Annotated in this window: 45 protein-coding genes and 2 pseudogenes (1 of these 47 cut by a window edge); 25 read left to right on the top strand and 22 right to left on the bottom strand. The window is 40.6% G+C overall.

Going from position 1 to position 53,217, the window contains the following annotated elements; all coding sequences use genetic code 11:
- On the top strand, positions 1–90 hold a 90-nt coding region (locus tag MTN97_RS11495), incomplete at its 5' end, for a transposase (RefSeq protein ID WP_248474446.1).
- A gap of 99 nt (positions 91–189) precedes the next feature.
- On the opposite strand, the gene MTN97_RS11490 is transcribed toward MTN97_RS11495, so the two are convergent.
- Positions 190–774 (bottom strand): YqaA family protein, encoded by a 585-nt coding sequence (locus tag MTN97_RS11490; protein ID WP_248474442.1) that lies wholly within the window; start codon positions 772–774, stop codon positions 190–192.
- Positions 775–1,109: 335 nt separating this feature from the next.
- Here MTN97_RS11490 and MTN97_RS11485 point away from each other — a divergent pair, with 335 nt between their 5' ends.
- Positions 1,110–1,676 (top strand): antiterminator Q family protein, encoded by a 567-nt coding sequence (locus MTN97_RS11485; protein ID WP_248474441.1) that lies wholly within the window; start codon positions 1,110–1,112, stop codon positions 1,674–1,676.
- Positions 1,677–1,695: 19 nt separating this feature from the next.
- Positions 1,696–4,077, top strand: a complete 2,382-nt coding sequence (locus tag MTN97_RS11480) for a serine/threonine-protein kinase (protein WP_248474440.1) — start codon at positions 1,696–1,698, stop codon at positions 4,075–4,077.
- Between the two features lie 50 nt (positions 4,078–4,127).
- On the opposite strand, the gene MTN97_RS11475 is transcribed toward MTN97_RS11480, so the two are convergent.
- Entirely contained in the window at positions 4,128–5,486 is a 1,359-nt protein-coding gene (locus MTN97_RS11475; RefSeq protein ID WP_248474439.1) for a PQQ-binding-like beta-propeller repeat protein, read from the bottom strand.
- A gap of 148 nt (positions 5,487–5,634) precedes the next feature.
- The gene (locus tag MTN97_RS11470) at positions 5,635–5,904 is read right to left on the bottom strand and encodes a hypothetical protein (protein ID WP_248474438.1); all 270 of its coding nucleotides are present in this window, start codon (positions 5,902–5,904) and stop codon (positions 5,635–5,637) included.
- A gap of 262 nt (positions 5,905–6,166) precedes the next feature.
- Here MTN97_RS11470 and MTN97_RS11465 point away from each other — a divergent pair.
- Positions 6,167–6,427 (top strand): annotated as a pseudogene (locus MTN97_RS11465) (DUF3754 domain-containing protein); the annotation flags it as partial.
- A 78-nt stretch (positions 6,428–6,505) separates the two neighbouring features.
- Here the strand turns inward: MTN97_RS11465 and MTN97_RS11460 are convergent.
- The 5 genes from MTN97_RS11460 to MTN97_RS11440 form a co-directional block, all read right to left on the bottom strand.
- On the bottom strand, positions 6,506–9,643 hold the full coding sequence (locus MTN97_RS11460) for an efflux RND transporter permease subunit (RefSeq protein WP_248474437.1): 3,138 nt from the start codon (positions 9,641–9,643) through the stop codon (positions 6,506–6,508).
- An 8-nt stretch (positions 9,644–9,651) separates the two neighbouring features.
- Positions 9,652–10,881, bottom strand: coding sequence for an efflux RND transporter periplasmic adaptor subunit (locus tag MTN97_RS11455; protein ID WP_248474436.1), 1,230 nt, complete (start codon positions 10,879–10,881; stop codon positions 9,652–9,654).
- The gene (locus MTN97_RS11450) at positions 10,878–12,131 is read right to left on the bottom strand and encodes a TolC family protein (RefSeq protein ID WP_248474435.1); all 1,254 of its coding nucleotides are present in this window, start codon (positions 12,129–12,131) and stop codon (positions 10,878–10,880) included. The genes MTN97_RS11455 and MTN97_RS11450 overlap by 4 nt, the downstream gene beginning before the upstream one ends.
- A 173-nt stretch (positions 12,132–12,304) precedes the next feature.
- Positions 12,305–12,631 (bottom strand): hypothetical protein, encoded by a 327-nt coding sequence (locus tag MTN97_RS11445; RefSeq protein ID WP_248474434.1) that lies wholly within the window; start codon positions 12,629–12,631, stop codon positions 12,305–12,307.
- A gap of 189 nt (positions 12,632–12,820) precedes the next feature.
- Positions 12,821–13,966 (bottom strand): iron-containing alcohol dehydrogenase, encoded by a 1,146-nt coding sequence (locus MTN97_RS11440; protein ID WP_248474433.1) that lies wholly within the window; start codon positions 13,964–13,966, stop codon positions 12,821–12,823.
- Positions 13,967–14,149: 183 nt separating this feature from the next.
- On the opposite strand from MTN97_RS11440, the gene MTN97_RS11435 reads away from it, so the two are divergent.
- Complete coding sequence (locus MTN97_RS11435) at positions 14,150–15,025, top strand: AraC family transcriptional regulator (RefSeq protein WP_248474432.1); 876 nt, start codon at positions 14,150–14,152, stop codon at positions 15,023–15,025.
- 113 nt (positions 15,026–15,138) lie between these two features.
- Positions 15,139–16,761, top strand: a complete 1,623-nt coding sequence (locus MTN97_RS11430) for a diguanylate cyclase (protein WP_248474431.1) — start codon at positions 15,139–15,141, stop codon at positions 16,759–16,761.
- 24 nt (positions 16,762–16,785) lie between these two features.
- On the opposite strand, the gene MTN97_RS11425 is transcribed toward MTN97_RS11430, so the two are convergent.
- Entirely contained in the window at positions 16,786–17,208 is a 423-nt protein-coding gene (locus MTN97_RS11425) for a VOC family protein (protein WP_036981430.1), read from the bottom strand.
- Between the two features lie 220 nt (positions 17,209–17,428).
- Here MTN97_RS11425 and MTN97_RS11420 point away from each other — a divergent pair, with 220 nt between their 5' ends.
- From MTN97_RS11420 to MTN97_RS11400, 5 genes are all read left to right on the top strand, one after another.
- Positions 17,429–17,797 (top strand): hypothetical protein, encoded by a 369-nt coding sequence (locus MTN97_RS11420; RefSeq protein ID WP_171034667.1) that lies wholly within the window; start codon positions 17,429–17,431, stop codon positions 17,795–17,797.
- Complete coding sequence (locus tag MTN97_RS11415; RefSeq protein ID WP_008111424.1) at positions 17,794–18,177, top strand: hypothetical protein; 384 nt, start codon at positions 17,794–17,796, stop codon at positions 18,175–18,177. The genes MTN97_RS11420 and MTN97_RS11415 overlap by 4 nt, the downstream gene beginning before the upstream one ends.
- Positions 18,178–18,310: 133 nt before the next feature.
- A complete protein-coding gene (locus MTN97_RS11410) occupies positions 18,311–18,790 on the top strand; it encodes a fasciclin domain-containing protein (RefSeq protein WP_248474430.1) in 480 nt (159 codons plus the stop codon).
- Positions 18,744–19,202, top strand: a complete 459-nt coding sequence (locus tag MTN97_RS11405) for a fasciclin domain-containing protein (RefSeq protein ID WP_312842962.1) — start codon at positions 18,744–18,746, stop codon at positions 19,200–19,202. Before MTN97_RS11410 ends, MTN97_RS11405 begins: the two co-directional genes overlap by 47 nt.
- Entirely contained in the window at positions 19,196–19,480 is a 285-nt protein-coding gene (locus tag MTN97_RS11400; RefSeq protein ID WP_248474429.1) for a fasciclin domain-containing protein, read from the top strand. The genes MTN97_RS11405 and MTN97_RS11400 overlap by 7 nt, the downstream gene beginning before the upstream one ends.
- Positions 19,481–19,550: 70 nt before the next feature.
- On the opposite strand, the gene MTN97_RS11395 is transcribed toward MTN97_RS11400, so the two are convergent.
- Positions 19,551–20,375, bottom strand: coding sequence for a sterol desaturase family protein (locus MTN97_RS11395; RefSeq protein WP_248474428.1), 825 nt, complete (start codon positions 20,373–20,375; stop codon positions 19,551–19,553).
- Positions 20,365–20,814, bottom strand: coding sequence for an SRPBCC family protein (locus tag MTN97_RS11390; RefSeq protein ID WP_214553116.1), 450 nt, complete (start codon positions 20,812–20,814; stop codon positions 20,365–20,367). Before MTN97_RS11390 ends, MTN97_RS11395 begins: the two co-directional genes overlap by 11 nt.
- 96 nt (positions 20,815–20,910) lie before the next feature.
- On the opposite strand from MTN97_RS11390, the gene MTN97_RS11385 reads away from it, so the two are divergent.
- Both MTN97_RS11385 and MTN97_RS11380 read left to right on the top strand, forming a co-directional pair.
- The gene (locus MTN97_RS11385; protein ID WP_248474427.1) at positions 20,911–21,909 is read left to right on the top strand and encodes an AraC family transcriptional regulator; all 999 of its coding nucleotides are present in this window, start codon (positions 20,911–20,913) and stop codon (positions 21,907–21,909) included.
- A gap of 92 nt (positions 21,910–22,001) precedes the next feature.
- On the top strand, positions 22,002–22,763 hold the full coding sequence (locus MTN97_RS11380; RefSeq protein ID WP_248474426.1) for a substrate-binding periplasmic protein: 762 nt from the start codon (positions 22,002–22,004) through the stop codon (positions 22,761–22,763).
- Here MTN97_RS11380 and MTN97_RS11375 read toward each other — a convergent pair.
- Positions 22,760–23,170, bottom strand: coding sequence for an NUDIX hydrolase (locus MTN97_RS11375; protein ID WP_036956608.1), 411 nt, complete (start codon positions 23,168–23,170; stop codon positions 22,760–22,762). The two genes, MTN97_RS11380 and MTN97_RS11375, sit on opposite strands and share 4 nt — an antisense overlap.
- Before the next feature lie 203 nt (positions 23,171–23,373).
- Between MTN97_RS11375 and MTN97_RS11370 the strand changes: the two genes are divergently transcribed.
- Both MTN97_RS11370 and MTN97_RS11365 read left to right on the top strand, forming a co-directional pair.
- Positions 23,374–25,263, top strand: coding sequence for a propionyl-CoA synthetase (locus MTN97_RS11370; protein WP_248474425.1), 1,890 nt, complete (start codon positions 23,374–23,376; stop codon positions 25,261–25,263).
- A gap of 119 nt (positions 25,264–25,382) precedes the next feature.
- Positions 25,383–26,651 carry a mechanosensitive ion channel family protein gene (locus MTN97_RS11365; protein WP_182739522.1) on the top strand — a complete coding sequence of 423 codons (1,269 nt, stop codon included), beginning with the start codon at positions 25,383–25,385 and terminating at the stop codon, positions 26,649–26,651.
- A gap of 3 nt (positions 26,652–26,654) precedes the next feature.
- Here MTN97_RS11365 and MTN97_RS11360 read toward each other — a convergent pair whose 3' ends face one another.
- On the bottom strand, positions 26,655–27,539 hold the full coding sequence (locus MTN97_RS11360) for a LysR family transcriptional regulator (protein WP_033102881.1): 885 nt from the start codon (positions 27,537–27,539) through the stop codon (positions 26,655–26,657).
- Between the two features lie 110 nt (positions 27,540–27,649).
- On the opposite strand from MTN97_RS11360, the gene MTN97_RS11355 reads away from it, so the two are divergent.
- From MTN97_RS11355 to katG, 3 genes are all read left to right on the top strand, one after another.
- A complete protein-coding gene (locus MTN97_RS11355; protein WP_190276261.1) occupies positions 27,650–28,792 on the top strand; it encodes an alkene reductase in 1,143 nt (380 codons plus the stop codon).
- Between the two features lie 537 nt (positions 28,793–29,329).
- Positions 29,330–30,670, top strand: coding sequence for an L-cystine transporter (locus MTN97_RS11350; RefSeq protein ID WP_069440127.1), 1,341 nt, complete (start codon positions 29,330–29,332; stop codon positions 30,668–30,670).
- A gap of 315 nt (positions 30,671–30,985) precedes the next feature.
- Positions 30,986–33,253, top strand: a complete 2,268-nt coding sequence (gene katG, locus MTN97_RS11345) for a catalase/peroxidase HPI (protein WP_248474424.1) — start codon at positions 30,986–30,988, stop codon at positions 33,251–33,253.
- 61 nt (positions 33,254–33,314) lie between these two features.
- Here the strand turns inward: katG and MTN97_RS11340 are convergent, their stop codons facing one another.
- Entirely contained in the window at positions 33,315–35,195 is a 1,881-nt protein-coding gene (locus MTN97_RS11340) for an MFS transporter (protein WP_248474423.1), read from the bottom strand.
- 233 nt (positions 35,196–35,428) lie between these two features.
- Between MTN97_RS11340 and MTN97_RS11335 the strand changes: the two genes are divergently transcribed.
- From MTN97_RS11335 to MTN97_RS11325, 3 genes are all read left to right on the top strand, one after another.
- On the top strand, positions 35,429–36,208 hold the full coding sequence (locus MTN97_RS11335) for a DUF2189 domain-containing protein (RefSeq protein WP_069440124.1): 780 nt from the start codon (positions 35,429–35,431) through the stop codon (positions 36,206–36,208).
- A 172-nt stretch (positions 36,209–36,380) separates the two neighbouring features.
- A complete protein-coding gene (locus MTN97_RS11330) occupies positions 36,381–36,800 on the top strand; it encodes an HPP family protein (protein WP_036981396.1) in 420 nt (139 codons plus the stop codon).
- 155 nt (positions 36,801–36,955) lie between these two features.
- Positions 36,956–37,318 (top strand): DUF2237 family protein, encoded by a 363-nt coding sequence (locus MTN97_RS11325; protein WP_016900500.1) that lies wholly within the window; start codon positions 36,956–36,958, stop codon positions 37,316–37,318.
- A 33-nt stretch (positions 37,319–37,351) separates the two neighbouring features.
- Here MTN97_RS11325 and corA read toward each other — a convergent pair whose 3' ends face one another.
- The gene (gene corA, locus MTN97_RS11320; RefSeq protein ID WP_248474422.1) at positions 37,352–38,308 is read right to left on the bottom strand and encodes a magnesium/cobalt transporter CorA; all 957 of its coding nucleotides are present in this window, start codon (positions 38,306–38,308) and stop codon (positions 37,352–37,354) included.
- Positions 38,309–38,656: 348 nt separating this feature from the next.
- Here corA and dps point away from each other — a divergent pair, with 348 nt between their 5' ends.
- On the top strand, positions 38,657–39,181 hold the full coding sequence (gene dps, locus MTN97_RS11315; protein ID WP_036981392.1) for a DNA starvation/stationary phase protection protein Dps: 525 nt from the start codon (positions 38,657–38,659) through the stop codon (positions 39,179–39,181).
- Between the two features lie 185 nt (positions 39,182–39,366).
- Positions 39,367–41,109 carry a SulP family inorganic anion transporter gene (locus tag MTN97_RS11310; protein ID WP_248474421.1) on the top strand — a complete coding sequence of 581 codons (1,743 nt, stop codon included), beginning with the start codon at positions 39,367–39,369 and terminating at the stop codon, positions 41,107–41,109.
- 260 nt (positions 41,110–41,369) lie between these two features.
- Here MTN97_RS11310 and MTN97_RS11305 read toward each other — a convergent pair.
- The 5 genes and pseudogenes from MTN97_RS11305 to MTN97_RS11285 form a co-directional block, all read right to left on the bottom strand.
- Positions 41,370–41,765 (bottom strand): annotated as a pseudogene (locus tag MTN97_RS11305) (IS4 family transposase); the annotation flags it as partial.
- A 990-nt stretch (positions 41,766–42,755) separates the two neighbouring features.
- Positions 42,756–45,647 carry an aminomethyl-transferring glycine dehydrogenase gene (gcvP, locus tag MTN97_RS11300; protein ID WP_214552586.1) on the bottom strand — a complete coding sequence of 964 codons (2,892 nt, stop codon included), beginning with the start codon at positions 45,645–45,647 and terminating at the stop codon, positions 42,756–42,758.
- A gap of 151 nt (positions 45,648–45,798) precedes the next feature.
- On the bottom strand, positions 45,799–46,188 hold the full coding sequence (gcvH, locus tag MTN97_RS11295) for a glycine cleavage system protein GcvH (RefSeq protein WP_069440120.1): 390 nt from the start codon (positions 46,186–46,188) through the stop codon (positions 45,799–45,801).
- A gap of 76 nt (positions 46,189–46,264) precedes the next feature.
- A complete protein-coding gene (gene gcvT, locus MTN97_RS11290; protein ID WP_214552585.1) occupies positions 46,265–47,347 on the bottom strand; it encodes a glycine cleavage system aminomethyltransferase GcvT in 1,083 nt (360 codons plus the stop codon).
- A gap of 119 nt (positions 47,348–47,466) precedes the next feature.
- Positions 47,467–48,066, bottom strand: a complete 600-nt coding sequence (locus MTN97_RS11285) for a hypothetical protein (RefSeq protein ID WP_138626229.1) — start codon at positions 48,064–48,066, stop codon at positions 47,467–47,469.
- Positions 48,067–48,192: 126 nt separating this feature from the next.
- Between MTN97_RS11285 and MTN97_RS11280 the strand changes: the two genes are divergently transcribed.
- Both MTN97_RS11280 and MTN97_RS11275 read left to right on the top strand, forming a co-directional pair.
- Positions 48,193–49,050, top strand: a complete 858-nt coding sequence (locus MTN97_RS11280; RefSeq protein ID WP_138626230.1) for a LysR family transcriptional regulator — start codon at positions 48,193–48,195, stop codon at positions 49,048–49,050.
- 243 nt (positions 49,051–49,293) lie between these two features.
- A complete protein-coding gene (locus MTN97_RS11275; RefSeq protein WP_248474420.1) occupies positions 49,294–51,450 on the top strand; it encodes a TonB-dependent receptor family protein in 2,157 nt (718 codons plus the stop codon).
- A gap of 91 nt (positions 51,451–51,541) precedes the next feature.
- Here the strand turns inward: MTN97_RS11275 and rlmB are convergent, their stop codons facing one another.
- Both rlmB and rnr read right to left on the bottom strand, forming a co-directional pair.
- Positions 51,542–52,285: a 23S rRNA (guanosine(2251)-2'-O)-methyltransferase RlmB gene (gene rlmB, locus MTN97_RS11270; RefSeq protein ID WP_248474419.1), complete on the bottom strand. Its 744-nt coding sequence runs from the start codon at positions 52,283–52,285 to the stop codon at positions 51,542–51,544.
- Positions 52,282–53,217 carry the end of a ribonuclease R gene (rnr, locus tag MTN97_RS11265; RefSeq protein ID WP_214552582.1) on the bottom strand. The gene runs 1,524 nt beyond the window's last position, so the window shows 936 of its 2,460 coding nt (coding positions 1,525–2,460); its start codon lies off the right edge, out of view — the gene reads right to left on this strand; the stop codon is at positions 52,282–52,284. Before rnr ends, rlmB begins: the two co-directional genes overlap by 4 nt.

Below are 53,217 nucleotides of genomic sequence, written 5' to 3'. Positions count from 1 at the left end.
TGGTCTAGGTCTTACTTTGCTTGCAGTGCGGGTGGAGCAACGATTGAAACGCTTCGAGCTTATGTTGATAGCCAATCCACACCAGATTAAAGTTCTTCGAACTTTACGCCGTAAATCCCCGCCCTCGGATCGGGCGAGGGTTTACGGCGAAACTGCTAAAAACTATACCATAAACTTAAACTGCTTTATTTATATTTGCGTACTAATTATCCAGCCAACGGCAACTAAAATAGTTAACCCAATCATAGTTTTAGTTTTATGTTTACTGATAAGTCGCTCAGCTTGATTGCCTGCATAATATACCACTAACGCTAACCCAAAATAGCGTATGGAGCGGGCAATCGCAGATGCCACTAAAAACAGTGCCAGCGAGTACTTGGTAGCTCCGGCGGCCAACATCGCAATTTGAAACGGAATAGGCACAATACCTAGGCTTAATACAAACCAAAAACCTTGTGCCTGCATTTTTTGCTTAACGTTTTCAAACTGTTCAGGACTAGAAAAGGTATTAATGATCCAATCGCCCACTACATCAAATAAATAATAACCCAACGCATAACCAAACAACGCCCCTATAACACAGCCGATTGTGGCCATAAGGGCAATTTGCCAAAGCTTTTCCCGCCTTGCTTGCATTAGCGGTACTAGCACCGCCTCGAGTGGAATGGGCACTATGGTGGATTCTAAAAATGAAGCAAACGTGATCCCGCTGAGCATATTTTTAGACTCAATAAACTGACGTGTTTTTTTCTTGAGCTTTTTTTGTATAGCCATAAACGTCCTGTTAACAATGAGGTAAGTGATTAAATCATCTCATAATAAGGTTAATGCTACCTTAAGAAGGACACTTTCAACATTCATATAAGTTGAATGCGCTTACTAAAAAGCGTTTTAAACATTAAACGCACACTATATTTAGAAAACGCTAGCATAATATGTAATTTTGCAGACCTTTTTTTTTACTTACTTAAATACAGCGTTGATCAACGCAATTAAAATAAATAGATAGTTTTATCAGCAACACCTTATGCATAAAAAACATAAAATTAACACTTGTTATCGAGATTGCAAAAATATATTGTATAAAAATTACAGAAGGAACTTGATACATGCAGCTCCCAATAGAACAATTAATTACTGGCTGGCAAAATGGCTGTACGCAAAGTGCAAACGAGTTAAAAGCGCGCCTTTATTATCATCTCAAACAAGTCTGTCATAGTCACTTACAAAACTATCGTGGTGAAATAGATTCAACTTACGTGCTACAGCACTTACCAAACACTGGCTCACTACTCCATCAATCTCTTATGGAACTAATTCCTCCACAACAAAGTATTAGTCAAAAAACACAGTTTAATGCTTATATCAGTGTGTTTATTCGCAATATTTTATGCGATGAAATTCGCAAGTTTCAAGCCCTTAAACGCACTCCTAATGCAGAAAAAACCCAGCAACAAAGCGATCAACTAAAACACCAAGAAGACTTTTTGGCACTTGACAGCGCATTAAATCATTTAGAAAAAGATCATCCGCAAAAAGCACTAATATTCTCTCAACATTACTTTTTGGGCATTGATACTAGCACATTAGCGGAGCAATTTGATGTATCACTAGCCACTGTTTATCGTGAATTGGACGCTGCAAAAGCATTTTTAAGGCTCTGCATAGAGCACTAATCAAAAAATAAGAATAATAATGACTAAATTTACTAATTCACTCAATTTATTTGAATACTTACTTAAAGAATTTCCTAACGACCTGATGACAGGCCTAGAAAGCGTGGAGAGCGTAAGTAAAGATGTGCTAAATGAAACTAAGCAACTTATATTAGCGCATAATAAAAATCAGCAGCAAACACAATTTCATCAATCAATTAGCCACTCCACTGACCTTTTAAGTAAAAATAATAAAATAGAAAACTTGATAGGCAAAACCATTGCCCATTTCACATTAAAAACCTTATTGGGTAGTGGGGGTATGGGTGTTGTTTACTTAGCACATCGAAATGATGGTAAATTTGAGCAAACCGTTGCTATAAAAGTTATTTACCCAACTATTACTGCATTACACGGCCCACAAAACTTAACCCGTGAAGCGCAATATCTAGCACAACTAAACCATCAAAATATAGCAGGGGTACTAGACGCAGGTGAATGTGAATTTGGCATGTACATGGTGATGGAATACGTCGAAGGCACCACGCTTTTAATTTACTGCGATGAGCAAAACTTAAATACAAAACAGCGCCTGTCTTTATTTTGTAAAGTGTGTGATGCCGTTAGCTATGCTCACCAGAACCGAGTGATCCATGCAGATTTAAAACCATCGAACATACTTGTTAACAAACAAGGCGAACCCAAGCTTATTGATTTTGGTGTTGCACGTACGATAAATAGTGAACATATAGACTTCGTTGTTAATGATTATATAAAAGCACTAAGTCAAGAGTACGCCAGCCCAGAGCAACTTGCAGGACAAACGCTTACGACTCAGAGTGACGTGTATAGTTTAGGGAAAATACTAAAAAATTTAGTTCCAAAACAGAGCTACGAAATAAAGTGCATTACTAATAAAGCTCTGAAGAATGTAACTGAGCGCTATGAAAGCTCATCACGATTAAAGGTTGAGCTAGAGTGCTTTTTAAGTAATAAACCGATTAGTATATTACAAAGCAAACGCTATACCTTAAAAAAGTATTCACAACGCCACCCTATTCCCGTAATGCTAGCATCTGCATTGGTTATTGCTTCAGTAAGCTTTACGTCAGTCCTGTGGGCTCAAAATACATCACTTATAAAAGAGCAGCGGCTATCGGAATCTATTCTTGAGTTTATGTTCAATACATTTGAACAGGCCAATCCTGAAGTAAACAAAGGGCAACCAATACTAGCCAAAGATTTACTACTAAAACAACAACAAAAAACACACAGTGAATTTAACAACAACCCTGAAATTATTTATAGATTAAATAAAAAAATAGGCGACTCATTAACAGCACTAGGGGAATACCAAAGTGCAAACAATGCGTATCAACAAGCACTAAATATTAAACAAGAAGAAAACGAAAATGATTTTGAGTTAGCCAGTGAAATAGCAGAGAATTTAATCCAACTTAGTCAATTCGAAGAAGCTAAGCGTTACTTACAAGACCCCTTAACGCAAGATAATCAGATACAAGCAAGGTATTACCAATTACTCGGTAAAATTTATGCTGGCCTTGAAAATTATAAAAAAGCGAACGAGTTATATACAAAATCATTGAGTTTTAACCCTGATAAAAAATTAGAGTCGTTGGTTTTAACTGATCAAGCCATCAATTTGGTACATTTATCTAACTACCCTAAATCGCTAGAGTTACGCGAAAAATCGCTAAGTATTATTACCGAATACTTTCCTGAAGATAATGTGAGTATTGCTTTAGCAGAACATGAAATAGCTATCATCTTACATAACATGGGGAAATACGAAAAGGCATTAAAATATTTTGATTCAAGTTTAGCAAGGAGTATTAAAATATATAGTAAAAACCACCCCTTGATAGCCGAGCAATTAGCTAATCTAGCGAATACTTACGCAGAATTAAAAGAAACAGAGAAAGCAATATCAACACTGAAAGAGGTAACACAAACTCTAGAGAGCTTCTATCCATCCGCTCATACAGATACAGGTTTTAGCTATGTCTACTTGGGTAATGCTCAATTAGACGCAAAGGACTATAACTCTGCAAAGAAAAATTTTGAACAAGCACTTGCGATTGATACAGAACTTAACCAAAGTGATTCGCACCTAAAATTAGGTGCCCTAAATGGTTTAGCATTGGTGTATCGATTAACTGAGCAGTACCCTAAAGCAAAGCAAGCATTTGCTGACTTACTTATTTTAATTACCGATGAATATGGTATCGATCACCCAAGGCGTGGGATTGTTCTAGTTAACAGTATCCCCGTTGAAGTGGCTCTTAATAATAAGCAAAAAGCGAAAGAGAATGGAGAGGAAGCTATTAAAATATTTGCTAAACAATATGGTGCAGATAGTCAGTTTATTGAAATGGTTCAAAAACGAATTAAAGATCTTTAAAGTACAAGAAGCTGCTTTGGCAGCTTCTTGTTCATAAAGTTGGTCTGAGATTACTTAACCACGCCACTATTTTGATTATCCCGGTGAATTTTAGACCAAGTATTAGGCATTAAACCTGTGCTGTCGGTTTGAATAGCCACAAGCTTACCTGTTGCACTTGCGGCCGATACATTACTTTCAGATAAAGTACCTATGTATAAAACCCCCTGACTATCGATAGCTGGAGAAGACCAAGTTACATTTGCTTTTAAATCATATTGCCATGCAAGCGTGCCATCTGGTTTATATGTATAAAGTAAATTACTTTCTGAAGAAAAATACACATTACCATTATCGCCAATGGTAGGAGACACATAAACATCACCGGTAATTGCCACTTGCCATTTTATACTTTTATCATTGATATCGAGTGCGTAAAACTCACTATCATCATTATTTTTTGTACCAAAATAAATCGTACTACGCGACTCATCTATCGCTACCGATGAGCGAATGTATGGCGCCTCGAACACCTGCGGATTTGGTAATTCAAACTTCCAACGCAGATCCAAATTATCATCAAAGCTGTATAATATTCCGGCTTCAGAGCCAAAGTAGATATTATTGTTAGAATCAATAGCTGGAGTTGAGTAAACCAAGTCGCCTGCAAAGGTGTCTATATCTTTGAACTCACCCATTAGCTCATAGCTATTTAGATCAAGCTTAAGGACCCGACCCTCATCATAAAAAACAAGCTCACCGTTATAATTTACTGCTCCATTTACAAACCTGTCTTGTCGTTCTTCGCAATTACATAAACGCTCAAACAAGCTCTCACCCGTTTGCGCATTAAAAGCACGGATATCTAAACCAGTGTATATAATCTGGCCTTCAAAAGCCGCAACCTTAGTTAAACCAGAGCCTGTTTGAAAGCCATAATCAGATACACGCTGGCGCCATATTTGCTCGCCGCTACTATTTAGAGCTACTAAGTCACGGTATACTTTATCAAACTCACCAATACGCTTATCGACTGTAAAATAAATATTACCATTGTGTACAACAGGGCTTGAGCGAACCTCTTCGCCATTAGGTAAGGTGTAGCGCCACTTTTCACTGCCATCGCGGTTATACGCCACCATTACATCACTACCTGCGGGATCATTACGCACATTCTTGGCTGTGCCTATATAAATTGTTTGCTCATCAGCACTTAGTGCCGGTGACGAATAATAAGCAAAGCTTGTGGTTGGTAATAATTTTTCCCACACTAAGCGCAACTCTTCAACCTTATCAGGTTGTTTATCTGCATCGGACTTGGTGGTTTGTGGATCATCGCTGCCACCACCTCCACCGCAAGCAGCGAGCAGTATACTTAACGCAAATATAATTGATGTTTTAGTTTTAGGAGATTCAAACTGTAAATTCATGTAATTACCTGATAGTTATAATTTATTGTTAAATAAATTCTACCAAGAGAGCTACAACAATTACAGACACGAAAAATGTTTTGATTTTTCTCACAAATTTAAAATATTTTTATCTGTCTTTATGGCGTTACTAAATCATTGAGACGAATTACTTATTCTCAGCCTCGGGGATTGCATCTACAGGCACGCAACTATTAGGGTCTAGCTCAAAGCCCTCGTGCAATGCATTTTGCATTTTAGATAAAAACGCTTTACTTAAAGGCTCACGTGCCGTTATTGAATGATATTCAACCTCTCCTTTATGTGTACATTTATAAGGATATACATACTGATTTTCATCAATCTCTGCTGATGGGTCACTCATCGCACAGCCTAGTAAAACACCAACCATCAAACAACAAAAAATTAAACGAATCATAATCACCTCTATACGTAGCAGCGACTTTATGTCGCGTCCTTTTAAGGGGTTATCCCGCGTCGAGTTTACCCCGAAACGTAGCAGCGACTTTATGTCGCGTTCTTTTAATATACATGACGCGGGCTTCATTTACGTGGTTTCATTTACGCGGGGTAAACCCGCTGCTACACTTATATTTTACCCACAAGAATTGTGAATGAATAATGCGTATAAATTGAGAAAAGGCAGAACGACCTTAAACAATCATTTTTACAGCATCACCATAAAAGAAGCTCTGCTTGCTTATACGTTTTTACTAAAATCAGAAAAAGGTCTAAGCGCACAAATGCTTGATGAGCAAATAGAGACGTGGTTTAAAACAAAGTATAAATGCGAACTCGACTTTGAAATTAGCGATGCGCTTGAAAAGCTCACTCGGATGCGTTTAGTAACCCGCACTAACTATGTGTATAGTGCAATAAATTTAGATCATGCAAAAACTATTTTGGATGAGCGCTGGGATAACCTATTTCAATATAATTAATGTGCAAAGTTTACTTAACAACAAAAAAGCAGCTGTCATTACAGCTGCTTTTTACGTTACTTAACAAGATGCAATTAGCTAAGCAGCTTGATGCCTAGTAAACTTTGCATGCACTAATTTATAAAGTGCTGGTAAAATTAACAACGTTAGCAAAGTGGATGACATAATTCCGCCAACCACAACCGTTGCCAGCGGCCTTTGTAGCTCAGCGCCGGTACCGGTATTTAGCGCCATAGGAATAAACCCTAAACTCGCCACTAAAGCAGTCATTAGTACTGGGCGCAGGCGCGAAAGCGCACCTGTTTGTATTGCATCTATTAAACTAAATCCATCAGCTCTTAATTGTTTAATAAACGACAGCATAACCACACCATTTAATACCGCTACACCACTCAGCGCGATAAACCCCACACCCGCTGAAATAGAAAGCGGCATATCTCGCAGCAATAATGCTAATACCCCACCGGTTAGTGCAAGTGGCACGCCGCTAAATATAATTAACGAATCACGCAGTGAATTAAACGCGCTATAAAGCAGTCCAAATATAAGCATTAAAGTAACCGGCACCACCAGCGATAGCCGTTTACTTGCCGATTCTAGCTGCTCAAACGTACCGCCGTATTCAAGCCAATAACCGCTAGGTAAGTTAAGTTTTGCATTCATACTCGCTTGGGCATCGCTTACAAAGCTGGCTAAATCACGCCCTGTCACATTGGCCGTTACTACCACATTACGCTTGCCGCTTTCGCGATTTATTTGATTCGGGCCCTTTTCAATGCTAATTGTAGCCACTTCTCCAAGCGGTACAAATGCAAGCTCAGGGTTACTACTTTGAGGTAATGCGACAGGTAAACGCGCAAGCGCAGAGACATCAGCAGACCAACGCTTATCTAAGCGTACTAATAACGAAAAGCGCTTATCACCCTCATAAATGAGCCCTGTTTGCACCCCGCCAACGGCAGCGGCAAGCGTTTGTTGAATGTCGTTTACAGTTAATCCTAGTAGCGCCATATGATCTCGCATTGGAGTAACAGAAAGTGTAGGCAAGCCCTCCATTTGTTCTAAACGAACATCGGTAGCACCGGTAATATTTCGTATTAAGCCGGTGGCTTTTTCGCCAAATTGCTTAAGTATGGCTAAATCGTCACCGTAAATACGCAGCGCTACATCGGCACGCACACCAGCAATTAACTCGTTAAAGCGCATTTCTATAGGCTGAGTAAATTCATAGTTATTACCCGGTACCTCATTCACACGATGACGAATTTTTTGCACTAACGCGTCTTTACTTAGTGATGGATCAGGCCATTGCTTTTGTGGTTTGAGCATTAAAAAGGTGTCGGCAACATTAGGCGGCATAGGATCGCTGGCTACATCCGCAGTACCAATCTTCGAAAATACGTTCGCAATTTCGGGTTGCGCTAATAAAGCCTGCTCCAACTGCTTTTGCATTTGCACCGATTGTTCAATACCGGTGCCAGTAATACGCAGCGCATGCATTGCAATGTCACCTTCATCAAGCTGAGGTAAAAATTCGGCGCCCATATTTTTCACTTTAAAGCCAAGTGTAATTACAAGCACAGCAGCAATGCTCACCATCAGCCACGGTAATTTAAGCGATAAGCCAAGTAGCGGTTTATAACCTTTTTTAACACCACGCATTACCGCATTTTCGCTCTCACTCACTTTACCGCGTACAAATACCGCAATAGCGGCAGGCACAAAGGTAACGGCAAAAATAAGTGCGCCAACTAATGCAGCAACCACTGTAAACGCCATAGGCTGAAACATTTTGCCCTCTACACCACTCAGTGCAAATAGCGGTAAATACACCAACATAATAATTAAAATGCCAAATACTGCTGGGCTGAACACTTCTTTAGTGGCTGAAGTTACAACCTCTAAACGCTCACTGAGTGTAAGTAAGCGCCCATGTTTATGTTGAGCCATCCCTAATTGACGAAGGCAGTTTTCAACCACAATCACCGCGCCATCTACAATTAATCCAAAGTCGATTGCACCTAAGCTCATTAAGTTACCCGAGACTCGATTACCCACCATGCCTGTAATAGCAAATAGCATACTCAACGGAATAACCATGGCGGTAATAAGCGCACCTGTGATGTTCCCGAGCAATAACAGTAAAATGACGATAACTAATACCGCCCCTTCAAACAGGTTTTTTTGTACTGTGGCAATGGTTTTATCAACCAGGTTGGTACGGTCATAGACAGGCTCAACGATAACCCCTGCAGGTAAGCTTTTTTGTACCTCTATCAACTTGTCAGCCATGGCTTTGGCAACCACACGGCTGTTTTCACCTATTAGCATCATTGCCGTGCCTAGTACGGTTTCTTCGCCATTATAGGTAGCCGCGCCGGTTCTAAGTTCTTTTCCTAAATACACATTGGCCACATCTTTAATTCGCACAGGAGCATCATCACGCTTGGCGATAACGGTGTTTGCTATATCGGCTAAGGTTTTTAATTGCCCAGGCGAGCGCACTAAATATTGGCCGTCAAAGCGCTCTATAAACCCTGCGCCACGGTTGCTGTTATTAAGCTCAAGTGCACTAATAACATCCTTGATTGTCAGCTTATAAGCAATGAGCTTTTCTGGCATGGGCGCAACCTGGTATTGGCGCTCAAAGCCACCTTGGCTGTTTATTTCGGTTACGCCTTTTACTTTTAAAAGCTGCGGACGAATAACCCAGTCTTGCAAAGTACGCAAGTCTTCGGCGTTATACGCCGTACCATCACTTTTTAACGCATTGGGCTTTACATGCACGCTATAGGTAAATATTTCACCTAAACCACTGGCAATAGGTCCAAGGTTTGGCTCAATATTATTAGGTAAATCGGCGCGAATACTTTGAATGCGCTCTGATATTTGCTGGCGCGCCCAGTAAATATCGGTACCTTCGTTAAAAATAACGGTAACTTGCGAAAGCCCATAACGCGAAATTGAGCGGGTGTAATCAAGCTTAGGAATACCCGCCATCGCCGTTTCGACTAAGTAAGTGATACGCTGCTCAACTTCAAGTGGGGTAAAACCAGGCGCTTTAGTATTAATTTGCACTTGCACGTTGGTAATATCGGGGACAGCATCTACCGCTAAGTTTTGGATGTTATACACACCAAACCCAGCAAATAAAAATGTTAGCGCAAGCACCATCATGCGGCGTTTAACCGCAAAAGAAACAATCCAGTTAATCATGGTACCTCCTAGTGAGCGTGACTTGCGCCGCTTTTTAAAATATCGGCTTTGATCACATAGCTATTGGCAGTGACGTACTCACTACCGGGGCTTAAACCTGCGATGACTTCAACCCACTCGCTATTTTTTGCGCCTAAAGTAACCGGGCGTACTTCAAACACATTATTTTTACGCACAAACACACTCGCCATGCCGTTAAACTCTTGAATAGCCTCAGGCTTTACACGCACGCGAGCATTGACTTTATCGATACTGACATCAGTATTAACATGCATACCCGGACGCCAATGACCATCAGGGTTATTAAGCTCAATACGGGCACGTGCAATATGCCCGCCGGTCATCATAGGTGCTATAAAAAACACCTTACCTTGGGCATTTAAATGATGATGTAAATCGTACACGATGGCGCTTTGACCAATGGCTAGATTTTCGATGTTTTCAGGAAAGGCTGAGAGCTCAACCCATACTTTATCAAGGTTCACGACCTGCATTAACGCACGAGTACTTGCCAGTTCGCCACGCTTTAAATATTGCTCGGTTACCACACCACTAATGGGGCTTTTAATACTGTAGTTTTGCAATGTTTCACGGTTGGTGACACTGGCCAGTACCTCACCTTTTTGAACCGTTTGACCAATGCTGACAAAAATATCGCTGATCAATCCGGTATATGGCGCCATCACTTCTACTGTGCCGTGCTGTGTCGGTGCAATAACACCAAACAGCGTGTCAGAAATATCAACTTCGCCACTTTGTGCTATCTGCGTTTTAATACCCGCACCTTTAATCGCTCGCTCACTAAGCATAGTGCGACCTTCGTATTGGGTGTACTCAAAACTAACGTGTTCACCTTTATAATTGGCAGTAATGAAAAGCGCAAACGAATGTGGCTCATTTATGGGTTGCGTGCTAACAAGGTACTCATTCTCACGCGTAAATTGTATTTTTTGCGGCGCTTCTACTAATCGCTTTAAGTTCATTTCGATGCTTAAATCGTTTATATCTACTGGCTGATTTTGCTCATAACCATATACGCGCAGCTCAACTTTACCTGCCAATTCTCGCAGCTTTAACTCAAGAGTGAGCTTTGCGTTGGTTAATAAAAAGCCGCCATGGGCACCTTGTTTTTGGGTTTGCTCTGTTTGCCCATGCTCTGATGAGGCAAATACATGTGTGCTTATAACGCTCGTTGTAGACGAAAGTAATATTAATAATGCGATAAACGTGTTGTTCATGATTGAAAAGTCTCAGTTAAAGATTGGCCAGTTAAACGCTCAAGAGTAAGGTGCGTTTGATATAGCGCTGCATAGGTATTGATAAGTGCGCGTTTAGAGTCAAATAGAGCTTGTTGGGCATCGAGCAATTGCAACACCGAAATTTGTCCGCGTTGATAGCTTTTTAAACTTTGCTCAATAAGTGTTTGGGCTTGTGGAATAACCTGCTCAGATAACAACTGCGCCTGTAACGTTTTGCCTTGGTAATAGGTGTACAAGGTACGAACTTGTTGGCGTAACTGAACCCGTAATTGCCCTTGCTGCTCACGTAACAATGCCAACTGACTGTTAGCCGCTTCAATATTACCGCTATTTGGGTTACTCAATTGCAATGGCATAGAAAACGAAAACAGCAACGAACTGGTATCGCTTTGCTGATTGTAGCGCAGGCCCGCACCTACATTAATGTCGCTTTGCCCGTTGGCTTTTTGCAGCGTTAAGTTGGCCGCTTGCTGTAAGTATTGTTGCTGCAACATGGCAAACTCAGGCGCTTGGTTAACTGCATTAAGTAACGCTTGCTCAGATTTAAGCGGTATTAAGGTAGCCATATTCCCTGCGAAATTCGTGTAGCTATGTTGCTCATTCCACAGCTCATTGAGCGATAAACGCGCTCGCTCAAATTCGCTATTTAGCTTAGCTGTCTCAAGCTCAACTTGGCTTAGTGCATAACGCATACGGGTTACATCGGCTTGCGATACAGCGCCGGCGTTAGCCCGTTGCTTTATTGCTTTGAGAGCTTGGCTCACCACGTGATGTCGTTCGCTGTTAAGCGTAAGTAAGGTTTGAAATTTAAGCGCCTCGTAATATCGCTCACCAGTGGTTGCTAATAAAGCTAACCGAGTATTTTGATATTGTATTGCTTGGGCTTTAATGTTCGCCGTTGCGTAATTTATGCGGCTTTGGCGTTTATCTCCAAGCTCTATAAGCTGGCTAAATGCCAAGGTTATTTCAGCGTCTTGCACACCACGCGCATCGTTTGTCCCTAATAAGTTTTCAGCTTCTATATTTAAAATAGGGTTAGGCGAAAGTGCCGCTTGAGATTTAAGTGCGCTGAGTATTTTTTGATGATAAGGGTAGCGTTTTAATAGCGGATTTTGTTGCTCGGTATTTATCAACGCTTGTTTTAGAGTTAGTGTTTTAACATTTGCAAACGCACTAAAAGCAGGCAGCGCGCACAGCATCACCACCAACATAATTGATCTTTTATTCATATAGCTTGTCCGTTTTTTAATAAACAGAGTTCACTTGCAAACCATTCTCAACCTTCGCAAAGAAATAGCGACAGTGTAAAATAGTTAGCAATTTAAACATGCCATAACAGCCCATAGAACGCTTACGCGCAGGCAGCTAAAAGCACAATAATTAATTGAAATTAAATTAAAAACTAGCTAAATGAATTCGGTGGGGGTACATCAGGTGGATAATTTAAACTATGGTAATACACAAGTACTGAGGGTTTACTTTGTTGAGGAATAATAGCGTGACTAAGTGTGCTGTAATAGCCACAGTGACAATGTTGGTGTGCATGAATCTCAACCGGTGGCTGATTATCGCTTTGTCCATGGTCATTATCAGCGGTTATAGTGTTTTGTGATAATGCGTTACTTACATGCTCAACGTCTTCTTGTAAATGGTATGCAGCGCCATCACAACTTATAAAGCTGTGCACAAGCACGAGTAACATGACCATTAACAAACGATTTGAGCGCATAATTTAGCTATCTTCTCAGCCTAAAATTGACTTAAATAAACCTAACCAATTAAAGCCATATAGTATATTAGCGGCAAACGACAATAAAGGGCTTTTTATCAATTGATGGCGCCAATTGCGTTTACTGAGGTTAACTATAAAACAAAAAACCACCGGCTTTAATAGCCAGTGGTTTTTTAAAATTAACGCTTAAGCAACCGCATGTTCTAAAATTTCACGGCTTTCTTTTAGCGTAATCGCTTGGTTTTCACCAAGGGCAACCATGCCATGTGCTTCTAGTTTGCCAATAATATTATCAATGGCAGCCGCTTTATCATCACCATGTTCAGTTAGCTGTGTTGCAACCTCAAGGCTGTGGTAAAACGCTTCAATCGCTTGAATTGTTTGCTCTGCTAAATCATCAGTTTGCTCAAGACCAAATACGTTTTTACCCATTTGCTCTAGTTTCGCTTTTTTAACTGCAAATTGATTGCGCAATAAAGAAGGCTGAACAATAGCAAGCGAACGCGCATGGTCAACACCATAGGCAGCAGTAAGCTCATGACCAATCATGTGGGTTGCCCAATCTTGCGATACGCCTGAACCAATTAAGCCATTAAGTGCTTGGTTAGCTGCCCACATAAGGTTTGCACGCCATGCATCGTCTTGGTTTTCAAAGTTATCGCCCAGTGTTTTGAGCGTTTTTAATAGTGCCTCTGCGTATCCTTCTTGTACCAATGCGCCTTCAGGGAACGTAAGGTACTGCTCACACGTATGCACCCACGCATCAACTAAGCCATTTACAAGCTGGCGCTGTGGTAATGTTTTCATTACATCAGGATCCATAATCGCAAATTTAGGCAGTACTTCTGGTGAAGCAAACGGCAATTTTTGCTTAGTCGCTTCTTTGCTTACCACTGAGTTTTGGTTAGATTCAGAACCTGTAGCTGGTAGCGTTAATACGGCACCAATTGGTAATGCGCTAGTAATTGTATGCTTACCAGTAGGAATGTCCCAACCTTCGCCGTCGTATACTGCAGAAGCGGCAATGTATTTAACGCCGTCTATTACAGAGCCGCCGCCGACACCTAATACAAAGTCGATATCTTGTTCTTTACAAATTTTAACCGCTTGGTCAAGTACTTCAATTGTTGGGTTAGCACCCACACCCGAGAATTCGACCCAATCAAAACCTTCAAGTGCAGCAGCAACTTGGTCATACACGCCGTTCTTTTTAATTGAGCCGCCGCCATAAACAACCAATACTTTTTGATCTTTTGCGATCAAGTCGCTAAGTGCGGCAATTTGCTGTTGGCCAAATTGGATGAGAGTGGGATTTACGTAGGTAAATTTCATTATTTTGCTCCTAGGTGACGGTTAATTTCATAATGCTTTACTTAGCCACATATCAAGTAAAGCTTTGATGGATGCATATTAGTAGCAAAGTTAATGTATAAAAAGCCCAATAACCGCCTAAAGCTTGCCTAAAACTACCAGCACGGTTATTTTACGCAAAATATTTTAATTACAGATACTTTTATGCCCATCATAGCCAAAATGCTGCAACAATACGCCGAGCACAATAATTTACTAAGCTTTGAGGGCACCATGGAAACAATTATTCCTGGGGTGTATTTTCATCGCGCTACCAAAAGTTCACCGCGCCAGCCGCTTATTTATAACTCAGGCATAATCGTGGTTGGCCAAGGCCGTAAAATAATTCATTTCCCAGAACATCAAATAGAATACGGCGAAGGTGATTACTTGGTACTAGGTGTACCTGTCCCATTAGAGTGTGAAGCGTTTACCGATAATGACTTACCGGTTATGGGCATAGCTATAGACATAAACCCTGTCATGTTGCACAAGCTAGTTAATCAGATGTTGCAGCACCAGCTTTTATCTGTCTCCAGCGCGAATATTGGCACAGTACAATCCGCCAAGCTAGACTGCGCAATGGAGCAAGTGACATGTAGGTTGCTAACGGTTTTAAATAATCCACTTGAGGCTGAGGTATTCGGCGAAGATATAGTAAAAGAGCTAGTGTATCGTGTCCTTTGCGGCCCCCAAGGGAATACTTTAATAGGTCTAGCTATGCATGATGGCTATTATGCGCGTATAGCTCGCTCACTAGCAACGATGCATCAGGACTATGCAAACCCTATTACTGTTGAAGGTTTAGCAGAAGAGGTCAATATGAGTGTCTCCTCTTTTCATCGTGCATTTAGGCAGGTAACGTTTGAATCTCCCTTACAATACTTAAAAAAAGTACGTTTAGCTAAAGCAAAAGAGTTAATTACCACAGCGGGAAGCAAAGCAAATGAAGCTGCTTTTAAGGTAGGTTACACCAGTGCATCACAGTTTAGCCGTGAGTTTAAACGCCACTTTAATAAAACTCCGAGTGAAATAGAGTAATAAAAATAAGATTTACCCACTCATGCGCTATATCAAACTTTATCATTAACTTTTACTAGCAAAGATAACACGCTTTGTTAATATAGAGTAACAGCCATTTTTTTAACCCTACTATGCTCAATAACACCGTAACAATAAGGAAGCACTTACATATAACCACCTCCTTATGTATTAAATTTTGCGGTGCTTTATTTGTCATTTTTATTTTTCTTATCTGCAATACAGCTATTGCAAAAGATAGCTGCAATTTAAAATCTATCGCAAACAGTGTACCCACTCCCTTATCGCAAGGTATTGCTGCAGACATAAAACTAGAAAAAGGCATTAACCAATTTGAGTTGGTATGTACGCTAAACCAAAGCGGTGTTTTTACGTTTACTCGCCCTGCACTTGAACGTTTTTCGTGGCAACAAAATAACCAATTAAAAGCCCCTTTAAAAACAAATCAAATGGCTATTTTAATGGAACAAGGCAGCTTTAATGCAAAGCTAACTTTAACCACTACTGCCAGCTATAACCCCCGGTTTACTTGGCTAGACTCACAGCAATTTATTGAAAAGGTGCAATTGTACAATTTAATATTTGGGGTGTTTTATGGATTATGCGCAACGCTTATTTTTTATGCTTTAATAATAGGTTATGGCATTAAAGACGCTATTTTTAAACTGTATGGCATCTATCTTTTTTGTATCGCTAGCTTTATTTTTTTACAAGAAGGCCAGCCCTATTTATTTACCAATGGCTACTTTTCTGCATATATCAGCCACCTTTATACATTAAGCATTGGTTTAACTATAGTCAGTGCTACTTGGTTTATGAGCGCACTATTAGAGCTACCTGAGTATTGGCGCAAATTAAGTTATGCATTAAAAATTACCGCGTTATGTGTACTGACTTTGTGCTTACAAAAAATAGCTTTAGATTTGCCCGCTATTACTAATATCACCACAATCGTTACTGGCTATTTGTCACTACTAATTGTGATGACCATTTTTATACTCTCAGCCGTGCAAGCTAAACAAGGCGTTAACGAAGCCAGCTTAGTATTTATTGCCTTAAGCTGTGTATTTATCAGCATGATATTTAGAGTGTTACTAACCGAATACAGTCCTTTTATACAGCGTTATGGGTTTGTGATTGCTTTTGCGATTGAATCTCTGCTTCTTGCTATTGCAGTTGGTAGGCGAATTCAACGACTCAGTTATGCTAAAAAACAGGCTGAACGGCACGCTAATTACGATCATCTTTGTCATATTTATAACCGCCGAGGCTGGAGTTTAAAAGCCAATGAGTTATTAAAAAAACACGCTCAACGTGGTGGCGTGTTGTGTTTTTTATATATCGATTTAGACCGATTTAAAGCAATAAATGATACCTACGGCCATGATGTTGGCGATAAAGTACTCTGCATAGTGGCTGAGTCAATTAGTCAGCATATGCGCAGTGAAGACGCAGTTGGCCGCTTAGGCGGAGATGAGTTTGTGGCTATGGCATTATTTACCAGCAAAGATAAAATTAACCGCCGAGTTGCGACCCTTGAACAAAAATTAAATGCGCTTAGCTTAGAGCACCAAGGTAACACCATCGCTATTTACGCAAGCGTAGGGCAAATAAACTATAGCGAAGCGCCTAAAAATTTAGATGAGGTTTTAAAAGCCGGTGATAAAGCAATGTATCAAAAAAAGTCATTACGAAAAGCGCAGGCTAAGCAAATCTTCACAAGAGAAAACGCCTAAAGTCATCGTTTAGGCGCATAATCATTACTCGTCTTTTTTGAATAAGACTTCTGGGTTTACCATAGTTTTCATTTCTAAAACGTTACCATTTGGATCTTCAATAAAAAACGTTTCTTGCTCAAATTCATCACCTACAAAACGGCGGTAAGGCTTATCTAAATATTCAAGGCCCGCGTGTGCAATACGTTTTTTTAATGCCTGAAATTCATCTTCAGATAAGTGAATACCAAAATGCGGTACAGCTACTGCGCCCATATCAACATCATGACGCACTGTTGGTAAGCGCTCTGTGCTTTGATGAAGCGTTAACTCGTTACCCCAAAAATCAATGTCTACCCATCGCCCAGCTTCACTATTACCCGTTTTACAACCAAGCACGTCACAATAAAACGCTTTCGCTTTTTCAAGATCACCAGCTGGAATAGCCAAATGCAAACAGTTAGACATAAATTACCTTAGGTTATAACTTTTAATATATGAAATATGCTGCATTATACATAATTTGTAATTTATAGAACATTAACGGCATTATTTTTAGTCATTCATTGCGTACATTTAATTTAAAGCCACGGTTATTTGCTCTTTTGGGAGCCATATATCGCTTTTAGTCTTAAATTGTCGATTTTAACTATTAAAGCTAAAACTGAACCTTTATGATGTGCGCCTTATGACTAAATTCATACTTTTAAAATTCATCACCTTTTTTATCGGCTGCTTGTCGTGCTTTATATTGCATACCACATTGGCATTACCTATTGTTGTGTCTGCTGCTTTAACAGGCCTCATCGGCTCATTTATTCCGTTTCCTGCACGTTATCAAAACCACCCTTATGCCTCCATTTATGCAGGTAGTTTTGCCGGTATGTGTTCCACCAACTTAATTAGCAACTATTGGGAAATCGCTATTATTTCTGCCATTGGCGCTGTTTTATATACACTAACACTTAATGTATTTGCAGGATTTGGCGGACGATTAGGCAGTATTGCATTTGCCAGTGTAGCCCTGTTTGTTTTAGCTAAAGGATTGCTGATATGACTATTACATACCCAGTATTAGCCTTGGCTGGTGCTTTTTTTACCTTTTATTTAGCAAAGCATAACCGCTTTGATGCTATAAGAGCCTCAGCTGCACTTTCAATTATTGCCTATTTGATTTTTGCACAGCTGAGCCTCAACGCAGAACTCTATAGTATCGTCTTTTTTGGCGGCACCTTTATTGGCATGAGCGCCCCTCACCGCTTTGGTGTTTATACGCTTGCCAGTTCAGCAATTATATTTTCATTGTTTTTTGCCTATTTGGTTCCCATTCTTGATGGCTTTGGTGGCGCTTTGGGAATTAGTGCATTTTTATCAGTGTGTATTTGCCACCTTTTTATTTTACTGGGTGCGCCTCGCAGTAAAAAAACTAAAATTTAAGACTTACTTGAATAAAAGTTCAATTAAATCGTACAAAAATAACGCTCCTTTTTTATCAATACAAAGTTTGGCTACGTAGGGTTCGCAAAGCTGCAACACTGCAACACTGCAACATTCAATTAAAGGGAAAATTATGAATAAAGTATTTAAGCTCGGTGCTATCATACTTTTCTTGTTACTCATTCAAGGTTGTAGTAGCGACGACGATAACAACGCCCCTGTCACTGTAGATCCACAACCAGCCGTTTCTATTTTTGATGCCGCACAGGACTCTGGAGAATTCACTACCCTTGTAGCAGCTTTAGAAGCAACAGGTCTAGATGAAACACTAGACGATTTAACTAACAGCTATACCGTTTTTGCTCCTACGGATGATGCATTTGCAGCGCTCGGTCAGGATACAATTAATGCGCTGTTAGCTGATACAGATACACTTCGTGATATTTTGCTTTACCATGTATTCCCTAACGCCACTGTTTTATCTGATGACGCTGTAGCCATTGCTAATAGCAATAGTAACAAAGTAGAAATGGCCAATGGCGACATGGCTGCTATTTCTTATGTAAATAGCTCGCTATTTATCAAGGATTCTGCAAGCAGCAGGGTTAGTTGATACGTTTAACGATACTACTCAATCATTTACTGTATTTGCACCAACAAATGCGGCATTTAGTAAAATTCCTTCCGCTGATTTAGATGCCTTATTGGCTGACACCGCTGCACTAACAGGTGTTCTGACTCAACACGTATTAGGCGCTCAAGTTGGAAGTACCGATGCATTTGCAGCCAATGGTAAAATGGTCACTGCACTTGCTGATAATATGCTAAGCGTAAACGTGGTAGATTTTACCAGTACTGAAAATACAGCAACAGACAGCGTAGCTTATGATGCAACAAATAATCGTTTAGTAACGGGTATGACCGATGCAATGTCAGGTAAAACGGTGTATGTATTTGATAACGACTTAGGTGAGACAACGAGCGTGTGTGAAGCAACTTGTGCAACAACGTGGCCGCCGTGTTAGGTACTTCGGCATCAATTGAAAATATTCCGGGTTTATCATTGATTGCTCGCTCAGATGACAGCATGCAAGTAGCTTACCTTGGCCTCCCTTTATATACCTTCTCAGGTGATACGGCAGCTGGTCAGAATAATGGTCAAGCTGTGAACGATATTTGGTGGCAAGTAAGTTTACCGGCTACATCACTACAAGTAGCTGGCAGCAATGTAGCAACCACTGATATTTGCACTAGCAATGGCGTTGTACACTTAATTGATACAGTGATCACAACGGCCAAATAACTAAATTTTACTGTGAGATAAGCTAGGAGTGATGCTATTTGCTCCTGGCTTTTTTTATATAAAAATAGGTTTACTTATTACTACGTTGAGAGCTTGTTGGGTAGCCAAACAACACGTTTGACTTGGCTTTTAACCCTTTAGCTTGGTAAGTACTTTTAAATAAATACTGCCACTGATGAAAAGTGATTTTGATTGGGTTATTACTGTTTAATTGACCAATAATGCCGTATTTACAGGGCTTGTTTTCATCCTCTTCTACATAAGTGCCAAATAATTTATCCCAAATAATTAAAACGCCAGCGAAGTTTTTATCTAAGTAGCCATTATTTATAGCGTGGTGCACCCGATGATGCGATGGGGTATTAAATAATGCTTCAAACCAACCGAGCTTTTTTACCACTTGCGTGTGTACAAAAAATTGATAAGCTAAATTAAGCGCCACCACCGCAAAAACAATCACAGGCTCAAAGCCTATTAATATCATCGGCAACCAAAATAGCCACATTCCCGCCAGCGGATACATTAAACTTTGCCTAAATGCCGTGGTAAAGTTCATTTTAGTAGAACTATGATGCACTACATGAGCGGCCCATAACCAATGAATATGGTGTGATGCACGATGAAACCAATAGTATAAAAAGTCTTGCAGTAAAAAAGCGCCTAAAACAGTAAATACTGTCAATTCAATATCAAATAGTCGAAACTGATACAACCAATAAAAAAACGGCATTAATAATAATAACGCAATGGCATCAGCGCCTTGATGTAATAAAGCAAGTAACGCGTTGGCTAAGCTGTCTTTTATATCGTAGTAACGTCTAAATTTTATAAACTCAACCCCTACAAACAGCAAAAAAATAGGGCTCAGTGCTAATAAAATAATTTCAATGCTCATGACGTTTCTCCTGAAAATAGCTGGCTATTTTTTTAAGTGCTTGGCTAACATCTTTTTTTATAAAAAAAGCCAGTATAAAGTCGGGTAACCACAAAGGCGCAATACAACGAATATGGTAGCTGATCTCGGTGAGTGATGGCTGAGTATTATTGGCTTTTAAGTAAATATCACCACGGTGCTGTGCAACGGGTTTATCCCCTAAAATGCGGTAACAAATGTGGCTATTATTGGCCGTTATTATTTGCTCTTTAAATGTTGTACCTTGCATTTTTATTTGTCTAATGGTGCCTTTTCCACCACTTATTTCACCCGAGTCTTGCGGTGTTAACACTTCAAACTGCGCATTAAAAAAGCGCCCCAAATCAGCATGCGCTAATAATAAGGTGCATAATTGTTCAGGCGTTGCTGCCACACTATGTTTAACGTTTATCTCAATCATTGTGTGCCCCATATTATTTTTATAGAGCTCTAGCATATAAAAATATTGCATGGCAAACTTGCGATTAGATGACTATTTTTTAGCTTTAGGCGACAAATGAAAACCTTAGCCGATCATTACTTTTCTAGCTGTTTGGATTATCTTCAAAGCACAGGATTAGATAGCCAAGAGATACTAACTGCCATTGAATTTGATGAATATGCAAATAAGCAAACACAACAATTAGCGCCTCGTATTAGCTTAAAAAGCTATAATGCGCTGCTTAGTTATGCACAGCAAACGCTAAATGACTCCTTATTCGGGTTTGAGTTAGGAAAACAAATACGCACCGCTGATTTTGGTGTACTTGGGTATTTAATTGAATCAAGTACTAATCTAGCCAGTGCCATTACTGCATTACTGAGCTACGACAGTTTAGTGGCTAACATAGGGCGTGCTGAGTTTGAACAGCAACAAACACTTTGCAAGGTAACCTGGTTAGCAGACCCACAGTGCAGTCCACAGGCCGTATTACGAAATATGACCGCGTGGGTAAGTGTTATACGCCAACTGCTTAATCCTCAGCTTTCGCCTAGTTGCGTTTATTTCATAGCACATTTTTCAGACAGTGAGTTACAACAATTAGCGCAATGGTTTAATTGCCCAGTAAAAGCTGGCGCTAACTTTAATCAAGTAGAGTTTCCAAGTAGTTACTTAACCCTTCCTTTTAAAACCGATAACTCCCAGATTAACGCTGTGCTAAAGCAAATGTCAGAGCAACAGCTATCCCAGTTTAAAAGTCAGCAATTATTAACAGAAAAAATTAATCATATTTTAATGGCTAAATACGATTTGCAGGACTGTTCACTGATCAGAACGGCTAGTGCTTTAAATATGACCCCGCGCACAGTGCAACGTCATCTAAAGCAAGAAAACACCAATTTTGCTGCTCTTCTTGAGCAAGAGCAAAAACGCCGTTTGTTAACTTATATTCCTCATTATCCGCTAAGCAGTATTGCAACTATGTTGGGGTTTAATGATCAAAGCTCTTTTAATCGCGCCTTTAAGCGCTGGTATCAATGCTCACCTCGTCAATTTATAAAAAACAACAATTAAACAATTTGATTACCTAAAACACATATTACCGTGTACCTTTTTATTAATTTTATTTACACTAGCCTCATGTATTGCTTTAAAGACAATTATTTATGCGTTTGCGTATGATGTTAACTGTTTTTGTAGTGGTTTTTTATAGTGCGGTCTGTCACGCAAACCCGGTCACCTTCATCGCTGAAGATTTGCCCCCTTATCATTTTAAAAACCCTCAAGGTGAAGCGCAGGGTGCCTTAGTTGATATCGCTAAAGCAGTATTAAAAGGCACGGCTTTAACAGCAACGTTTGAAATAATGCCGATGGCGCGTATGTTTCAACAACAACAAGCCAATCCTAATGCCATCATGCTGTCACTGTTAAAAACACCAAACAGAAACAGCCAGTTTAAGTGGCTGGGAAAAGTGTATTTTGCAGATGCATACCTAGTAAGTTTACGCAGTCATAACGATGAAGTGATTCACTTAAACTTTGCCAAAGAATACAAAGTAGCCACTATTCGCGGTTATTCTGCACAAGCTTATTTAGAAGCTCAAGGCTTTACTGAAAGTGAGAATCTAGTCTTAGTGAGTTACTACCAGCAGCTATGGAGAATGCTGTATAAAAATCGTATCGATTTTGTGGTGACTAACACCCTCACCCTTGAAAACGAGTTAAAGCGAGCAGGGCTCGACCCAAGCTTAATTACTAAGCGTATACATTTAGATGAACTACCTTCTTCTCTTCACTTTGCAGCAAGTAAGCAGCTTAACCCGCAAACAGCGAAAATTATTACTGCTAGATTAAACGCGATAAAAGAAAGCGGTGAATACCAACAAATTTTAAATAAATGGCAACTCCCTATTCCAACGCGCCTTTAGTCTTGAGTGGGTAAAACGCCTTGTGTTAAGTAATTTTTTAATGAAGTAAATAAAGGTGAAGGTAAGTTATTAATATCGCACCAACGCCACTGTAAACATTTGTTAGGCTCTTTATTTACAGGCTCGCCACCTTCATACTTTGCCTGCACATATAAAGTAATATAATGCTTGTTCTCGGCGCTAAAAATATCGTTGGTAAAATCGAGTTTACGAATATTAGTAACAGTAAGCCCTGTCTCTTCTGCTACTTCGCGCACTGCACATTGCTCAACCGTTTCACCAAATTCTAAATGCCCCCCAGGGGTTGCCCAGGTATTTGCACCATGTGCGCCTATTCGCTCACCGAGTAAAATTTTATTATCATGCATTACTATCACTGCAACGCCTACTCTGACAACTTGACTCATTATTACTACATTAAATAGTTCATCATTTTTATATGTTACCTCATTTAAATCATCAAACTAGTTGTTAGTTCGTTATAAACCATAGCGTTAGCTAAAAACCACACAACCCGTTCATTATTCAACCGACCATAGTCGAATATCACTCCTGATAAAAAGCGCTTAGTTTTAAATAAAGTTATATTAAATTTTGCTCAGGAGCCTTTATGTCAGGTGAATACAAACAACATTACAACGAGTTTAAACAAAACCCGGCAGCGTTTTGGTTATCGCAAAGTAAACGCCTCCCTTGGTACCAGGCTCCCGAAACAGCTTACACACAAGATGAAAACGGTTTATATCACTGGTATGCCGATGGCCAACTTAATAGCTGCTTTTTAGCCGTAGATCAGCATGTTATTGCCGGCCATGGTGATGAAACAGCGTTAATTTATGACTCACCCGTAACCAATACCGCGCGCAGCTACAGTTACTTTGAACTACAACAAGAAGTCGCTAAATTCGCAGGAGTAATGCAGTCTTTAGGCGTAACAAAAGGCGACCGCGTGGTTATTTATATGCCCATGATCCCCGAGGCTGTAATTGGCATGTTAGCCTGCGCCCGCATCGGCGCTATTCATTCGGTCGTTTTTGGCGGGTTTGCAGCACATGAGCTTGCCGTAAGAATTGATGACGCCAAGCCTAAGTTAGTACTCAGTGCTTCTTGCGGTGTAGAAGTGAATACCGTAATTGAATACAAAGAGTTACTTGATAACGCCCTCGAATCAGCCTCGTATAAAGTAGAACATTGTATTATTTATCAGCGTGAACAAGTAACTGCACCACTTATGCCTGAGCGTGATATTGACTGGGCTGTTGCAATGCAAACAGCTACTGGCGTTGATCCTGTTCCGGTAAGTGGCGATCACCCGCTTTATATTTTATACACGTCAGGCACAACGGGTACTCCCAAGGGGGTTGTTCGTGAAAATGGCGGCCATGCCGTGGCCATGCATTACAGCATGGAAACCGTATACGGAATGAAACCTGGTGACGTGTTTTGGGCCGCTTCAGATATTGGTTGGGTTGTAGGTCATTCGTACATAGTGTATGCCCCACTTATATACCGCTGCGCCACTATTTTATTTGAAGGTAAACCGGTTAGAACCCCAGATGCCAGTGCATTTTGGCGAGTGGTTGAACAGTATAAAGTAACGGCTTTATTTAGCGCACCGACAGCCTTTAGAGCGATAAAAAAAGAAGATCCCAATGCCGATGGGTTTAAACAATACGATACTTCAAGTCTGAAACGCTTGTTTTTAGCAGGCGAGCGCTTAGATCCTCCCACCTACGATTGGCTCAAAGAAAAAACAGGCCTACCTGTGCTTGATCATTGGTGGCAAACAGAAACTGGTTGGGCGATAGCCTGTAATCCTGTCGGCATTGAGCACCTACCTACAAAAGCAGGCAGTTCAACGGTTGCGACTCCTGGGTTTGACGTACGTATTTTAGATATGAATGGTGACGAATGCGCCCCCAATGAACAAGGTGCAGTCGTTATTAAACTGCCTTTACCGCCAGGATGTTTACCCACTATTTGGCAAAATACCGAACGCTTTAAAGCCGGTTATTTAAGTGAATATGAAGGCTATTATCTCTCTGGCGACGGCGGATATATTGATGATGATGGCTACCTATTTATTATGGGCCGCATCGATGATGTGATTAATGTTGCGGGGCATCGTTTATCAACCGGTGAAATGGAAGAAATTGTAGCCGCTCATCCCGCGGTTGCTGAATGTGCCGTATTTGGTGTTAATGATGCGCTCAAGGGTCAAAACCCCATGGCCATGGTGGTATTAAAAAATGATTTTCATGGATCGCATAAAGAAGTAGAGCAGCAATTGGTACAAACCGTGCGTAATCAAATCGGCGCTATTGCGTGTCTTAAAAATATTATGTGTGTAGAGCGCTTACCAAAAACACGCTCAGGTAAAATTTTACGCAAAAACTTACGTCAACTTATTGATGGTGAAGAACTACAAATTCCATCAACCATTGACGATCCGAGTATTTTTGAGGAGTTAACTCTGCAACTTGCTGAAAATAAAATATAAATATTATTTTTAAAACGTCTATTTAAGCGCGGCTTAAATAGACTTTTCTCGCCCCATCTGCTTAACTAGATCTCATTAAATAGATGAAACTCACGCAAATAAATCTCTTGGGAATATAAATGACTGAAATACGATCGCAGCTGCGAGAATTTTTACTGCAATGGTTTAGTCTTTATTTTCCTGGGAGTGCGCATTTATGGTACAACATATTAGTACTGTGCTGGGTTGGCTTATTTGCGCTCATATTGCACCTCATCTTAAGGTCAGTTTCAAAACGACTACTTAAAGGCCGCTTTAGTGATAAAGTTGTTCAAACCGATACCCACACGCCTGCCGACTTAGCGCTTAAATTAACACGTAATATTTCCTTTGTTTTACAAGGTGCTGTGGTTGTTATACAAGCTAGGCTCTGGGTTCCAGAAGGAACGGCTTTTTTACATATCATTGAGATGTTTACTGATCAGTGGATCATTTTATTTGCACTGCTCTCGCTGTTCTCTTTGCTTAATATTTTTCAAGCAATATCTGACAGGCAACCCATTGCAGCTCACTTTCCATTACGTGGTTTTTTACAAACAATTAAACTGATCGCCAGCGTATTAACCGGTATTTTAGCGATTTCATTATTAATGAATAAATCCCCGTTAATATTACTCAGTGGTTTAGGTGCGCTATCGGCTGTACTGCTACTGGTGTTTAAAGACGCTATTTTAGGGCTGGTTGCCGGTATTCAGCTTTCAGCAAACAATATGCTTGCGGTTGGTGATTGGTTAGAAATGCCCAAATACGGCGCAGATGGCGATGTGATTGATATAGCCTTGACCACAGTTAAAGTAAGAAATTGGGATAAAACCATTACCACTATCCCAACCTATGCGCTAATTTCTGACTCATTTAAAAATTGGCGCGGTATGTCAGAATCCGGTGGACGGCGCATAAAACGGAGTATCCATATAGAAATGAGCAGTGTGCGCTTTTTAGATGAGCAAGAGATCACCGCGCTGAAAAAAGCAGATTTATTAAGTCACTACCTCGAAATTACCCTACCGGCTATTAACGAGCAAAATACCACGAAAAAAATAGATATGAGCTGTACGTTAAATGGTCGTCGGCTCACTAATGTTGGCACATTTCGTCATTATTTAGTCGCGTTATTAAAACATCACCCACATATTCATCAGGGAATGACACTGATGGTAAGGCAGCTAGAGCCAACTAAAAATGGCTTACCCATTGAAATTTATGCATTTACCAATACAACTAATTGGGGTGAGTATGAAAATATTCAGTCAGATATATTTGACCATATATTAGCGATATTACCCGCCTTTTCGTTGCGTGCCCATGAGGCACCAACAGGGAACGATATTCGTCAACTAATTAAATAGTCACTAAATCCGTTTTAATTGCGCTATTAACCACTGGTGAATATCGCTGTTATTTGAACGTGGATGCCACGCTGCAATCACCTTAAATGGCGGTGGTAATAATTCAACTTCAAGCTGTTTCACTTTGGCGTTTGGCAGTAAACGCGATGGGTAAAAAGCAATTAGGTCAGTACTGCAAAGCAAATCGGGGACAAATGAAAAGCCAGGCACTGACATAACTATATTGCGCGCATAGCCCTTATCAGCAAACCACTGGTCGTGAGAGCCTCTTAAGTTAGCACGTGACGCTGAAACCACTAATTGAGGGTGTGCCGCCACTTCAGCAAGGCTCAACGTCGATGAAGAAAACACCGTGTCTTTGCCCGCAATACAAATATGTTGTTCTTCAAATAATGTGTCATAGATTAAGTTTGTTGGGATAAATTCAGGAAAACTAATTAATAAATCCAGCTCTCCTGCACTTATTAATTGATTAACATTATCAGAGGCAAAGTCACGAATAATCAGCTTTAATCCTGGCGCTTCGCGTCTTGTTATTTCTAATAATTGTGGCAAAAGAGCTGCTATAGCGTAATCAGTCGCACTTATTGTAAATACGCCCTTGTAACTACTTGGGGTAAATTGTTTAGGTATTAATAACGCTTCTACCTGAGTTAATATTTGATTAATGGGCTTCTCTAGTGCGATAGCCTTAGGTGTTGCAACCATTGTATTGCCTTGGCGAATAAAAAGCCGATCGTCAAATAAGTCACGCAATTTTCGCAGCTGCTCGCTAATAGCCTGCTGGGTTAAGCCCATTTTTCGCGCCACATCCGACACATTTTTTAGTTTAAGTAATGCACTCAATATTCGTAATTGTTTTATATCAAGCCGAGATATACCATTCATAATTGTATCTTAAACAAAAAAGCATTGTTTCAAATTGTACCTTTTAATCCCTATGATCACCAGCATTGTAATTGGCGCTAAACAGCATTATTAATTTAAAAGGTATTAAAATGAGTCAACCAAGTAAAAATATCGACAGTCTATTTTCATCAATCAATTTAGGCCCATACACGCTTAAAAACCGTATTGTAATGCCGCCACTTACACGCTCACGCAGCACAGTTCCTGGCAATATCCCCAACGAGGTGATGGCCACATATTATGCACAGCGTGCTAGTGCTGGTTTTATGGTTACCGAAGGCACTCAAATTGAACCAAGAGGACAAGGGTATGCCTGGACACCGGGCATTCATTCTAATCAACAAATAGCTGGTTGGAAAAAAGTAACTGATGCAGTACATGCAGAAGGTGGAATTATTTTTGCCCAGCTTTGGCACGTTGGCCGCGTTTCACATACTAGCTTACAGCCTAATGAAGCCAAACCTATTGCCCCCTCAGCTCTAACAGCTGATAGCGTTAAAGTCTTTATTGAAACAGGACCAGCTCAAGGCGCTTTAGCCAACCCAAGTGAACCACAAGCTTTAACAACCGATGAAGTAAAAGAGCTTGTTGGCATGTATGCACAAGCTGCCCGTAATGCGCTAGAAGCGGGGTTTGATGGCGTAGAACTGCATTGTGCTAATGGGTATTTAGTAAATCAGTTTATTTCTGAGCACACCAATAAACGAGATGATGAATACGGCGGCTCTCTTACTAATCGCCTGCGCTTTTTAAAAGAAATTGTCGCGGCAGTAAGTGACGTAGTAGGCCCTGAGCGCTTAGGGGTTAGATTTGCGCCCTTATTTAGCAGTACTGATGAAACCCGTGTTTATTTAGGATTAGTAGAATCAAACCCGCATCATACCTATATTGAAGCAATTAAAATACTTGAGCAAGCTGGTATTGCCTACCTTTCAATTGCAGAAGCTGATTGGGACAATGCCCCTGATTTACCAGAGCAATTTTATCAAGCAGCCAGAGCTGAATTTTCTGGGCGTATTATTTACGCTGGTAAGTACACTGTTGAAAAAGCGGTGGCGATGTTAGCTAAAGGCTACGGTGATTTATTTGCTTTTGGTCGCCCTTTTATCGCAAACCCTGATTTACCAGCGCGCATAAAAAATCAATGGCCATTAAATGAAGCCGATACAGCCACTATGTATGGCGGGACTGAGCAAGGTTACAGTGACTACCCTTACTACAAAAACGATTAATTAATAGGCCATGGATGGCCTTATTCAATGTTTAAACGCTTTTTACATCGTCTCCCTGCTTGTTAAATTTAATCTGCTCACTATTTTTACATTTACTAAAATGTCATACATTTGGTTAAAAAATGTCGATAAAAACCATTAAAATTAGTTTTAAAGTATTGTTTTTAAATAATTAACAAGTATTAAAGTAGTGATATTTTTATATATCAATACAATAAGCTTTTATTTTTTTAGGCATCGGTCTTTGGAGCATGGGTTGTTAAAGTTAGCAGAAGTTAAATCAACTTCTTTGAGTCTTTTAGCCGTGTGTGGATTATTTTTATTTGTAGTTAAGATCTTACTTTCATCTAGTAAACGCCATAAATTAAAGAAAATACAATCATATGGGTTAATTTTTTCAACAATGTGCTCATTCGTTATACTTTAATATTATTACTATATTCATTTTAATTCTATACCATAGCGAAAGCGTATTTTGTTAACGTCTTACAAAGCGTTAAAGTGCCGCGCTAATTCACAGCTATAAAAGAGGGTACTATGTCGCTTGCTGTATTATTAATGTTGGCATTATTTGTCGGTTTGCTGTTCGCGATTTATCTTTTTTCGCAAAAAAGCAGCTCTTTATCTCGTACCGTTTTATTTGGCTTAGTGCTTGGTAGCACCTTTGGCTTAGCCCTACAGTTTTTATTTGCCCACTCTCCAGAAACCATTAAAGAAATACTCAGCTGGGTAAGCGTGGTGGGTAAAGGCTATGTCGGTTTATTAAAAATGATCATTATGCCATTGGTATTAATTTTTATGATTGCTGCTGTGGTAAAACTCGAAAACCAAGGCTCACTGGGGAAAATCTCCTTTATTAGTATCTCTGTTTTACTCTTTACCACAGCAATTGCAGCGTTAATTGGTATTGCGGTAACGTATGGATTTGACCTCAGTATTGATGGGCTTGTTTCGGGTACTCGTGAAGCCGCTAGAATGGACACACTACAAAGCAAAGCTGCGAATGTAGCCGACTTAAGTGTGCCGCAAATGTTATTGAGCTTTATTCCTGAAAATCCCTTTGCGGATTTAAGTAATCAACGTTCAACCTCTATTATTGCCACGGTTATATTTGGTGTCCTTGTTGGTATAGCTGCACGTAAAGTAATGCTGGAAAAAACAGAACTTGCTAGCCCAATTCGTAACGGTGTAAACGCCCTACAAGCGACAGTAATGAGCTTAGTTCGCATGGTAATTGCACTCACTCCTTATGGTGTTGCGGGCTTAATGGCAAGTGTTGTGGCAAACTCTAGTAGTAACGATATTTTAAATTTACTCGCCTTTATTGTGGCTTCTTACGTGGCTATTTTATTGATGTTTGTTGTGCATGGCTTATTGCTTAGCTTTGTGGGTGTAAATCCAAAGCATTATTTTGAAAAAATCTGGCCAGTACTGACCTTTGCATTTAGCTCACGTAGCTCAGCGGCATCGATTCCTATGAATGTTGACGTGCAAATTAACCAGTTAAAAGTACCACCAGCAATTGCAAACTTATCGGCTTCTTTTGGTGCCACTATTGGTCAAAACGGCTGTGCTGGTATTTATCCTGCGATGCTCGCAATGATGGTTGCGCCAAGTGTGGGGATAGACCCACTTACATTTGAGTTTATTTTACCGTTAATTGGTATTGTCGTTATTAGCTCGTTTGGTATTGCAGGTGTTGGTGGTGGTGCTACCTTCGCAGCGTTGGTTGTATTACCGACCATGGGACTACCTATAGAGGTAGTGGCTTTACTTATTTCTATTGAACCCTTAATAGATATGGCACGCACTGCGCTCAACGTATCAGGCTCTATGACCTCAGGCGTGATCACCAGTAAATTAATGAAAAATCAATAACACAGATTTTAATCTAATAGCCCAGCCTGCGCTGGGCTTTTTTATGTCTGCCACTTTCAAAGCTCTTTAGTGATTTATTTATTTAATCATTTAACTTTAATAAATCATTTTTATAGATTGTATCAATCAGTTTATTTCGCACACGGTTTTTAGCCCCTCTACTATACTATTCGCACTGCTTAGTCATTCAAGCTTGGTAAACAACAACTTGAATGGAGTAAAAGCTCACTAATTTTTAAATTATTAGATTCTATTTTTAATAATAGTAATACGCTTTGTATATAACGAAATTCGTTAACTTTAAGGAAGCTGACAATGAAAAATCGATCATTTACTAAAAAAGCACTTGTTGGATTTATAAGTATGGCACTTATGTCTGGCTCTGCTTTTAGCCAAGAAAAACCACAAATGTCTAAGCCACAAGGTGCTGTTGGCATGGGTGAGGCTAAAATGGGCGCAACCAGAACAAACCAATTTTGGTGGCCAGATCAACTAAACCTATCTCCTCTTCGCGATCATGATCTACGCTCAAACCCTTATGGTGCAGACTTTAATTATGCAGAGGCATTTAACAGTCTAGATTTAGACATAGTAAAAAGTGATATTGACGCCCTACTTACGCAATCTCAAGACTGGTGGCCAGCGGATTTTGGTAACTATGGCCCATTTTTTATTCGTATGACCTGGCACAGCGCAGGCACCTACCGTACGCTTGATGGCCGTGGTGGCGCAGGCGGTGGTCAACAACGTTTTGAACCGCTTAACAGCTGGCCAGACAACGTAAGCCTAGATAAAGCACGCCGTTTACTTTGGCCAATTAAACAAAAATACGGAGAAGCACTTTCATGGTCAGACTTAATCGTATTAGCAGGTAACGTTGCTCTAGAAAACATGGGATTTGAAACCTATGGTTTTGCTGGTGGTCGTACTGACGATTGGGAACCAGACATGGTTTACTGGGGTCCTGAAGTAGAAATGCTTGCCAGCGACCGTGAAGATGCTAGCGGCAAATTAGAACGCCCATTAGGTGCAACTCACATGGGTTTAATTTATGTAAACCCAGAAGGGCCTAAAGGAGTACCTGATCCTATTGGTTCAGCTAAAAATATTCGTGTTGCGTTTTCTCGCATGGCCATGAACGATGAAGAAACCCTAGCACTTATCGCCGGTGGTCATACCTTTGGTAAAATGCATGGTGCGCACAAACCTAAAGACTGTGTAGGTGCAGAGCCCGCAGCAGCAGGCATTGAAGAACAAGGGTTAGGCTGGAAAAACAAATGTGGTAAAGGCCACTCTGAAGATACCGTATCAAGTGGTTTAGAAGGCGCATGGACACAAGCTCCTACTCGCTGGTCATCACTGTACTTGAGCAACCTGCTTAACTTTGAGTGGAAACAAACTCGCAGCCCTGCAGGCGCTATTCAGTGGATCCCAACAGATGAATCATTACATAAGTCAGTACCTGATGCGCACATCAAAGGTAAATTTAACCCACCGGTAATGACCACTGCCGACTTAGCGTTAAAATTTGATCCTGAATACCGCAAAATTGCTGAACGCTTTTTAAACGACCCTAAAGAGTATCAACTGGCCTTTGCTAAAGCATGGTACAAATTGACTCACCGAGATATGGGGCCACCACGTAACTTTTTAGGTAAAGAAGTACCAAAAGAAGACTTAATTTGGCAAGATCCTATTTCAGCAGAGACTCAATCAAACATTGATGCTAGTGCAGTAAAAGAGCTTAAAACCGCTATTTTAGACTCGAACCTAAGTGTACCTGAGTTAGTACGTGTTGCATGGGCATCGGCTGCCAGTTACCGTGATTCAGATATGCGCGGCGGAGCCAACGGTGCACGTATTGCGCTTGCTCCACAAAAGGATTGGGCGGTAAATAATCCGGCCGAAACCGCAAAAGTACTCAAAGTATTAAAAGCAATTCAAGCTGACTTTAACGACAGCTTATTTAGCAAAAGCCATGTATCGCTTGCTGATTTAATTGTGCTTGGTGGTAATACAGCGATTGAAAAAGCAGCCAAAGATGCAGGCTACTCAGTAAACGTGCCGTTTAATGCTGGCCGTGGCGATGCTACGCAAGCGCAAACTGACGTTAATGCATTTAACTTATTAGAGCTGCCAGCCGATGGTTTTAGAAACTACTTTGATGCAGAGAAAAGCTATAAATCGCCAACTGAAATGCTAATAGATAAAGCCGATCAGCTTGACCTAACCGTGCCAGAAATGACTGTATTAATCGGTGGCTTACGTTCGCTTGATGCAAACTACAAAGGCACTGATTACGGCGTATTTACTGACAAGCCTGGCACTCTAAATAACGATTTCTTTGTTAATTTATTAGATATGTCGACGGTATGGAAAAAATCGTCTGATGCTGGCATTTACCAAGGCTTTGACCGTCAATCAGGTGAGCAAAAATACACTGCTACTTCGGTTGATCTGATTTTTGGTTCAAATTCAGAATTGCGTGCAGTTGCCGAAGTATATGCCTTTGATACATCAAAACAAAAGTTTGTAGAAGACTTTGTTAAAGCATGGACTAAAGTAATGAATTTAGACCGTTAATAACCATTAAGTAACACAACCACAGCGCTGCAATTAATTGCAGCGCTTTTTTATTACTAAGCTACTTTAAAGCAAGTACTCGATCACGTAAGTCATCGGCAATCACATTTTCAGACGCAACCGGCTCACCAATCGCTACGCTTACCAACGACCATTTGGGTCTAGGTAGTCGCCATTTAGTTTTTCGACTAAACATACTGCCCCATAATCCATCTAAATGAACTGGGATAACAGGCACAGGCGTGCGCTGAATTATTTTTTCAATACCACGGCGAAACACATCAACTTCGCCATCACCGCTGAGCTTTCCTTCAGGAAAAATACCCACCAGCTCACCACGTTCCAGTGCTTGCGCAATGTCATCAAAAGCTTTATTAAACGCCTTAGGATTTGATTTTTGACTATCAATTGGGATAGCTTTGGCCATTTTAAACAACCAATTAAGTGCCGGTGAATAATAAATAGGTGCAAATACAACAAATCGAATTGGCCTAGGTGACGCCGCTAAAATAAACATCCAATCAACAAAGCTAACATGATTGCTTACCACCACCGCAGCTCCTTCATCGGGAATATTGAGCTCGCCTTTAGTGCGCACACGATACATACAAATCGCTAAAATATAGATGATAAAACGTAAGAAAAACTCCGGTACTTTGGTGTATATGTACAGCGATATGAGTAAATTAAGTCCTGCTAATAACAACAATAATTGTGAAATATCCCAGTGTAATAGCGTTAAAGTAAAAATACTTAAAACGGCGCTGCCAACCATAAACAATGCGTTTAATACATTGTTAGCTGCAATTACTCGTGAACGGCTATCGGGGTGAGTACGCTGCTGAATGAGTGCATACAAAGGTACCGTATAAAACCCTGCGGCAATACCAATTCCTGCCATCCAAACAAAATGCCAGAGCATATCGCCAGTATTAATTACTTGCTCAAGAGTAAGCTGCAACTCATTAACTAAACGATAAGATTCAATGCCAGGTTCTTGACTTAATAAATATAAAAATAAGGTAATTAACAGTGCACCAAAAGGCACAATACCCAACTCAATACGTGAGCGCGATAGCTTTTCACACAATAAAGATCCTAATGCAATACTCAACGAAAACACCACTAAAGCAGCCGTCACCACCAACTCATCGCCTCCCATTACATGTTTTACGTAGTTAGGGAGCGCCGTTAGTATCACCGCACCAATAAGCCAAAACCAGCTGATCCCCAATACTGATTTACCCACTGACTCGGTTTGTGCGTTAAGCGCATTAAATACACTTTTGGTCGAGGAAATAGGGTTAAGCGATACCTTTAAATTAGCATCATTCGCAGCACTTTTTGGTATAAAACGACTACTCAAATAACCAATAACCGCCAGGCTCACTATCGCGATACTGATATAAACAGGGCCTGCAGCTTGGGTTATATAATAAGTGCCAAATACGGTGCCTAATAAAATAGCCACAAAGGTGCCAGATTCAACTAACCCATTAGCTTTGGTTAATTCATGAGGAGCGACATGCTGCGGTAAAATTGAGTATTTTAATGGCCCAAAAAAAGTGCTTTGTAAACCCATTAAAAACACAGTACCTAACATTAACCAAACCTGCTCGGTTAAAATAGATACCACGCCCACCAGCATTATTGGAATTTCGCAAAACTTTACGATGCTGATTAGTTTTGATTTTTCCAACTTTTCTGCAATTTGCCCAGCCATGCCTGAAAATAGAAAAAACGGTAAAATAAATAATCCCGCAGCCAGATTAGAATAAAAGGCACCATCAGCTACCGTAGCAGCTTGAAAAATTAAAATAAGTAGGATTGATTGCTTATAAACATTGTCATTTAAAGCTGAGAAAAACTGCGTCACAAACAGAGGTAAAAACCGTTTACTACCCAGTAAAGCTCCTTGAAATTGTTGTTTATTTTCCTTCATTACGGTCTCTTAAAATTAGCTTCAGAACTTAGATTAGCACTATGGAAAAGAAATACGAACCCACTTTTTAAGTACGTGCTCAAACATATATTTAAATAAACAAAATAGCTAACCCAACAAAAATGACTAACTAATGAACAATGCGACTAAATCAATCGTATAAGTTGTTTATGAGTTGTAAATAAAACATCTATGTTCTAAACCTAAAAGGTGACTAAAAAAGGAGCATCTTTATGCCAACTACAAACACAATAGACAAAGACACTAAATTCGCACGTTGTTTAGAGTGCAACAAAGTAAATACATTTGCCGCTTTTCATTGGCTTTCGTTAGCGTTTAAAGATATGGCGCGCGCGCCCATGTTGAGTTTAATTTACGGTTTAATCTTCACGCTTATTCCGGTAGCGATTGTTTACTCTATTGTACTTACCGACAGCCACTTAGCTATTTTACCTGCAACCGTTGCTTTTGCTTTGATCGGTCCGGTATTCGCCGTTGGCTTATACGATGTAGCCTGGGAACTAGAGAAAGGCCATAAACCTACATTAAGCCATTCATTAAAATCAATGTTTCGTAACCCTGTAGGTGAATGGGGTTTTGCGGTATTACTTATGGTAATTATGATTATTTGGATGCGCCTAGCTGCAATTGTACATGCATTGTACCCAAGCCATGTAAACCCCACCTTTGAAGAACTTTCTGCGTTTTTAACTATAGGCAGCATTATCGGTGGGATTTTGCTGGTCAGTGTGTTTTCAATTTCTGCATTTACGCCGCAAATTATGATGGAAAGACGCGTTGATATTATGACCGCAGTCGTTTCTTCAATCCACGCAGTTAAAGAAAACTTTGCAGCCATGGTAGTGTGGTCAATTTGTATATTTGTACTGGTAGCGCTTGGCTTTGCTGCAGGTGCCGCTGGATTTATTATTATTATGCCACTACTTAGTTACGCTAGTTGGCATGGATACATTGCTGTTATTAAAACAAAAACACCACGTGGTTATGAATAACATTTACCTGTAGTTTTATCACTTAATTAAATGCTTTTTGGCATTTAATTAAGTGTTGCCTCTTCTCCCTCAGTTTATAAAATCCGTAAAAACCTTGATCTCAATAAGGTGCAAAGCTTAAAAATAGCGCTAATATAAGCTGATACACTACAGATAATATAAAGGAATAAACATGAGTCAAAACGTTAAAGACTTAATGACACCGAACCCATTTTCAGTGAACGTAAAAAGCACTTTGCATGACGCACATAATTTAATGAAAGAAAAAAACGTTCGCCATATTCCTGTTATTGACGAAGACGGCGCATTTGTCGGTATGCTCACACAAAAAATAATGGTCGCCAAAGTCATGGGTATCATGGCAACATTTGGTGCTAATGCATTACAACGCAAAGAAAAACTCACAAAAGTAGAAGATATTATGGTGAGTGATTTTATAAGTGTAACCCCAGAGCAGCCGCTATCAGATGTGGTTAAGTTTTTTGTAGATAATCGCCACGGTTGCATGCCCGTTGTTAGCGAGCAAGGCCAGCTAGTAGGTATTTTAACGTCTTCTGATTTTGTACGTTTAGCTGCAGCACTGCTCTCGTAAATACTCTTCTTTAATGAAACTGTATTTAGCTTTGCCAAATACAGTTTTTACTCACTTAACAGATATAAAAATTAACAGCATAGATAGCTAAGTCACTAACAGCCTGTTATGGTAAACACCCTGCTTTTAATGGTTATTACAAGGTAAGTTTTCATATGGCTAATCAATTAAATGTACTAGGAACTCGCTTACAACTTTGCTGTGGCAACGGTGGCTATACCCGTGAGGGATTTTGCTATGTACCAGATTCAGACTTTGGCAATCACAGTGTATGCGCCATTATGACCGACGAATTTTTGCAGTTTTCTAAGGCGCAAGGTAACGATTTAATTAGCCCTAATCCTTTGTATGATTTTGCGGGCTTAAAAGCTGGCGATAAGTGGTGCTTATGCGCGATTCGTTGGTATCATGCCATTGCTGCTAATGTTGCTCCTCCTGTTGTACTTGAAGCAACAAACCAAAAAGCGCTAGATATTATTCCCCTTGAAGTATTAAAAGCACATCAATATACCGGGTAATGATTTGAGCGCTCAGCTTGCAATATTAAAGTATTATAACCACCCTTTATGTTTAAAAAATAAATAAGGGGCAAAGCCCGACAGCAACATAATGCCAATTGCAAATGGATAACCCCATTCCCATTGTAGCTCAGGCATTATATTAAAATTCATACCATACACACTAGCCACTACTGTAGGCGGTAAGAAAACCACTGAGGCAATAGAAAAGGTTTTAATAATTTGATTTTGTTCAATATTAATAAAGCCTTGTGTTGAATCCATCAAAAAGTTCACCTTGTCGAACAAAAAGGTACAGTGCGACATTAAAGTTTCTATATCGAGTACAATTTCTCGAAGAGATTCGCGCTCGTCATTTTGCGCGCCTATACGGCGTATTAAAAACGAAATATTGCGTCGCGTATCCATTAAACATAAACGCACCTTACCATTAGCATCTTCTAAGCGAGCTATGCGACCAACCGCCTCTTCTAAGTCTGAGTTATCTTCTTCAAGTACATATGCGCTAAGCTTCTCTAATTGATGATGCATGTCTTCGAGCATATCCGCGTGGTTTTCAACTTTTTGATCAAATAAAGTAATTAATAATTGTTTTGCTGTATCGCATGCCACCTGACCTTTGCGCGCTCTTAAGCGCAGTAGTCTAAAATCAGCCAATTCCTCATCACGAATAGTAAGTAAGCAATTGTTTTGCAACAAACAAGCTACCGTTACAGTATTAAATCGCCCTTCATTAGGTGACATAAACAATGCATGCACATGTAAACCTTCATTATCGATAAAGCACCTAGACGACGTTTCAATCTCTTCTACATCTACCGAATCTGGAAAAGTTATATTGAGCGTTTTTGCAAGCGCATTTTGCTCCTGCGGTGTTGGATTAATAGTATCAATCCAATGTGCATTCTTTATGGATACTTCAACAGGGGTACCAGGTAAAGGCGCTAACTCTTTGATCACTCCTTGCTCGATGGAAAAAAACCTCAACATACACTTCTCCTTTAATGAATCTTTGGGTTGAGTATATGTAACAGGACATTAATCAACAATGATAATACCTTCATTATAACCACTATAAAGGGCACGCTATTCGATAACACTTTAAAGTATTGCTGTTTTGCAGAATTTACAAAAAAGTGCATATTTTTCATATCCGTTAAGCTAAACACTCCTTAAAACTTTATTAAATAAAAATTAAATCAATACATTTCAATTAGTTAAGTAAAAAGTTTAATCGGCATGCCCATTGCTTCGATAAATACAAGAGGTGTTCGTTATCGCAATTTAAATACTCACTAGAGTAAAGCGAGCACTATTTTTGAAATAGTAGGAGGAATCATGAGTAACAGTAATAATGCAAATAAAGTCGCTGAATTTACCGCTCCCGGTGTAAAAAACGAATCAGCAAATAAAGCAATATCTGTACTAGAAAATCGCATGGTAGCGCTAATTGATTTACAGCTAACTTTAAAACATATTCATTGGAATGTAGTAGGTCCAAACTTTATTGGCGTACATGAAATGCTAGACCCACAAGTAGAAACCGTCCGTGAAATGACTGACACCATAGCAGAACGTATTGCCACTTTAGGCGGCGTCCCAGTTGGCACACCAAAATCGATTGTTGAGCGTCGTACATGGGAAGATTACGCCATAGGTAAAGGCTTAGTAACTGAACACTTAGCCGCATTAGACAAAGTATATAACGGCGTTAACAGTGATCACCGTAAAGCCATAGAATCACTTGCTGAGCTTGATCCGGTATCTGAAGATATGATCATTGCGCAACTTGCAGAGCTTGAGCAATATCAGTGGTTTGTTCGCGCCCACATAGAATCATCAACTGGTCAATTGAATAGCTAATTTTTAAAGCAGTCATTTTTACTTACAAAGCCCAGTAACTTGCTGGGCTTTTTTGTTTTTAAACTACATTCCTCTTATTAATACACTAGCCCCCCCCTATTTAGCGCATCTAACACATTTAGTTACTATACTTATTATTAAAGAGAACTTACTATCTACTCCTAATTATTAGCAGGGAATTTGAAGTGTTGTCGCGTCTATATAGCTTTATGCCAGGTTTACACAGCTTATTTAATTATCAACGTCAATGGTTTGCTGATGATGTGAGGGCGGCATTATCGGTTGCAGCTGTTGCTTTACCTGTTGCTATAGCTTATGCGCAACTTACAGGCGTTAATGCTGCAGTTGGCCTGTATTCTTGCGTATTACCTATGATGCTTTATGCACTTTTTGGTACCTCTAAACAGCTTATTATTGGCCCTGATGCCGCAACATGTGCGGTTATTGCTGCAGTTGTTACTCCACTTGCTGCAGGCGATAGCTTTAAACATTGGCAATTAGTGATCACCATGACCGCAATGACCGGTTTTTGGTGCTTTATTGCCAGCCGCTTTAAGCTAGGTGTATTAGCCGACTTTTTATCTAAACCAATTTTAATGGGGTTACTAAACGGTGTGGCTATTACCATTATTGTTGGTCAGTTTTCTAAAGTATTTGGCTTTACCTTTGATGAGCGCTATTTGCTTGAGCGTTTAGGTGGCGTTCCTACGTATTTATCGCAAACTCATATTCCCACCTTATTAATGGCTTTATTTACCCTCGGCGTTTACTTTGTGTTAAAGCGCTTAAAACCTACATGGCCAGCCTCTATGTTTGCCATTGCACTAGGTGCGGTATTCGTTTGGTTTTTTAATTTAGAGCAATTTGAAATAAAAACCATAGGCACAGTAACTGGTGGTTTGCCCGTGTTTAACACCCCAGTATTTGACGTGGGTATTATTCGAGAACTTGTTGTACCGGCACTCAACTTAGCCATAGTTAGCTTTGTCAGCATGATGCTAACAGCGCGAAGCTTTGCAGCAAAGAATGGCTACGACATCGATGCCGATAAAGAATTTAGAGCCTTGGGCATCGCTAATTTAGCGTCAGCATTATCACAAGGCTTTGCCGTTAGTGGTGCCGACTCACGCACAGCCGTAAACGACGACTCTGGCGGAAAAACCCAATTAGTTTCGATTATAGCTGCCGCTATTATTGGTGTTATCGCTCTTTTTTTAACGGCGCCGCTTGAGTTTATTCCCAGTGCTTCACTCGGGATTGTATTAATAATTGCCTCTGTTCACCTGCTTGATTTAAAGGCAGTCTGGCAATTAAAATTTAAAGATAAGCAGGCATTTTACTTAGCCTCAGCCACACTTTTTGCTGTGCTGTTTATTGGTGTTATACCAGGAATTACCCTTGCTGTATTACTAGGGTTATTTCAATTTATTCGAACTGTTATGCGCCCATCAGACACCATTTTAGGTGTGGATATAAAAGGCGTAGTAAGAAGCTTAGACGAAACAGATAAAGCCAAAGCAGTACAAGGGGTTTTTATATATCGTTTTAATTCTCCTTTAACCTATTTTAATGCCAGTTATTTTAAACGCCGCTTGTTAGAGCAATATGCAAGACAAAAAGACGACACGCAATGTGTCATTATTGATGCTGTGCCCTGCTTCACTCATCTTGATTTAAGCGTTATGGCCATGCTCGCAGACCTAGATGTGATATTTAAAAAACGAGGTATTCGATTAGAGCTAGCGGGAAGAAAACGCCAGCTACTTTCTTGGTTTAAAACCGCTGGTATCGCCTCAGGTAAAGACGGTATTTATATTCATTCAGACTTATACATTGCCTTACAAAAAAACAGCGTCAGCCAGCATGTCGACGAGGTTACGATGTTTCAATCGCAAAACTTCGAAGAGATAAATGCAGGTAATAATTAGGGTTATTATTTTTCCTCAACGACACTAGATGAGTCATTTATTGTGAATGACTCTTCGATAAAAACAATAAAGTGTTCAAGCATTTTAATAAATCAACACTTAATAATAAGCGTAGCCTTATTACCTTTTCTTGCTACATACTAAACCTTAAAAATACAAACAATAGCCAGATGCAAATATCATACAGCGCAGTAAATACATAGTTTAGTTATAAATAAACATCAACAAAAAAGCCGTTATTAGAAAATAACAACTCTCGTTTAAGAACGAGTGGTGTTTTTTCGTTTATATCTAACCGGATATTTTTGTGTCTTTGCCAGCACCGCTCGCGGATAAGCTTTTCGCTTTCTTTTCTCCGGTAATATTAGCCGTTTACCGTTTTCACGTAGTTCTTTTAGCTTTTTAGGGATTGTCCCTGGGCTTCGACCTGAACACCATAAAAACTCGTCTTGTATGAGATATAATGCGTTAATAAAACTGATGCGTAATGGCTCAACTTTATGGGCTTTAGCCATCTCTGCCATTTCAAGTCTCACGATATTATATGATGTCAGAATACCCAAGAGCTCTTGATAAATACCTTTCTATTTCAAGCTCCGTAATGCTGGTTTATTTGATAGCTGATACTGCTTGAGCTCACCATAGCCTCGCTCTATTTCCCCTTTAGGTGTCGGAATTTGAATTTCACTTTGGGTAATGGGGCCAAACGCTGCATCGGATATTAAATGCGTTCTTGTCGACATCAAGGTCACAGCAAGTACTGAGGGGAAGTTTGTTGTCGATTGAGCATAGCCAAAATGACGGTTGCTCGGTGTATCTTGAGTTTTAAATTGTGTACCGACAGTGCAGATCACTGACAACCCTTGTAAAAACTTACAAGCTGTAATGTTAATACATAGGGCGGTAAAGTAGTTAGAGCGACAAACCAAGAGGTAAATTACAGCATTGATGACGTATTAGGTACTAATTTTACCAACGTTTTAACTGATAAACTTTGGATTTAGCCAAAACCAAACACCAACCTCACGTTTAACCCCCTCCCCCGTCATCACGCCTTGAAAATAAGCAACTGATGAGTAATATCGCGCATGGATGCGCGATAAGGCGAAACTAGGCCATGGATGGCCTATCTTTGCCGTTTACGTTCACATCAATTAATTATTCGTGATGCTCGGGTGCGCTGGGAGGTGACGAATAACCGAAGCGCAGCTTCGCAATATGAAGAAGTGGAGGCATGGATGCCGACAGTAACCCAGCTTCAGGGATGAATTACTTACAGCAGAATCAATTTGAAAATCGCCCCCTCTTTGGCTGCTGTCGCCTGCGCGACAAAACCTTGAATAAGGTTCTAAATTCTATAAGAACGAAACGCACTAACGCTATCGCGTGGCAAAAATCTAAAACACTAATCGTGTTTACGCCCGCGCGCCAGTAAGCTGTGCGCCTACAATAAATAACACATACCGTTGGCTTTTGAGCAAATAAGCATATTTGTGATTTGTTAGGCTTCGCTTTACTTAACCCATCTTTATACAATTAACGTTAATCACCTCACACAAAAAAGCCGTTGCATTGCTGCAACGGCTTTTATAATTTTGATAAATCCCACTCTACAGTGGAACTTACTACCCATTAAAGTTCAAAAGTTAATCGCGGTATGTCTCAATCGGAGGACATGCACATACTAAATTACGGTCGCCGTATACGTCATCTATACGCGTAACCGTTGGCCAGAACTTATCTTTAGCAACTGCTGGTACTGGGAAGGCAGCGTAAAAACGGTCATACGCGCGGTCCCATTCATTACCTAACACATCAGCTTGAGTGTGCGGTGCAAATACCAATGGGTTGTTTTCGATAGACCATTCACCTGAAATGATTTTATCAATTTCACCTTTAATCGATACCATAGCTTCGATAAAGCGGTCAATCTCGCCCTTAGACTCAGACTCAGTTGGCTCAATCATTAATGTGCCCGCTACTGGGAACGACATCGTTGGTGAGTGGAAACCGTAATCTTGTAAGCGCTTAGCAACGTCCATTTCAGTAATGCCTGAGGCTTCTTTTAATGGACGTAGGTCAATAATACATTCGTGGGCAACACGGTTGTTACGGCCACGGTATAAAATTGGGAAGTGCTTGCTAAGCTCATTACTTAGGTAGTTAGCATTTACAATCGCCATTTCTGTCGCTTGTTTTAAGCCCTCAGAGCCCATCATGGCAATGTAAGCCCATGAAATAGGTAAAATAGAGGCAGAGCCATAAGGCGCTGCCGATACTGCGCCGTTACCAGCATTAGTACCTGGTACGTTAATTACGCTGTGGTTTGGCATAAATGGCGCAAGGTGCGATTTAACACCAATTGGACCAACACCTGGGCCACCGCCACCGTGTGGAATACAGAAGGTTTTATGTAAGTTTAAGTGCGATACATCTGAGCCAATAAAGCCTGGGCTAGTAACACCTACTTGCGCGTTCATGTTTGCGCCATCCATGTAAACTTGGCCACCGTGCTGGTGAACAATTTCACATAACTCACGAATCGTTTCTTCGTATACACCGTGTGTAGATGGGTACGTTACCATGGCACATGATAGGTTTTCGGACACCTCAGCAGCTTTGGTTTTTAAGTCTTCCATGTCGATGTTGCCGTGTTTATCACAGTTAACAACTACAATTTTCATGCTGGCCATTTGTGCCGACGCTGGGTTAGTACCGTGCGCAGAGCTTGGAATTAAACATACGTTACGGTGCGCATCCCCTCGTGACTCGTGGTATTTACGAATGGCGATTAGGCCTGCGTATTCACCTTGTGCACCTGAGTTTGGTTGCAATGAAACCGCATCGTAACCGGTAATGTTAACTAGCCAATCGTGTAGCTCGTTAATCATTATTTGGTAACCTTCTGCTTGGTCTAGCGGGCAGAATGGGTGAAGGTTTGCAAATTCAGGCCAGGTAATTGGGATCATTTCAGCGGTCGCGTTGAGTTTCATAGTACATGAACCTAACGAGATCATAGAGTGATTAAGCGCTAAATCTTTGTTTTCAAGACGCTTAATATAACGAAGCATGTCTGTTTCGCTGTGGTAGCTGTTAAAGTTTGGATGCGTTAGGATTTCATCATCACGCACTAGGCTTGCAGGAATAGAGTCACTGCCATTTGCTTCAACATCCGCAGCAATTGCATCTACGCTTAGGCCGTGCCCTTCGCCTAAAATAATATCAAATAACTCGGCAATGTCTGCACGTGTTGTGGTTTCTGATACTGAAATTGAGTACTCACCCGCATGGTTAGCAGCAAAGTTAACACCTTTAGCTACAGCACGCGCAATCACGTCGGCTTTGTTTTCATCAACAACAGTTAATGTATCAAACCAGGTAGTGTGCTTAAGTGCGACGCCTTTTGCTTTTAAGCCAGTTGCTAAAATATCAGCAAAACGGTGAATGCGTTGTGCAATGGTTTTTAAGCCTTGAGGGCCATGGTATACCGCGTAAAACGCCGCCATGTTCGCTAGTAATACTTGCGCAGTACAAATATTTGAGTTTGCTTTGTCGCGGCGAATGTGTTGCTCACGGGTTTGCATTGCCATACGCAGTGCATCGTTACCTAAACGGTCTTTTGATACACCAATAATACGCCCTGGTAATGAACGTTTGTATGCATCACGTGTTGCAAAAAATGCAGCATGTGGACCACCGTAACCCATTGGCACACCAAAACGCTGTGCTGAACCAAGTACGACATCTGCGCCTAATTTACCTGGTGCTTTTAATAGTAGTAAGCTCATGATATCGGCTGCCACACAGGCAATCGCTTTTTTGCTTTGTACGCCAGCAATTAGGTCTGTTATATCAACAATTTCGCCTGATGTTGACGGGTATTGAAATAACGCACCAAAAATGTCGTGGTTCATGGCATCAGCGGCTTTACCTACAATAATTTCAAAACCAAATTGCTCTGCACGGGTGCTCACTACGTCAATGGTTTGCGTGTGTACGTCGTCGGCAATAAAGAACGCATTGGCTTTTTTAGCTTTTGATACACGTTTTGCAAGGCCCATTGCCTCGGCTGCAGCAGTTGATTCGTCAAGCAGTGAAGCACTTGCTAAATCTAGGCCGGTAATGTCTAAGGTCATAGTCTGGAAATTTAATAGCGACTCTAAACGCCCTTGTGCAATCTCTGGCTGATACGGTGTGTACGCTGTGTACCAACCCGGGTTTTCAAGTACGTTACGTAAAATTACGTGCGGTACGTGAGTTGGGTGGTAGCCTTGGCCAATATACGATTTGAAAACTTTATTTTTGCTTGCTACTGATTTTAAGTAGCTTAGTGTTTCAACTTCGGTGCGGCTTTCGCCGATATTAAGACCTTGCTCAAGACGAATACCAGCAGGTACAGTTTGACCGATCAGCTCTTCAACGCTCGATACTTCAAGAGCGCTAAGCATGTCGTTTACTTGCGCTGGGCTTGGCCCAATATGGCGGCGAATAAAATCTTGCTTTTGCTCTAATTGTTCAAGAGATTTGGCGTTTGACATGTGTCCAGATTCCTATGATCCTAAATACTAATGGGTAACTAGTATTGATTAAAATATGTGGTGATTTGGCAACTTACTGAGTATGGTAATAAGCTGTAAAATCATAAAAGCCCCAATGTTTTAAATAGAGGGGCTTTTAACTAATTAACGATTACTCTTCGTCAATAGTGTGTGCGTAGCCTTCTGCGTCGAGCAAGTTATCAACTTCAGATTCGTCAGATGCTTTAATGCGGAATAACCAACCGTCGCCGTAAGCGTCGTTGTTTACTGTTTCAGGCGCATCTTCTAGCTCTTCGTTAATAGCAACAACTTCACCGCTAATTGGTGCGTAAATGTCTGACGCCGCTTTTACTGACTCTGCTACTGCACAGTCTTCGCCTGCATCGACTACGTCACCTACTTCTGGTAATTCAACAAATACCATGTCGCCAAGCAGCTCTTGGGCGTGCTCAGAAATACCAACAGTGTAAGTGCCGTCGCCTTCGTTACGAACCCACTCGTGTGAAGGTGCGTATTTTAACTCGCTAGGGATATTGCTCATTTTTTTCATCCTTTGGTTTAGATTGGGAGAATACCAACAAATAAGGCTAACTTATTTATTGGTATAACCAAATTATTTAGATTATTGATTTACCGTTACGTACAAAGCCCGGTTTAACTACTTTTACGTTAACTAATTTTTTACGCATTTCTACTTGAGCCGTGTCGCCGGTTGAACGTGGTACACGTGCTAATGCAACACTATAGCCCAATGTTGGTGAGAATGTGCCAGATGTAATAACACCTTCGCCACCATCAACAATTACTTTAGAACCACTGCGTAGTACGCCTTTTTCTTCAAGAATAAGACCTACTTGCTTGTGAGTACTTTTTTCTGCACGTTGTTTTACCAATACATCACGACCAATAAAGTCACGATCTTCTGGCTCCCATGCAATAGTCCATGCCATGTTAGCTGCCAGTGGTGATACGCTTTCGTCCATATCTAGGCCGTAAAGGTTCATACCTGCTTCTAAACGTAGTGTGTCGCGCGCGCCTAAGCCCGCAGGCGCTACACCGGCATCAAGCAGTTGCTGCCATAAATCGGCTGCTTGCTCGTTTGGTACTACAATTTCGTAACCGTCTTCGCCAGTATAACCTGTTGTAGCAATAAATAAATCACCGGCTTGAACACCAAAAAATGGCTTCATGCCTTCTACTGCAGCTTGCTGGTCTGCGTTTAATACCTGGGCTGTTTTAGCACGTGCATTAGGGCCTTGAACCGCAATCATGGCGTATTCTGGGCGCTCAGTAACCGTTACAGCAAAATCGCTCGATACCTTAGCTAAATGTGCTAAATCTTTTTCACGGGTCGCTGAGTTAACCACTAAGCGATAAAATGTTTCGCTAAAGTAGTAAATAATTAAGTCGTCGATTACGCCGCCTTGCGCGTTAAGCATGCCAGTGTAAAGCGCTTTACCTGGTACGGTTAACTTAGCAACATCGTTAGCTACTAGCTTGCGTAAAAACGCTTGTGCTTGCTCACCTTGTATATCAACAATGGTCATGTGTGATACGTCGAACATGCCCGCATCGTTACGTACGGCGTTGTGTTCTTCTATTTGTGAACCGTAGTTAATTGGCATTTCCCAGCCATGAAAATCAACCATTTTTGCGCCGGCTTCAAGGTGCTTTGCATGTAATACTGTTTTAGAAGTCATAATATTCCTTCACTTTTAAATTAACCCATGTGTGTGGGCGTGGCCTCAATTAAATGAGGGGGAATAACATGGTAGCCATTATTAAGCCTACCAAATTGTAATCTTTAACTTTTTACCCGTTAGGCTGCTTGAGTGTTGGTAACACTAAAGCCCTGTTGCTGCATATACTGTTGCCACTTATCAAGCGTGGCAGTTTTAGCAATAACAATAAACTGCTGTTCGTTGTTTTGATCTACTGCAGTAACAAACACGTCTCCACTTTGCGCGCCATAACAAAGCTGCGCGTCAGCAAGGCGTAAGCCAGGTGTTAATTTAAACGCATCAACTAAGGTATCAAAGGCGTTACTACCGGTTAAGGTAAAGGTTGCTAAGTCGGTGCGTACCACAAAGTCGATATCGTATCTAAGCTGTTGCTCGTTAATGAGCGCTTGTAATTGCAGGCTAGCATTAACTGGAAGTACAAATCGAAAGGCGGTTTCGCTAAAGTAGTAAACGGCGTAGCTAAAATCAGAATTTAAATCGCCATCCAGTGTGCCTTTAAAGCCAAAGCCACTGGCGGTTAGTTTTGTGAGGTCATGACCTAAAATCGCACTTAAAAATACCGATGCTTCACTGCCGCTAAAATCAATAACAACGTGGCTGTTATTAGCTTGTAAGGCATTAATAACCGCGCTGTTAGCGTTGCTATGGCGGGCAAACATTATCGGGTTAAAAGTCATAACAAATACCTATCTATCTTTAATAGCAAAAGTATATTGCGCAAGGCTTACAACAACAAATTGTAATTACTTATCAATTGATAAATAATACTTATATATATAGCCATATAAATAGTAATTTTAAATATGAAAAATATTTCAACCGACAGTTTACGAACTTTTGTTATGGTGGTTGAGGTTGGTGGATTTGCCAAAGCAGGCGATTTACTTGGCCTTTCGCAACCTGCGGTGAGCTTACAAGTAAAACGCTTAGAAGACTTACTCGGCTATAAATTATTTAAAAAGCAGGGGCAACGCCAAGTACTTAATCAATATGGTGAACTGTTACTGCCTATGGCAAAACAAATGGTGCAACATAACGATGCCATTTTACAGTTATTCACTTCCGAAAGTGTGACTGGTAAAGTGCGCCTAGGGATCCCTAGCGAATTTGCAGCACGCATTTTACCTTCTATTATTGGCGACTTTGTGGCGCTCTACCCTGATGTATCGTTAGAAGTGAAGTCACGTTTGAGTAAACACTTACTTTCGGATGAGCGCCAAGATCAATTTGATTTAGTATTGGCGCTAAATGAGCAGCTTGACTCAGAAAAGTTCCCTATTTTTATTCAAGATCAATTAGTGTGGGTTGGCGACCTCTCACTGGCGCAAAATGAAACCGTTACCTTAGTAACAGCGCCTGAGGGCTGTATTTACCGACGCAGAGCAACCCAAGCACTTGAAAAAGCAGGCATTAAATATCGTATTGTTTACAGTAATGCCGATTTAACCGGTTTAATTGCCGCATTAAAAGAAGGCTTAGGCATAACAGTGCTCGCAAAAAGTACCGTACCTAACGATTTAGCCTATCACTTACACACTAAACATTTACCTGCGCTTGGTAGCATAGGTATTAGTTTAGTAAAAACCGCCAGCGAACCTGAAAACGCCGTGTTTAAACTCGCTGAGTTTATTAAGCTGCGCTTAGGTTACCCCACTCCTTAAATAACCTGAACTCTGGATAATAAATCTATCTCAAGCAGCGTTCAGGTTAAATTAACCGCCACCAGCCAATACATTATCCTAGTTTTATAAGATTAGAATAAACACCTAGTTAAAAATGTTATAAAAACAGCCTGTTTTTACGATAAATGTAAATAATAGTAAAACTTAATAATATTGATTCTCATTCGTTAACATGTTTAAATTACGCCAATTTCAGTAGTTGAACTATTTTTAGGGTAATCAATGTCACATAAATTTTTAGTTTCCTCGTTAACTGCAGCCGTAGCGCTGTCTTTAAGTGCTACAGCAATGGCAAAAGATGCCGGCGGCGTTGAACGCAACTTTGAACAAATTACCGTTATTGGCTCACAAGCAGCAATTAACGATATTCCAGGTTCGGCTACATTTATCTCTGATGAAGAATTGCAAAAATTCGAATTTACCGATATTTCTCGCGTATTAGCATCTGTACCGGGTGTATACGTTCAAGAAGAAGATGGCTACGGCCTGCGCCCTAATATTGGTATGCGCGGTACAGGTACTGGTCGTAACGACAAAATCTCTGTGATGGAAGACGGTGTACTTGTTGCTCCGGCTCCTTACTCTGCACCATCGGCTTACTACTTCCCTACTATGGGGCGTATGGAGTCAATTGAAGTACTAAAAGGTGCAGCCTCTGTTAAATACGGGCCGCGTACAACCGGTGGTGTATTAAATTTACTTTCTCGCAGCCTGCCAACTGAGCCAAATAGCTCAACAGGCATGCTAGATGCAGCCCTTGGTAGCGATGGTTACTACAAAGGTCACGCTTACTTCGCAAAAGAAAAAAACAACACTGCAGGCTTAATTGAAGTGTTTTCTTACGGCGCTGATGGTTTTAAAGAATTACCAGTAGGCGATGACAACACTGGTTTTGAAAAAAACGACGTACTGGTAAAGTTTGGCCATACCTTTGGTGAAAACGATGCGCATAACATTGAGTTCAAAGTAAAGTACTCTGAAGAAACATCAGACGAAACCTACATGGGCTTAACCGATGCTGATTACCAACAAAACCCTAACCGTCGTTATGCGGCATCACAAAATGATGAAATGAACACTCGCCATAATGCATACCAAGTAAACTATGCATACCGCTTTGGTGAAGGTTACGAATTTTTAGCAACCGCTTATCTAAACGACTTTCACCGTAACTGGTACAAAGCAAGTAGTGTTGGTTCAAGCACACTTGAGCAATACAGTGAATTTGAAGCAAACCCAACCGCTGAAGGCATCGAAAACATAGGTGTTAAAGCCAATAACCGTGACTACCAAGCCAAAGGTGTGCAGTCTGAATTACACATTCCTGCGGGCGATCACTACATTACGGTTGGCGTACGTTACCACGAAGACGAAATGGATCGTTTCCAGTGGGAAGACAAATACACGCTTAATCAAGATTTAAGCATGACTCTTACCTCACAAGGCGCTCCAGGCTCTAACAGCAACCGTTTAGACAGTGCAAAAGCAAGCACGCTATTTATTCAAGACGAATGGACAATGGATGCATTAGTAGTGAGTGCTGGCCTTCGTTATGAAGACATAACTATTACCCGTGAAGAGTGGGCTAAGTCAGATCCAACCCGTAGCCTAGGCTTAACAAAAGATATCTCTAACGATACTGAAATTTTAGTACCGTCTTTAGGTGCTACTTACACACTTAACGACAATGTTACGTTACTTGCTGGTATTCAAAAAGGTTACGCCCCTGCAGCGCCGGGTAATGCCGACCAAGACGAAGAAGAAAGCGTCAACATCGAGTTTGGCTCTCGTTTTAATGCTGGCGGTTTTAACGGTGAAGTAATTGCGTTTTACTCTGATTACGACAACATGCATGGTAACTGTACTGCATCAGTAGGTTGTAATGACGATAACATTGGCGACCAATACAACTACGGTGAAGTAGAAGTATCGGGCTTTGAATTTAGCGCAGGTCGTACGTTTAATACCGCATCAGTAGCGTTCCCAGTTAAACTGACTTACACCTACACTGATTCAGAGTTTAAAAACACATTTGATTCAGAAATTTGGGGCTCTGTAGAAAAAGGCGATGCAATGCCTTACGTTCCAGAAAACCAAGTTGCTTTATCGTTTGGCGCAGAAGTGAATAACTTTGTGGTAAATAGCCAAATACGTTACGTGTCTGATGCACATGCTGATTTAACTAACTCAGGCTTAAATGCGATTGATAGCCGTGTTGTATGGGATTTAGCTGCTAAGTACTTAATCGACGAAAACCAAAAAGTATACCTAAGCGTAGATAACTTATTTGATAAAACCTACATTGCTAACCGTGCAAATGGCGGTATTCAACCTGGTAAGCCACGTTCAGTACAAATGGGCTACTCTTACAGTTTTTAATAAAGTGCTAACTTAAAAGTACAAAAAAGCCGAGGTTGATTAAATCAATCTCGGCTTTTTATTACCTATAATGCCTATGTAATTAATAGGCTTAATTTGTTTCTGCGCGCTGGCGTAATACTTCAAATAAACAAATACCGGTTGCAACCGATACATTTAAACTTGAAACCGTGCCCGCCATTGGAATTTTAACGAGTACATCACAGTGCTCACGGGTTAAACGGCGCATACCCTCGCCTTCAGCTCCCATCACAATCGCTATTGGGCCTGTTAAGCTGGCATCAAATACATGTGTGTCGGTTTCACCGGCAGTACCTACAACCCATACACCTACGTCTTTTATTTCACGTAATGTACGTGCAAGGTTAGTTACCTGAATAAGCGGTACCGTTTCTGCTGCGCCACAGGCCACTTTACGTGCCGTGCCATTAAGCTTTGCTGACTTGTCTTTAGGAACTATCACGGCATGAACACCGGCAGCATCGGCGCTACGTAAGCAGGCACCTAAATTATGCGGATCGGTAATGCCATCAAGTACCAGTAAAAACGGGGTGTCTTCGCGTTCAATGATCTTATCAAGATCTTTTTCGTTAAACACACGTGCCGCTTTCACGTTAGCAATAATGCCTTGATGTTGTTCATCTTTCGCTTTGTTATCAAGCGCTTTTCGTTGCATAAACTGTACTGAAATACCAAACTGACGCGCTTGCTCAATCACTGGCGATAAGCGCTTATCATCACGTCCTTTAAGGGCGTATATTTCTATAAAACGCTCTGGCTCTTTTGCCAAAATTGCTTCAACAGAGTGAAAGCCAAAAATTAATTCATTACTCACGAATTGTTTGCTCCTGGGCTACTACGTTTACGGGCATTTTTACCTGGTCTTTTAGGCTTTTTGACCGCTTTCTTTTTGGTTTTTTTCTTAGCGGTGGTGTCATCCGCTTTTACTTTTGATTTGCTCGCTGATTTACCTTTTGCAGCAGGCTTTTTACTCGTCTTTGGCTTTTTGTTATCACTTGCTGACTTTTTACCCGGGATTTTACCGGCTTTAAGTTGCGAGCGAACACTGGCTGGAGCATTTTTTTTAGGTGCACGACGACGCGCATAACGATCTTGGGCAACATCGCCTTTTAGCGTTAAGTTTATACGACGATCATCTAAGCTTACCGAGGCAACTTGTACAGTCACTTTGTCGCCTAAACGATAAACCGTATGTGTGTGTTCACCCACCAAGCAATGTTTAGCTGCATCATGCTGGAAATATTCATCACCTAAATTGGTAACATGAATTAATCCATCAATTTGTAAGTCATCTAAACGAATAAATAAACCAAAGTTAGTAACCGATGAAATAACCCCGTTAAACTCCATACCTACATGATCTTGCATGTATTCACATTTTAACCAATCGGCTACTTCACGGGTGGCATCGTCTGCGCGGCGCTCAGTAGTAGAACACTGCTCACCAAGTTGATCGACTTCATCATCGCTATAAGCGTATTCACCAGAGGTTTGCTGTCCTTGTGCTTTTAATACTGCTTTAATTGCACGATGCACCACTAAATCGGGGTAACGGCGAATTGGCGAAGTAAAATGCGCATAAGCCGATAATGCTAAACCAAAGTGGCCTATGTTATCTGGCTGATATACCGCTTGCTTCATTGAGCGCAGTAGCATAGTTTGAATAAGCTCAGCTTCAGGACGATCCCCTAAACGAGCCAACACATGAGTGATCTCTTTCGGCGTTGGTTCATCACTTAGCGTGCT

The sequence above is a fragment of the Pseudoalteromonas sp. 2CM36K genome (assembly GCF_023161865.1).
Taxonomy (GTDB): domain Bacteria; phylum Pseudomonadota; class Gammaproteobacteria; order Enterobacterales; family Alteromonadaceae; genus Pseudoalteromonas; species Pseudoalteromonas tetraodonis.
Note: the sequence above shows the minus strand (reverse complement) of the source record. Positions and strands in the feature narration are given on the sequence as shown.

Bases quoted from the DNA above. Each gene is read 5' to 3' on its own strand.
- MTN97_RS11490 (WP_248474442.1), bottom strand. From the start codon at position 774: ATGGCTATACAAAAAAAGCTCAAGAAAAAAACACGTCAGTTTATTGAG.
- MTN97_RS11485 (WP_248474441.1), top strand. From the start codon at position 1,110: ATGCAGCTCCCAATAGAACAATTAATTACTGGCTGGCAAAATGGCTGT.
- MTN97_RS11480 (WP_248474440.1), top strand. From the start codon at position 1,696: ATGACTAAATTTACTAATTCACTCAATTTATTTGAATACTTACTTAAA.
- MTN97_RS11475 (WP_248474439.1), bottom strand. From the start codon at position 5,486: ATGAATTTACAGTTTGAATCTCCTAAAACTAAAACATCAATTATATTT.
- MTN97_RS11470 (WP_248474438.1), bottom strand. From the start codon at position 5,904: ATGATTCGTTTAATTTTTTGTTGTTTGATGGTTGGTGTTTTACTAGGC.
- MTN97_RS11460 (WP_248474437.1), bottom strand. From the start codon at position 9,643: ATGATTAACTGGATTGTTTCTTTTGCGGTTAAACGCCGCATGATGGTG.
- MTN97_RS11455 (WP_248474436.1), bottom strand. From the start codon at position 10,881: ATGAACAACACGTTTATCGCATTATTAATATTACTTTCGTCTACAACG.
- MTN97_RS11450 (WP_248474435.1), bottom strand. From the start codon at position 12,131: ATGAATAAAAGATCAATTATGTTGGTGGTGATGCTGTGCGCGCTGCCT.
- MTN97_RS11445 (WP_248474434.1), bottom strand. From the start codon at position 12,631: ATGCGCTCAAATCGTTTGTTAATGGTCATGTTACTCGTGCTTGTGCAC.
- MTN97_RS11440 (WP_248474433.1), bottom strand. From the start codon at position 13,966: ATGAAATTTACCTACGTAAATCCCACTCTCATCCAATTTGGCCAACAG.
- MTN97_RS11435 (WP_248474432.1), top strand. From the start codon at position 14,150: ATGCCCATCATAGCCAAAATGCTGCAACAATACGCCGAGCACAATAAT.
- MTN97_RS11430 (WP_248474431.1), top strand. From the start codon at position 15,139: ATGCTCAATAACACCGTAACAATAAGGAAGCACTTACATATAACCACC.
- MTN97_RS11425 (WP_036981430.1), bottom strand. From the start codon at position 17,208: ATGTCTAACTGTTTGCATTTGGCTATTCCAGCTGGTGATCTTGAAAAA.
- MTN97_RS11420 (WP_171034667.1), top strand. From the start codon at position 17,429: ATGACTAAATTCATACTTTTAAAATTCATCACCTTTTTTATCGGCTGC.
- MTN97_RS11415 (WP_008111424.1), top strand. From the start codon at position 17,794: ATGACTATTACATACCCAGTATTAGCCTTGGCTGGTGCTTTTTTTACC.
- MTN97_RS11410 (WP_248474430.1), top strand. From the start codon at position 18,311: ATGAATAAAGTATTTAAGCTCGGTGCTATCATACTTTTCTTGTTACTC.
- MTN97_RS11395 (WP_248474428.1), bottom strand. From the start codon at position 20,375: ATGAGCATTGAAATTATTTTATTAGCACTGAGCCCTATTTTTTTGCTG.
- MTN97_RS11390 (WP_214553116.1), bottom strand. From the start codon at position 20,814: ATGATTGAGATAAACGTTAAACATAGTGTGGCAGCAACGCCTGAACAA.
- MTN97_RS11385 (WP_248474427.1), top strand. From the start codon at position 20,911: ATGAAAACCTTAGCCGATCATTACTTTTCTAGCTGTTTGGATTATCTT.
- MTN97_RS11380 (WP_248474426.1), top strand. From the start codon at position 22,002: ATGCGTTTGCGTATGATGTTAACTGTTTTTGTAGTGGTTTTTTATAGT.
- MTN97_RS11375 (WP_036956608.1), bottom strand. From the start codon at position 23,170: ATGAGTCAAGTTGTCAGAGTAGGCGTTGCAGTGATAGTAATGCATGAT.
- MTN97_RS11370 (WP_248474425.1), top strand. From the start codon at position 23,374: ATGTCAGGTGAATACAAACAACATTACAACGAGTTTAAACAAAACCCG.
- MTN97_RS11365 (WP_182739522.1), top strand. From the start codon at position 25,383: ATGACTGAAATACGATCGCAGCTGCGAGAATTTTTACTGCAATGGTTT.
- MTN97_RS11360 (WP_033102881.1), bottom strand. From the start codon at position 27,539: ATGAATGGTATATCTCGGCTTGATATAAAACAATTACGAATATTGAGT.
- MTN97_RS11355 (WP_190276261.1), top strand. From the start codon at position 27,650: ATGAGTCAACCAAGTAAAAATATCGACAGTCTATTTTCATCAATCAAT.
- MTN97_RS11350 (WP_069440127.1), top strand. From the start codon at position 29,330: ATGTCGCTTGCTGTATTATTAATGTTGGCATTATTTGTCGGTTTGCTG.
- katG (WP_248474424.1), top strand. From the start codon at position 30,986: ATGAAAAATCGATCATTTACTAAAAAAGCACTTGTTGGATTTATAAGT.
- MTN97_RS11340 (WP_248474423.1), bottom strand. From the start codon at position 35,195: ATGAAGGAAAATAAACAACAATTTCAAGGAGCTTTACTGGGTAGTAAA.
- MTN97_RS11335 (WP_069440124.1), top strand. From the start codon at position 35,429: ATGCCAACTACAAACACAATAGACAAAGACACTAAATTCGCACGTTGT.
- MTN97_RS11330 (WP_036981396.1), top strand. From the start codon at position 36,381: ATGAGTCAAAACGTTAAAGACTTAATGACACCGAACCCATTTTCAGTG.
- MTN97_RS11325 (WP_016900500.1), top strand. From the start codon at position 36,956: ATGGCTAATCAATTAAATGTACTAGGAACTCGCTTACAACTTTGCTGT.
- corA (WP_248474422.1), bottom strand. From the start codon at position 38,308: ATGTTGAGGTTTTTTTCCATCGAGCAAGGAGTGATCAAAGAGTTAGCG.
- dps (WP_036981392.1), top strand. From the start codon at position 38,657: ATGAGTAACAGTAATAATGCAAATAAAGTCGCTGAATTTACCGCTCCC.
- gcvP (WP_214552586.1), bottom strand. From the start codon at position 45,647: ATGTCAAACGCCAAATCTCTTGAACAATTAGAGCAAAAGCAAGATTTT.
- gcvH (WP_069440120.1), bottom strand. From the start codon at position 46,188: ATGAGCAATATCCCTAGCGAGTTAAAATACGCACCTTCACACGAGTGG.
- gcvT (WP_214552585.1), bottom strand. From the start codon at position 47,347: ATGACTTCTAAAACAGTATTACATGCAAAGCACCTTGAAGCCGGCGCA.
- MTN97_RS11285 (WP_138626229.1), bottom strand. From the start codon at position 48,066: ATGACTTTTAACCCGATAATGTTTGCCCGCCATAGCAACGCTAACAGC.
- MTN97_RS11280 (WP_138626230.1), top strand. From the start codon at position 48,193: ATGAAAAATATTTCAACCGACAGTTTACGAACTTTTGTTATGGTGGTT.
- MTN97_RS11275 (WP_248474420.1), top strand. From the start codon at position 49,294: ATGTCACATAAATTTTTAGTTTCCTCGTTAACTGCAGCCGTAGCGCTG.